The 56672-nt window shown below is 58.2% G+C and carries 57 protein-coding genes, 1 tRNA gene and 2 rRNA genes (1 of these 60 running past the window's edge); 51 read left to right on the forward strand and 9 right to left on the reverse strand.

The window, feature by feature from the left end:
• The 19 genes from DXX99_RS06945 to DXX99_RS11535 form a co-directional block, all read left to right on the forward strand.
• Positions 1-754, forward strand: a 23S ribosomal RNA gene (locus tag DXX99_RS06945); the annotation flags it as partial.
• A gap of 51 nt (positions 755-805) precedes the next feature.
• Positions 806-922, forward strand: a 5S ribosomal RNA gene (gene rrf / locus DXX99_RS06950).
• Between the two features lie 11 nt (positions 923-933).
• Positions 934-1008: transfer RNA gene (locus tag DXX99_RS06955), tRNA-Asn, on the forward strand.
• A 198-nt stretch (positions 1009-1206) separates the two neighbouring features.
• Positions 1207-2484 carry a DUF4830 domain-containing protein gene (locus DXX99_RS06965; protein WP_115792782.1) on the forward strand — a complete coding sequence of 426 codons (1278 nt, stop codon included), beginning with the start codon at positions 1207-1209 and terminating at the stop codon, positions 2482-2484.
• Between the two features lie 51 nt (positions 2485-2535).
• Positions 2536-3681, forward strand: a complete 1146-nt coding sequence (locus DXX99_RS11530; protein WP_165847761.1) for a copper amine oxidase N-terminal domain-containing protein — start codon at positions 2536-2538, stop codon at positions 3679-3681.
• A 226-nt stretch (positions 3682-3907) separates the two neighbouring features.
• Positions 3908-5458, forward strand: a complete 1551-nt coding sequence (locus tag DXX99_RS06980; protein ID WP_115792783.1) for an L-lactate permease — start codon at positions 3908-3910, stop codon at positions 5456-5458.
• A 66-nt stretch (positions 5459-5524) separates the two neighbouring features.
• The gene (locus DXX99_RS06985) at positions 5525-6016 is read left to right on the forward strand and encodes a ferredoxin domain-containing protein (protein WP_165847766.1); all 492 of its coding nucleotides are present in this window, start codon (positions 5525-5527) and stop codon (positions 6014-6016) included.
• A gap of 12 nt (positions 6017-6028) precedes the next feature.
• On the forward strand, positions 6029-7105 hold the full coding sequence (gene cobT / locus DXX99_RS06990; protein ID WP_115792785.1) for a nicotinate-nucleotide--dimethylbenzimidazole phosphoribosyltransferase: 1077 nt from the start codon (positions 6029-6031) through the stop codon (positions 7103-7105).
• A gap of 64 nt (positions 7106-7169) precedes the next feature.
• Positions 7170-7484, forward strand: coding sequence for a CD1247 N-terminal domain-containing protein (locus tag DXX99_RS06995; RefSeq protein ID WP_115792786.1), 315 nt, complete (start codon positions 7170-7172; stop codon positions 7482-7484).
• 81 nt (positions 7485-7565) lie between these two features.
• Positions 7566-8537 carry a stage III sporulation protein AA gene (gene spoIIIAA, locus DXX99_RS07000; RefSeq protein WP_115792787.1) on the forward strand — a complete coding sequence of 324 codons (972 nt, stop codon included), beginning with the start codon at positions 7566-7568 and terminating at the stop codon, positions 8535-8537.
• Positions 8522-9040 (forward strand): stage III sporulation protein AB, encoded by a 519-nt coding sequence (locus DXX99_RS07005; protein WP_115792788.1) that lies wholly within the window; start codon positions 8522-8524, stop codon positions 9038-9040. The genes spoIIIAA and DXX99_RS07005 overlap by 16 nt, the downstream gene beginning before the upstream one ends.
• Positions 9041-9067: 27 nt before the next feature.
• Positions 9068-9268 carry a stage III sporulation protein AC gene (spoIIIAC, locus tag DXX99_RS07010; protein WP_015739654.1) on the forward strand — a complete coding sequence of 67 codons (201 nt, stop codon included), beginning with the start codon at positions 9068-9070 and terminating at the stop codon, positions 9266-9268.
• Positions 9269-9285: 17 nt separating this feature from the next.
• Positions 9286-9681 (forward strand): stage III sporulation protein AD, encoded by a 396-nt coding sequence (spoIIIAD, locus tag DXX99_RS07015; protein ID WP_115792789.1) that lies wholly within the window; start codon positions 9286-9288, stop codon positions 9679-9681.
• A complete protein-coding gene (gene spoIIIAE, locus DXX99_RS07020; protein ID WP_115792790.1) occupies positions 9678-10829 on the forward strand; it encodes a stage III sporulation protein AE in 1152 nt (383 codons plus the stop codon). The genes spoIIIAD and spoIIIAE overlap by 4 nt, the downstream gene beginning before the upstream one ends.
• Before the next feature lie 15 nt (positions 10830-10844).
• Positions 10845-11351, forward strand: coding sequence for a stage III sporulation protein AF (locus DXX99_RS07025; protein WP_115792791.1), 507 nt, complete (start codon positions 10845-10847; stop codon positions 11349-11351).
• A 14-nt stretch (positions 11352-11365) separates the two neighbouring features.
• On the forward strand, positions 11366-11971 hold the full coding sequence (locus tag DXX99_RS07030) for a hypothetical protein (protein WP_115792792.1): 606 nt from the start codon (positions 11366-11368) through the stop codon (positions 11969-11971).
• Positions 11968-12504 carry a SpoIIIAH-like family protein gene (locus DXX99_RS07035; RefSeq protein ID WP_115792793.1) on the forward strand — a complete coding sequence of 179 codons (537 nt, stop codon included), beginning with the start codon at positions 11968-11970 and terminating at the stop codon, positions 12502-12504. The genes DXX99_RS07030 and DXX99_RS07035 overlap by 4 nt, the downstream gene beginning before the upstream one ends.
• Before the next feature lie 70 nt (positions 12505-12574).
• Entirely contained in the window at positions 12575-14272 is a 1698-nt protein-coding gene (locus tag DXX99_RS07040; RefSeq protein ID WP_115792848.1) for a ribonuclease J, read from the forward strand.
• Between the two features lie 3 nt (positions 14273-14275).
• Positions 14276-14452: a hypothetical protein gene (locus tag DXX99_RS11535; protein ID WP_165847762.1), complete on the forward strand. Its 177-nt coding sequence runs from the start codon at positions 14276-14278 to the stop codon at positions 14450-14452.
• Here the strand turns inward: DXX99_RS11535 and DXX99_RS07045 are convergent.
• Positions 14439-15329 (reverse strand): SDR family oxidoreductase, encoded by an 891-nt coding sequence (locus DXX99_RS07045; protein WP_115792794.1) that lies wholly within the window; start codon positions 15327-15329, stop codon positions 14439-14441. The genes DXX99_RS11535 and DXX99_RS07045 overlap by 14 nt on opposite strands.
• A gap of 215 nt (positions 15330-15544) precedes the next feature.
• Between DXX99_RS07045 and DXX99_RS07050 the strand changes: the two genes are divergently transcribed.
• The 5 genes from DXX99_RS07050 to DXX99_RS07070 all read left to right on the forward strand — a co-directional run bounded on the left by DXX99_RS07050 (position 15545) and on the right by DXX99_RS07070 (position 22839).
• A complete protein-coding gene (locus tag DXX99_RS07050) occupies positions 15545-16792 on the forward strand; it encodes a glycosyltransferase family 2 protein (protein ID WP_115792795.1) in 1248 nt (415 codons plus the stop codon).
• A 71-nt stretch (positions 16793-16863) separates the two neighbouring features.
• Positions 16864-18153, forward strand: a complete 1290-nt coding sequence (hisS, locus tag DXX99_RS07055; RefSeq protein ID WP_115792796.1) for a histidine--tRNA ligase — start codon at positions 16864-16866, stop codon at positions 18151-18153.
• Positions 18153-19946, forward strand: coding sequence for an aspartate--tRNA ligase (gene aspS, locus DXX99_RS07060; RefSeq protein ID WP_115792797.1), 1794 nt, complete (start codon positions 18153-18155; stop codon positions 19944-19946). The genes hisS and aspS overlap by 1 nt, the downstream gene beginning before the upstream one ends.
• Before the next feature lie 97 nt (positions 19947-20043).
• A complete protein-coding gene (locus DXX99_RS07065; protein WP_240610861.1) occupies positions 20044-21732 on the forward strand; it encodes a Na/Pi cotransporter family protein in 1689 nt (562 codons plus the stop codon).
• 3 nt (positions 21733-21735) lie between these two features.
• Positions 21736-22839 carry a M20/M25/M40 family metallo-hydrolase gene (locus DXX99_RS07070; RefSeq protein ID WP_115792799.1) on the forward strand — a complete coding sequence of 368 codons (1104 nt, stop codon included), beginning with the start codon at positions 21736-21738 and terminating at the stop codon, positions 22837-22839.
• Here the strand turns inward: DXX99_RS07070 and DXX99_RS07075 are convergent.
• Positions 22804-23310, reverse strand: coding sequence for a GNAT family N-acetyltransferase (locus tag DXX99_RS07075; RefSeq protein WP_115792800.1), 507 nt, complete (start codon positions 23308-23310; stop codon positions 22804-22806). The genes DXX99_RS07070 and DXX99_RS07075 overlap by 36 nt on opposite strands.
• A 166-nt stretch (positions 23311-23476) precedes the next feature.
• On the opposite strand from DXX99_RS07075, the gene thrS reads away from it, so the two are divergent.
• From thrS to dut, 18 genes are all read left to right on the forward strand, one after another.
• Positions 23477-25390, forward strand: coding sequence for a threonine--tRNA ligase (gene thrS, locus DXX99_RS07080; protein WP_115792801.1), 1914 nt, complete (start codon positions 23477-23479; stop codon positions 25388-25390).
• A gap of 111 nt (positions 25391-25501) precedes the next feature.
• Positions 25502-26272 (forward strand): helix-turn-helix domain-containing protein, encoded by a 771-nt coding sequence (locus DXX99_RS07085; RefSeq protein ID WP_115792802.1) that lies wholly within the window; start codon positions 25502-25504, stop codon positions 26270-26272.
• Between the two features lie 81 nt (positions 26273-26353).
• Positions 26354-26686 carry a thioredoxin gene (gene trxA, locus DXX99_RS07090; protein WP_115792803.1) on the forward strand — a complete coding sequence of 111 codons (333 nt, stop codon included), beginning with the start codon at positions 26354-26356 and terminating at the stop codon, positions 26684-26686.
• 165 nt (positions 26687-26851) lie between these two features.
• Positions 26852-27340: a ribosome maturation factor RimP gene (gene rimP / locus DXX99_RS07095; protein WP_115792804.1), complete on the forward strand. Its 489-nt coding sequence runs from the start codon at positions 26852-26854 to the stop codon at positions 27338-27340.
• A 5-nt stretch (positions 27341-27345) separates the two neighbouring features.
• Positions 27346-28443: a transcription termination factor NusA gene (gene nusA / locus DXX99_RS07100; RefSeq protein ID WP_115792849.1), complete on the forward strand. Its 1098-nt coding sequence runs from the start codon at positions 27346-27348 to the stop codon at positions 28441-28443.
• Positions 28440-28727: an RNase P modulator RnpM gene (gene rnpM / locus DXX99_RS07105; protein WP_115792805.1), complete on the forward strand. Its 288-nt coding sequence runs from the start codon at positions 28440-28442 to the stop codon at positions 28725-28727. The genes nusA and rnpM overlap by 4 nt, the downstream gene beginning before the upstream one ends.
• Positions 28706-29026, forward strand: coding sequence for a L7Ae/L30e/S12e/Gadd45 family ribosomal protein (locus tag DXX99_RS07110; protein ID WP_115792806.1), 321 nt, complete (start codon positions 28706-28708; stop codon positions 29024-29026). The genes rnpM and DXX99_RS07110 overlap by 22 nt, the downstream gene beginning before the upstream one ends.
• A gap of 33 nt (positions 29027-29059) precedes the next feature.
• Entirely contained in the window at positions 29060-31498 is a 2439-nt protein-coding gene (gene infB / locus DXX99_RS07115) for a translation initiation factor IF-2 (RefSeq protein WP_115792807.1), read from the forward strand.
• 14 nt (positions 31499-31512) lie between these two features.
• A complete protein-coding gene (gene rbfA, locus DXX99_RS07120; protein ID WP_115792808.1) occupies positions 31513-31878 on the forward strand; it encodes a 30S ribosome-binding factor RbfA in 366 nt (121 codons plus the stop codon).
• Positions 31865-32881, forward strand: a complete 1017-nt coding sequence (locus tag DXX99_RS07125) for a DHH family phosphoesterase (RefSeq protein WP_115792809.1) — start codon at positions 31865-31867, stop codon at positions 32879-32881. Before rbfA ends, DXX99_RS07125 begins: the two co-directional genes overlap by 14 nt.
• On the forward strand, positions 32865-33776 hold the full coding sequence (gene truB, locus DXX99_RS07130) for a tRNA pseudouridine(55) synthase TruB (RefSeq protein ID WP_205664661.1): 912 nt from the start codon (positions 32865-32867) through the stop codon (positions 33774-33776). The genes DXX99_RS07125 and truB overlap by 17 nt, the downstream gene beginning before the upstream one ends.
• A 30-nt stretch (positions 33777-33806) precedes the next feature.
• Positions 33807-34766 carry a bifunctional riboflavin kinase/FAD synthetase gene (locus tag DXX99_RS07135; RefSeq protein ID WP_115792810.1) on the forward strand — a complete coding sequence of 320 codons (960 nt, stop codon included), beginning with the start codon at positions 33807-33809 and terminating at the stop codon, positions 34764-34766.
• 100 nt (positions 34767-34866) lie between these two features.
• Complete coding sequence (gene rpsO / locus DXX99_RS07140; protein ID WP_115792811.1) at positions 34867-35136, forward strand: 30S ribosomal protein S15; 270 nt, start codon at positions 34867-34869, stop codon at positions 35134-35136.
• 67 nt (positions 35137-35203) lie between these two features.
• Entirely contained in the window at positions 35204-37414 is a 2211-nt protein-coding gene (locus DXX99_RS07145) for a polyribonucleotide nucleotidyltransferase (RefSeq protein WP_115792812.1), read from the forward strand.
• A gap of 94 nt (positions 37415-37508) precedes the next feature.
• Positions 37509-38243 carry a polysaccharide deacetylase family protein gene (locus tag DXX99_RS07150; protein WP_115792813.1) on the forward strand — a complete coding sequence of 245 codons (735 nt, stop codon included), beginning with the start codon at positions 37509-37511 and terminating at the stop codon, positions 38241-38243.
• Positions 38221-38940, forward strand: coding sequence for an N-acetylmuramoyl-L-alanine amidase (locus DXX99_RS07155; RefSeq protein WP_115792814.1), 720 nt, complete (start codon positions 38221-38223; stop codon positions 38938-38940). Before DXX99_RS07150 ends, DXX99_RS07155 begins: the two co-directional genes overlap by 23 nt.
• 52 nt (positions 38941-38992) lie before the next feature.
• On the forward strand, positions 38993-40249 hold the full coding sequence (locus tag DXX99_RS07160; protein WP_115792815.1) for a M16 family metallopeptidase: 1257 nt from the start codon (positions 38993-38995) through the stop codon (positions 40247-40249).
• A gap of 2 nt (positions 40250-40251) precedes the next feature.
• Entirely contained in the window at positions 40252-40701 is a 450-nt protein-coding gene (dut, locus tag DXX99_RS07165; RefSeq protein WP_115792816.1) for a dUTP diphosphatase, read from the forward strand.
• 5 nt (positions 40702-40706) lie between these two features.
• Here the strand turns inward: dut and DXX99_RS07170 are convergent, their stop codons facing one another.
• From DXX99_RS07170 to DXX99_RS12015, 7 genes are all read right to left on the reverse strand, one after another.
• The gene (locus DXX99_RS07170; RefSeq protein WP_115792817.1) at positions 40707-41756 is read right to left on the reverse strand and encodes a DUF5305 family protein; all 1050 of its coding nucleotides are present in this window, start codon (positions 41754-41756) and stop codon (positions 40707-40709) included.
• A gap of 39 nt (positions 41757-41795) precedes the next feature.
• Positions 41796-42716: a signal peptidase I gene (locus tag DXX99_RS07175; RefSeq protein WP_165847763.1), complete on the reverse strand. Its 921-nt coding sequence runs from the start codon at positions 42714-42716 to the stop codon at positions 41796-41798.
• 320 nt (positions 42717-43036) lie between these two features.
• The gene (locus DXX99_RS11330; RefSeq protein ID WP_134642963.1) at positions 43037-43300 is read right to left on the reverse strand and encodes a hypothetical protein; all 264 of its coding nucleotides are present in this window, start codon (positions 43298-43300) and stop codon (positions 43037-43039) included.
• Between the two features lie 66 nt (positions 43301-43366).
• Positions 43367-43930 carry a hypothetical protein gene (locus tag DXX99_RS07180; protein WP_115792819.1) on the reverse strand — a complete coding sequence of 188 codons (564 nt, stop codon included), beginning with the start codon at positions 43928-43930 and terminating at the stop codon, positions 43367-43369.
• Between the two features lie 80 nt (positions 43931-44010).
• Positions 44011-44529 (reverse strand): hypothetical protein, encoded by a 519-nt coding sequence (locus DXX99_RS07185; protein WP_115792820.1) that lies wholly within the window; start codon positions 44527-44529, stop codon positions 44011-44013.
• Between the two features lie 70 nt (positions 44530-44599).
• Positions 44600-45151 carry a hypothetical protein gene (locus tag DXX99_RS07190; RefSeq protein WP_134642964.1) on the reverse strand — a complete coding sequence of 184 codons (552 nt, stop codon included), beginning with the start codon at positions 45149-45151 and terminating at the stop codon, positions 44600-44602.
• A gap of 344 nt (positions 45152-45495) precedes the next feature.
• Complete coding sequence (locus DXX99_RS12015) at positions 45496-46119, reverse strand: response regulator transcription factor (protein WP_115792822.1); 624 nt, start codon at positions 46117-46119, stop codon at positions 45496-45498.
• Between the two features lie 161 nt (positions 46120-46280).
• On the opposite strand from DXX99_RS12015, the gene DXX99_RS07200 reads away from it, so the two are divergent.
• The 9 genes from DXX99_RS07200 to DXX99_RS07240 form a co-directional block, all read left to right on the forward strand.
• Entirely contained in the window at positions 46281-46592 is a 312-nt protein-coding gene (locus tag DXX99_RS07200; RefSeq protein WP_115792823.1) for a hypothetical protein, read from the forward strand.
• A gap of 5 nt (positions 46593-46597) precedes the next feature.
• The gene (locus DXX99_RS07205; protein ID WP_115792824.1) at positions 46598-46855 is read left to right on the forward strand and encodes a YlmC/YmxH family sporulation protein; all 258 of its coding nucleotides are present in this window, start codon (positions 46598-46600) and stop codon (positions 46853-46855) included.
• Positions 46856-46987: 132 nt separating this feature from the next.
• Positions 46988-48067, forward strand: a complete 1080-nt coding sequence (locus tag DXX99_RS07210; protein ID WP_115792851.1) for an NAD(P)H-binding protein — start codon at positions 46988-46990, stop codon at positions 48065-48067.
• 35 nt (positions 48068-48102) lie between these two features.
• Positions 48103-48582: a transcription elongation factor GreA gene (greA, locus tag DXX99_RS07215; protein WP_115792825.1), complete on the forward strand. Its 480-nt coding sequence runs from the start codon at positions 48103-48105 to the stop codon at positions 48580-48582.
• 6 nt (positions 48583-48588) lie between these two features.
• On the forward strand, positions 48589-50058 hold the full coding sequence (lysS, locus tag DXX99_RS07220) for a lysine--tRNA ligase (protein ID WP_115792826.1): 1470 nt from the start codon (positions 48589-48591) through the stop codon (positions 50056-50058).
• Between the two features lie 148 nt (positions 50059-50206).
• Positions 50207-54070 carry a cobaltochelatase subunit CobN gene (gene cobN, locus DXX99_RS07225; protein ID WP_240610860.1) on the forward strand — a complete coding sequence of 1288 codons (3864 nt, stop codon included), beginning with the start codon at positions 50207-50209 and terminating at the stop codon, positions 54068-54070.
• A gap of 6 nt (positions 54071-54076) precedes the next feature.
• Positions 54077-55141: an ABC transporter substrate-binding protein gene (locus tag DXX99_RS07230; RefSeq protein WP_115792828.1), complete on the forward strand. Its 1065-nt coding sequence runs from the start codon at positions 54077-54079 to the stop codon at positions 55139-55141.
• A gap of 14 nt (positions 55142-55155) precedes the next feature.
• Positions 55156-56226, forward strand: coding sequence for an ABC transporter substrate-binding protein (locus DXX99_RS07235; RefSeq protein WP_115792829.1), 1071 nt, complete (start codon positions 55156-55158; stop codon positions 56224-56226).
• 24 nt (positions 56227-56250) lie between these two features.
• A protein-coding gene (locus DXX99_RS07240) for a FecCD family ABC transporter permease (protein WP_115792830.1) crosses the window boundary here: on the forward strand, positions 56251-56672 show its beginning. Its footprint extends 691 nt past the window's final position; only the first 422 of its 1113 coding nucleotides appear in the window; its start codon is at positions 56251-56253; its stop codon lies beyond the right edge, outside the window.

Consider the following 56672-nt stretch of genomic DNA (forward strand, 5'->3'; position numbering starts at 1 on the left):
TGGGTGGAGCCGCCGGTGGGATACCACCCTTAGGACATTGGGGTTCTAACCTTGGGCCGTTGAGCCGGTCTGGGGACAGTGTCAGGTGGGCAGTTTGACTGGGGCGGTCGCCTCCTAAAAGGTAACGGAGGCGCCCAAAGGTCCCCTCAGCGCGGTTGGAAATCGCGCGGTGAGTGTAAGGGCATAAGGGGGCTTGACTGCGAGACCGACGGGTCGAGCAGGTGCGAAAGCAGGGCCTAGTGATCCGGTGGTACCGAGTGGAAGGGCCATCGCTCAACGGATAAAAGCTACCCCGGGGATAACAGGCTGGTCTCCCCCAAGAGTTCACATCGACGGGGAGGTTCGGCACCTCGATGTCGGCTCATCGCATCCTGGGGCTGGAGCAGGTCCCAAGGGTTGGGCTGTTCGCCCATTAAAGCGGTACGTGAGCTGGGTTCAGAACGTCGTGAGACAGTTCGGTCCCTATCCACCGCAGGCGGAGGAAACTTGAGGGGGGCCGTCCCTAGTACGAGAGGACCGGGACGGACAGGCCGCTGGTGTACCAGTTGTCCCGCCAGGGGCATAGCTGGGTAGCCATGCCTGGAAGGGATAAGCGCTGAAAGCATCTAAGCGCGAAGCCCGCCCCAAGATGAGGTTTCCTACCGGGGTAAAACCCGGGTAAGACCCCTGGTAGACTACCAGGTAGATAGGCCGGAGGTGTAAGCCGGGTAACCGGTTGAGCTGACCGGTACTAATCGGTCGAGGTCTTGACCTGGAGCCTGCCCTGACACTATGTAGTTTTGAGGGAGCGAGGGAAGACGAGGTCCTCGGTGGTCATAGCGGAGGGGATACACCCGTTCCCATTCCGAACACGGAAGTTAAGCCCTCCAGCGCCGATGGTACTGCCCTGGAGACGGGGCGGGAGAGTAGGTCGCTGCCGGGGACCTTTAAATTTCCGCGATAGCTCAACGGTAGAGCGCCCGGCTGTTAACCGGGTGGTTGCAGGTTCGAATCCTGCTCGCGGAGCCAAAAAGCTAGACCAGGCCTGCGTTTTAGCGCAGGCTTTTTTGGTTTCTGGCATGGCGCAGCTCTGCTTTAAAAGCTTTTTACGCTTAAAAGGTAGTGTTTTCTCAATCCGGATTTTTTCTGCTGAAGAAGGAGAGGAAGCCGCCGAGGTAGAAACTGGTCCACTTAAATGGTAGGATTTCTGGTAATGACAACGGGGGGATGGCGGTGAGAGGAGGCGGGTTATCGCTTGCGATGCTGGGGCTCGGGCTTTTACTGATGGCCGGCTGCGGACCGCCGCGAGCGGAAGAGTTCTCTTTCCCCGAAGACCGCGAGTGCATCGTGAGTTTGCGTTTGTGGAAGGAGACGCCTCGGGGACCGCAGGTTATTCTAGAAGTGACCGATCCGGTTCTGCTCGATTATTTTCTTGTTCAGCTGGAAAAGGCAGAGCCTGTCTCTACTCCTTCCTTCCCATCCGAGCGCTACTTTATCTCCTTCCGCTTAAACACGGATAAAGGGATACGGGAAACCGGGCTTTTCGCTTATCAAACTCACTCCTGGGATCCTCAGGCCCCCGGTTACTTTGGGTGGGACGGCCGGTGGGTAAAGCTTCCCCCTTCTTTCAACGGCCTCCTCTTCGACCTCTGGGGATATAGCCATCCCTCCGGAGCGATCGAAGGGGCGGATGCTTTGTTCCTGCGTCAGTACGGCTGGACACCGCTTTATCACATAAACTCCGGTACCGTACGCCTTCCTAGGCAATTTCTGCACCGGGCGGGCGAATTCCCTCTACCCCTTTACTGGGCCTATGCCAACGAGCTCAGCAAAGATGTGGGCTTGGATCTTACCCCTTACCTGGGCCGGGAGGTGGAGGTAACCCTCTACAAAGTAAAGGAGCCCTTGCCCCTCTTCGCCGAGCCCCGGCGGTGGTCCGGGTGCGCGGTGCTGGTAAAGGCGGAAGGGCGCCTGGTGGGGGCCTGGCTCGATGCCGGTCCCGGTTACGGCTTTGCCTGCTCTTTGAAGGGAAGGCGCCTGGAAGAGATTGCGGGGAAAAGTTTCGGCGACTGGGTGGCCTCCTTTACCGACTATAATGACCCAGTAGAGCTCCGGCTGGCCCGGATGACGCCGGAGGAAGTAATTCGCACTTACTGGGAGGCCGTTAACCGGGGAGATTACCGTCTGGCCCATGCCTGCGAGACCCGAAAGAGGCTCTTGGGGTATCTATTCATGGAGATGGACAAGAACTGGATTTACTCTGTTTCTTTGACCCAGGCAGCCTCTGCGGACTGGGCGCAAACCGTTAGGAGCGCCCGGGTTCTCTCGGTGAAAGAGGTGGAGGGGACGACAGATAGGAAAAAGAAGGAGTATATGGTAGAGGTGGATCTTAGGGTCAGGCGGGCGGATGCCTTGCAAGACGGGCACCGCCCTCTCTTTTTCACCATGGAACGGGAAAACGAGCGTAGTGGCTGGCGCATTGCGGGCATAGGCACCGGCCCTTAACCTCAACAGGTTAAGGGGTGCAATAGCGAATATCGCAAGGGGGTTTTAGCTATGTGGCTAAGGGCGGCTTTAACTTCTGCGGCGGTCTTTGGTCTGGCGTTGCTTTTGTGCTTCTGGCCTTCGGTTTCGGATGCGTCCGGTGAAGAGTTGCAGGCCGTGTTTGTAGTGGGCGAAAAGCGATACCTCGTGGGAAACGAAACCCGCTTCATGGATGTGGCGCCCTTTGTGGAGCAAGGACGCACGTATGTTCCCATCAGATATCTAGCTTATTCTCTAGGAGTGCCGGGATGGGCCGTCTTCTGGGATGAACAAACTAGAGTGGCTTACCTTTACGGCAACGGCACAGGAGTGTTCTTGACCATAGGGGAGCCTGGTTTGCTCGTTTTGCGGGGGCGGGATGCGGCCCTGGTCGCCAACGGCCTTTTGCTGGAGGAGCTCCCCAGGTGGTCGGATCGGGAGAAAGCCTTGGCCGAGGCCGTGAGGATTTTCTACGAGTACCCTGAGCTTGCCCAATGTGCGGCTGTAGCTATGGAGAATCCTGCTCTGGCCAGTCAGCTTTTTGAGGGGATATTGACGGATATCTTCAAGCGGGCGGAGTTTGTACCCACCGATGTGGCACCGGTGATCAGGCAGGAACGTACATTTCTTCCGGCCCGCTTTGTAGCGGAAGCCTTTGGGTTTACGGTGAGCTGGGATCATGGGACGCAAACCGTGAGGGTTTTCCGCGGTGGGTCCGACACGGGACAGCGTGCTGGTTCTGGGCTGAGTGCTCAGGAGCGTGTGAAACTGGAGCAGCGAAAACAGGAACTTGAACTTGCCATAAGTGATGTAGAGGGGAAAATAAAGAAGCTCAAAAACGAGTACCGGTATCAGCGCGAGTTGATCGAAAACAACTACAACAGCGCCATGGAGCGATTGAAGAAGAGAGAGGTGGAAGAGTTAAACGCCCTCATAAAGTCTCTCTACGCCAGAGGACTTGGGGGGTCGCCTCTGGCCGAATACGAAAGGAAAAAATTAGAGGAAGCTTACGCTCCACTTTACCGCCAGCTCGAGGAAGAGAAGCGAATTCACCTCCGTAGAATAGAGGCCGACGAGAGGTTGGCTTTGGAGCCGTTGGAGAAAAGCCTTGCCGAACTCAAGAAGCTGCATGCTGAAATCGTCGCGGTGCTCGAAAGCGGCGGGAAATTGGCTCTATAATCCGGCTTCTTCTACGTTTCGGCCCCGGCTCCCCTGGAGCTCCTCCTTGCTAAGTCAGCCTTTCCGTTGGAACCCGCCTAGCTAGGTCGCCGGAGCCGCGTCCTTCTGGCGGCCTAGCTTTTTTCTCCTTGGTTTGCTCTGTTGTTGGCAGGAGTGAGTAAGGGTGTGGCGAAAAAATGATTCGCTAACGACCCTTTAATTCTTAGCCGGAAGCGGAGGGAGTAACTTGGCAGTCTTTCTTACCGTTTTGCCGGTGCTACTGGTGCTTTTCTTGCTGCTTTTTCGTCGGTGGCCGGTGGATGCCAGTGGTTTGCTGGGATGGGTACTGACATTTATCATCGCCTGCTTTTACTTCCACACCCCCTGGCAGGTGGCACTGGTGGCCAGCTTGGCCGGATTAGTGGCCTCTTTCCCCGTGTCTTTGATGGTGGCCGCCTCAATCTTTCAGATCACCTTCTTGGAGTGTACCGGAGCTCTCAAGCGCATAGTGGTCGCGGTTAAAACGCTGGCCCGCGGCGACCGGGCGGCCCAGATCATGATGCTCAATATGGGGGTGGGCACTTTACTGGTTGCGGTGGGGGCTACCCCTGTTTCTATCCTGCCGCCGGTGATGATGGCGCTGGGCTACTCCACCTTGGTGGCGGTGGCCTTGCCCGCTCTGGGGTTTGACTCGCTCTGCACTTACGCTTTGCTAGGAGCTCCGCTGGTGATCTACGCCGATCTGACCGGCACTCCTCTGGAGCAATCCGCCCGGATTTTCTCGCACTATATGCCCATCATCTCTACAGCAATAGGCTTCGGTATGCTATGGCTGGTGGGAGGCTTTAAAGAACTCAGAAAAGGCTTTCTTCCCTGCCTCCTGGCCGGTCTTACCATGGGTTTCACAGCGGTGCTGGTAGCCTGGTCCGGTAAAGGGATCGTGCTTACCGGCGTGTTCGCCGGTCTGGCTACAGCTCTAGTTATGGTGCTCTACCTCAGGCTCAAGGGACAGCCGGTTATAGACCGGTCTTTTTTAACTCCTGCCGATCTCGAGTTGGAAAGGAATTTGTCCCTGCTCCGGGCTTTAAGCCCCTGGCTCATCCTCTTGTTTTGTTGCTTGTTTATCAATTTTTACCCGCCGGTTTTCGATTACCTCTTTCGCCATCTGGCTATGCCGGTGCACCTTATACCCGGCGGTAAGCCCATTCTGACCCGAATGCTGTGGAACGCTTACACCTGGGTGATCGTCAGCACTCTTTTGGCCCTCCCCTTCCTCAGGCCCAGCTGGGACCAGTGGAAGGAGATCCTCGTTAAGTGGTGGAGGAGAGCTCCGCGCCCCACCTTCTCCGCTGCGGTATTTTTCGCCATTGCCTATGTGATGAACTTTTCCGGCTTCACCCCTACTGAGCAGGGGTGGAGGCTGCTGGATCCCCACTCTAATATGATTTACGTCCTAGCTTACAGCTCCGCGATGGTTTTCAAGAGTCTGTACCCCGCTGTGGCCTGTTTTTTGGGGCTGCTAGGAGGATTTATAAGCGGCAGCGAGGCTTCCACCATCGCCCTTTTCGCTAAGTACCATTTGATGACCTCTGAATTCTTGCACGTTGATGCCCTGATAGTGACGGCGGGGTGTGCGGTGGCGGCAGGATTGGCTAGTGTAATTTCTCCAGCCAAGTTGCAGAACGCTGCGGCTACTATCGACGCCTTTGGGGTTGAGGGGCAGGTTCTAAGACTGGCCCTTCTTTTGAGCATCATTATGACTGCTCTGACGGCGGTGTTGACCTGGCTATGGGCCTAAGGAGTAAGCTCTTGGGAAAAGGGGGTTTAAGCCTTGGAGAAGACGGTGGCTTTGGTGGCCGAACTCATGGCTTTGTCGGCCAGGACCGCTCCCAAGTCGCGCGGGGAAGACTATTTGGTTCTGCGGGTACTCACCGGGGAGGAGGTGGTCCGTCTGGGAGAGGCGATGATTGATTACGGGAAAAAGACGGGGAAAAAGAATTTTGACCGAGATGGAGATAACGTAAAGCGCTCTACCGCGGTTTTGCTCATAGGGCTTAAAGACGCCAAGCCTTTGGGGCTTAATTGCGGCGCCTGTGGGTGGGACAGTTGCCAGGCGCTCTCTTCTCCCCAGGAAGGGCCAGAGTTCAAAGGCCCGCACTGTTTCTGGCGTGCGGTGGACCTAGGCATTGCCGTAGGCTCGGCGGTGAAGACGGCTTCTTTGCATAATGTGGACAACCGCATCATGTACCGGGCGGGAGTTGTGGCCAGACAGCTAGGCTTGATAGAAGCTGATGTGGTGCTAGCCGTTCCTCTGTCAGCTAGCGGCAAGAATATCTATTTCGACCGCAAAGAGTAGGGGGTTCGAAACTTGGAAAGGCTGCTTGCTGAAACCTGCGCCCGAATAGGGGATCTAGATAGGGAGGCTATGGCTTGGGCGCAAGCCCGCTTGGACCAGCTTCTAAAACCGCCCGGTAGCCTTGGGCGGTTGGAGGAGCTGGCCGTGCAGTTGGCTGGGATCACAGGCGATCCCTTACCTGCCATAAAGGACAAGTGTGTGATAGTGATGGCTGGAGACCACGGGGTGGTAGCGGAAGGAGTGAGCGCTGCTCCCCAGGAGATAACCTACCAGATCCTCCCTCACTTCCTCCAGGGTACGGCTGGTATAGGGGTGCTGGCGCGGCACGTGGGTGCCCGGCTGGTCGTGGTGGACGTGGGGGTGGCGCGCCCCGTTTCTTTCCCAGGGGTGTTGGTGCGCAAGGTACGGGCAGGCACGGGCAATATCGCCCGGGGGCCGGCCATGAGCCGGGAAGAGGCCTTGCAGGCCATCGGTGTGGGCATAGAAGTGGCTACGGAGGAAGTTCGCAAGGGGGCTTCGCTCATCGCTACTGGCGACATGGGAATCGGCAATACTACCCCCTCCAGCGCCATCCTTTCCGCTTTCACCGGGTTACCTGCGGAAGAGACGGTGGGGAGGGGGACGCTGGTAAACGACACGGTGTTACAGAAGAAACGGGAGGTGGTGGCTCGAAGCCTGGCGGTCAACCGGCCCGATCCTTCCGATCCTCTGGATGTGCTGGCCAAGGTGGGTGGACTGGAAATAGCTGGATTGGCAGGAGTCATCCTGGGAGCAGCGGCGCACCGGGTACCCGTTCTGCTGGACGGCTTTATCACCGGGGCGGCGGCCCTGGTGGCAGCAGGCCTCTGCCCTCGGGTGCGGCAGTTCCTGATAGCTTCTCACCTCTCCCAAGAGAAGGCCCACCGGCATATGCTGCGCCACCTGGGCTTGAGGCCCTTGCTCGATTTCGATCTGCGTCTGGGAGAGGGAACGGGGGCGGCTTTAGCCATGCCTCTGGTGGAGGCTGCATGTAAAATTTTGAAAGAGATGGCGACATTTTCAGAAGCCCGGGTAGCAGCCATGCACGAAGACAAGCTCTTGCGCTCGTAAAAATTTTTACCCCCGATGGGCATAATAACGAAAGGGCATGGCTTTGCACCGGGGGTGATAATTGATGGGGGATCTACAGGCCAAGGTGGCTTACATGCGGGGTTTACTTTCCGGTTTTGGGGGCGACCCTAATGCCAAGGAAAACCGCCTGTGGGAAGAGGTAACCCAGGTGCTGGACGCGCTGGTAGCCGAAGTGCGTGATTTGCGCAGCGCCCAGGAGGACCTGGAGGATTACGTGCAGGCACTGGATGAAGACCTTTACACGGTGGAATCGGTGCTCTTTGGCCCAGATGAAGAAGAGGAGACGGCGGATTACGAGACTGTCGACTTGAGCGAAGAGACAGCCGCACCCCAGCAGCAACAAGAGGACGTGTTTTAGAGGGGGATTAAACCCCCTCTAAATTTTGGGAGCATATCTTTGTCCCTCCTCTAATAAACCTTTTCCGGGGAGGGACAAACTGTGGAAGAGAAGCTGCGAGAGCAAATTTTATCCTTCTTCCCCACTTCGCTTCAGCGGCTTCTAGCCCATTTAGGCATCTGGCCTGAGCTCGAGGAGATAAGGCTGCGGGCGAAACGCCCTCTGACCTTACGGCTCGCCGGCGAAGAGTATTTCGTTTCTCCGGCGGGGGAGCTGGTTAAGGATCCGCTTCGGGCTTACGAGGTGCAGCCGGAGGATTTGCTCCGCACTCTCAATGTGGCCACCAACTCCTCCCTCTACGCCTTCGAGGAAGAGGTAAAGCAGGGCTATCTCACCTTGCCGGGAGGACACCGACTGGGTATTGCCGGACAACCCCTGATGGAAGGGGAAAAAGTTAAGACCTTTTGCCACATAGGTAGCCTCAACCTCCGTGTAGCGCGGGAGATCAAGGGGGTGGCCACTCCTTTCCTCCCCTATCTCATAAAGGGGAACCCTCCACGCGTGTGCCACACCTTGATCGTTTCCCCACCCCGAGGAGGGAAGACCACCTTTTTGCGCGATCTGATCCGGCATTTCTCCTGGGGCCTGCCCGCTTTGGGCTTTTCCGGGGTCACGGTAGGCTTGGTGGACGAGCGAGGGGAAGTGGCGGCTTGCTTTAAGGGGGTGCCTCAGTTGGATGTTGGCCCTCGCACCGACGTGCTGAGCCATTGCTCTAAAGTGGAGGGGATACGCCTTCTCCTTAGGGCCTTTGCCCCTGAGGTGATAGCGATGGACGAAGTGGGCAGGGCTGAAGAAGTGCGGGCTGTGGAAGACGCGCTTAACGCCGGGGTGAGGGTGATAGCAACGGCTCATGCTGGCAGCCTGGAGGAACTCGAACGGCGTCCCTTCTTCCGCTTCCTTTTCCGCCTAGGGGTAGTGGAGCGTTTCGTCCTTCTTTCCCGGCGGGGTGCCAAGCGCCAGGTCACGGTGCTGGACGGGGAGGGGAGGGTCATGCAGTTATGCTGCGCTGGTTAGGAGCGGGGTTGGTCGTCCTGGCTGGAGGGATGGCAGGGCAGGAACTGAGCCGGGATTACCTCTACCGTCCACGGGAGCTGCAGGGACTTTTGGGCGGGCTTAATCTTTTGCAGACGGAGATAAGCTACGCCACTCCTTTGCCGGAGGCCTTGGTTCGAGTGGGGAGGAGGCTGGGGGGGTCGGTGGGGGAGCTTTTTTGCCTGGTAGCCGACCGACTGGCTACCGGGGCCGGAGGGAGCGATGCCGGTGCGGTATGGGAAGAGGCGCTCGATTCCTTCCGCTCCCGGCTGGCCTTGAAGGAGGAGGATCTGGAGGTTCTGCGCTTGCTAGCAGGAGTTTTGGGCACCAGCCTCAAGGAGGAGCAGGAGCGGCACCTCACTCTGGCGCGGGAGCGGCTCAAACTAGCTCTGGCGCTGGCCGAGGAGGAAGCCCGCCGCTACGCCCGCCTCTACCGCTTTTTAGGCTGGGGAGCGGGGATAGGGCTGGCCGTGCTCCTCCTTTAGATTAAAGGCAATCAAGGAGGTTTGGGCATGAGCCAGATCGACCTCATCTTCAAGATAGCCGGGGTGGGGATACTTACCGCGGTCCTGCACACTATGCTCAAGCAGGCAGGCAAGGAGGACTTGGCCCACCTAGCTACCTGGGCGGGCGTAGCGATTGTGCTCATCTGGGTGGTCAAACTGTTGGGAAGCCTCTTCGCCGAGGTGCAGACGGTCTTCCGCCTCTTCTAGGGGTGGTGAAGGGGAAAATGGAAATCCTGCAGGTGGTGGGTTTTGCCCTGGTGGCAGCGGTACTGGCGGTGGCCCTGAGGCGCGAGAAGCCGGAAATTGCCCTCCTGGTGGGTTTAGGGACAGGAGCACTTATTTTCTTGGCCTTCGCCGGCAAGATCGGCGCCGTTTTGACCGTTATAGAAGGAGTAGCACAGCGGGCCGGGCTCAACCTCCTTTACCTGGAAGTTCTGCTCAAGATCGTGGGGATAGCTTACCTGGCAGAGTTCGGCGCCCAACTCTGCCGCGATGCAGGGGAAGGGGCGTTGGCGGTGAAGGTGGAGTTCGCTGCCAAGATCCTCATACTCTTGCTAGCGCTGCCGGTGATACTTAATCTTCTCGATCTCCTCCTGCAATTGGTGGGGATAAAGAGATGAGAGGGGTCTGGCTTTTTTGCCTGCTCTTTCTCCTGCAGATGAGCTCCCCCGCTCTGGCCGCTCCTCCTTCTTGGGAGGAAGAGCTTTCTCGGCTGGAGCTTGGCCGGGTGGAGGCGGAGGCGAGCAGGCTCCAGCAGGAGCTACACAGTTTAGCTCCGTCCACCGATTTTCGCCGGTTGGTGAGGGACATCATACAGGGGAAGCTGGAACTTACTCCCTCCTCGCTTTTCTCGGCTTTAGGCCGGTGTCTGGGGCAGGAGATCTGGCAAGGGGGAAGCCTGCTGGGGAAGCTTCTGGTTCTAGGCATAGTGCTGGCCGTGTTGCAGCAGTTGGGGACGGCCTTCGAGCAGGGCACAGTGGTGCGTCTGGGCTTTGCCGTATGCTTCCTGGCTTTAGCGGCCACGGTGGCCAGCACGCTGGAGCTAGCTTTGCGGATAGGTAGGCAGACAGTGGAGGGAGTGGTGAGCTTTCTGCAGGCCCTTTTTCCGGTGCTGCTCACTTTGCTGGCAGCCACCGGGGGCATGGGAGCGGCAGCTCTGGTTCACCCCACGATCCTTCTCACTCTAGAAGTGGTGGGCACACTGGTGAAAAATGTGGTCTTTCCCCTGCTGGTCTTCAGTGTGATTCTGAGCCTGGTCAATCAGCTGAGCGAGGCTTTGCCCGTCTCCCGCTTGGCTGCTCTCTTCCGTCACGCGGGCCTAGCCTTATTGGGAATTTGCTCCACTATCCTTCTGGGAATAATGGGCCTTCAGGGAGTAACGGGGGCGGTAAGCGGAGGGCTGGCGCTGCGGGCGGCCAAATACGCCACGGGGGCTTTCATCCCTGTGGCCGGTAGCATGCTGGCCGATGCCTTCGAAGCCGTGCTGAGCACCTCCCTCTTGCTGAAAAGTGCGGTGGGTTTGGCCGGGATGCTGGTGGTTCTGGGGGCGGTGGCCTTTCCGGCGGTAAAGCTCGGCGCTTTAAGCTTGCTCTTTAAGCTGGCGGCTGCCTCGGTGCAGCCGGTGGAGGGGAGATTAGCAGCTTGCCTGGATGCGGTGGGAGCGGGGCTTTTGGGGATTTTCGCCGTGGTGGTGCTGGTAGGTCTCTTGGCCCTTTTCTCCATCGGGTTAGTAACCGGCTTGGCCCATTTGACCACCTCGCTGCGCTGAAGGGGGAAGGGTGGCTTGGAGAAGATAGCGGAGTTGGTGCGCAATCTCACCCTGCTGGTGGTTCTGGCCGTTTTCCTGGAGCTCTGGCTGCCTGCGGGGGAGATACGGCGCTACGTGCGGCTGGTTTGCGGCCTTCTGCTGGTGGCGGCCGTTTTGCAGGTGATTCTGTCCGGGTTGCGTTCGAGCACGGAGTTCTGTTCTCTGCCGCCGGTGGGCAGCAGTGCCGTGGCTTCTGCCCCCTCTCCTGAGTGGCAGAGAAGGGCGGAGGAACTTTACCGGGAAAGCTTGGCTCGGCAGGTAAAGGCGCTCTCCCGCCTGGCAGGCCTGCCCGTGGACCGAGTGGAGGTGTTGCTGGAGGAGGGAACAGGGGGATACCCGCGCCTGCGGGAGATAAAGCTTTATGTTTCGCACGATGTCCCTGCCAGCACGGCTTCAGCTGACGAGGGGGCATCGGAGGCCGTGAAGACGCTGGCCGACTTTTACAATTTGCCCCAGCAAAAAATAACCCTAGTGGCACCCTGAGGGAGGGACTGCCTTTGGACTGGCAGCGTCTGTTTGGCGGAAAAGATAGCTCTTGGGCCAAGAAGCCGGGCTACTGGCTGAAGGTGGCTTTGCTGGGAGCGGCGGGGGTGCTGCTTCTGGTAATGGGAAGCTTGGGGGGCAAATCCGGAGCTCCACCACCGGCCAAGCCTGAGCCGGGGAAGATGGGCCCGGCCACCCGCTTGCGGGAGGAGGAGAAGGAACTGGCTTCCCGGCTGGCCCGGCTGCTTTCTCAAGTAGAGGGAGCGGGGCGGGTGGAGGTTACGGTGTGTCTGGCTGGTTCCACCAAAGTGGCTTACGCCACCAACGCCGTGGCTTCCCGGAGGGTCACGGAGGAAAAGGACAAAGGGGGAGGGAGCCGCGTGGTGACGGAAGACAACAACAACGGTCAGGTAGTGGTAGTGCGGGGCGGGCAGCAGGAAGAGGCCGTGGTGGAACGAGAGGAGGCACCTCGGCCTCTGGGGGTGGTAGTGGTGGCCGATGGAGCGGCCGACCCCCAGGTAAAAGAGAAGCTCTTCCGGGCTGTTCAGGTGGCCCTGGGGATCGAGGCCCACCGCGTGACCATTCTGCCTCGCTGGCCGGAAGCGGTGGTGGAGAAATGAGACTCGTCCTCGTGCGCCGCTCCTTCTTGGCGATGCTCGTCTTGCTCCTCCTGCTAGGGGGCTCTCTGCCGGGCCTGCTCAAGCTCAAGGAGATGGGAAAGCCTTGCCCCTCCCAGGCGGAGGAGAAGATGGCTCTTCCGCGGAGGGAAGCTAAAGACGGCTTTTTTGCCGACTTCCGCTTAGAAAAGGAGAGCCGGCGTAGCCAGCAGGTGGAGCTCTTAAGAGAGATAGCCAAGGATCCGGGAACCAGCGCGGCCACCCGCCGAGAAGCTCAGGAGAAAATAATGGAGCTCACCCGCCGGGCGGAGAAGGAGGCCTGGCTGGAGGGCCTGCTCAAGGCCCAGGGATTCGAAGAAGCGGTGGTCACCATCGAAGAACGAGGAATCATTACCGTGATTCTTCCTCGGGAGTTGAGCGTTCAGGAGACAGAGCGGGTAGTGGAGCTGGTCAGTCGGGCTACGGGGCGCAAGCAGGAAGAAATAACCGTAGTAACCAGAAAGAGCGTTGTGCCCCGTAAAGGGGAGGGTGTATAATAGAAGCGAAAACGGCGGCCTTTAACCTGAGGGTATGCCCGGCTCAGGTTTTCTTTTTTATGCTGTCCGTATGAACGCCAAAGAAGGAAGGAGGTGGAGGAATTTCTTGCGCAACGGGAAGCTGCAAATCATTCCCCTGGGCGGGCTGGGGGAGATAGGGAAGAATTGCCTGGCGGTTCGCTGCGGGAATGATATCGTGGTGATAGATTGCGGCCTCATGTTCCCGGAAGAGGAGCTTTTGGGGATAGATGTGGTTATTCCCGATGTCAGTTACTTGGTGGAGAACCGCCAGATGGTGCGGGGTATTATACTTACTCATGGCCACGAGGATCATATAGGGGCGCTGCCCTATGTCCTGCCCCAGCTCAACGTGCCCGTTTACGGAACCCGGCTCACACTAGGGCTCCTGGAAGGTAAGCTGGAGGAGCAGCTCCCCGGCTTCAAAGCCGACCTGCGGGTGGTGAGGCCGCGGGACGTGGTGGAGTGCGGCTGCTTCAAGGTCGAGTTCATCCGCGTTTCTCACAGCATCCCCGACGCCGTGGCGGTAGCCCTGCACACCCCTCTGGGCGTGGTGCTGCACACCGGAGACTTTAAAGTAGACCACACGCCGGTGGACGGGGAACTCATCGATTTTCACCGCCTGGCCCAGCTGGGGGAGAAGGGAGTGCTGGTCCTGCTCTCAGACAGTACCAATGCCGAGCATCCAGGCTACACCATGTCGGAGCGGGTGGTGGGGGAGACTTTCGAGGAGGTCTTTCGCCGCTCACGCGGGCGGGTGATAATCGCCACCTTCGCCACCAACATCCACCGGGTGCAGCAGGCCATCCTGGTGGCGCAGCGCTACGGGCGCAAGGTGGCCGTGGCTGGGCGCAGCATGGTGAACGTGGTTAGCATAGCCCACAAGTTGGGCTATCTTAATCTTCCCCAGGGTGTGATGGTGGAGCTGGAGGAGGCCAACCGGCTTCCCCGCCACCAGGTGGCTATACTCACCACTGGCAGCCAGGGGGAACCCATGTCGGCCCTGACCAGAATGGCCACCGGCGAGTTCAAGCAGCTGGAGATCATACCCGGGGACACCATCATCATCTCGGCGGTCCCCATTCCCGGCAACGAGAAGCTGGTGGCCCGGGTAGTGGACCAGCTCTTCAAGCGAGGGGCCATGGTGCTCTACGAGGCCGTTTCGGCGGTTCATGTGTCTGGACACCCCTGCCAGGAAGAGCTAAAGCTTATGATCAACCTCACCCGTCCCCGCTACTTCATACCGGTTCATGGCGAGTACCGGATGCTCATCCGCCACGCCGAACTGGCCCGGGAACTGGGTCTGCGTCCGGAGAACATTTTTGTGGCAGAAAACGGACAAATAATCGAGATAACTCCGAAAGGAGGACGCTTTGCTGGACGGGTGGCTGCCGGCCGGGTGCTGGTGGATGGTCTGGGAGTGGGGGATGTAGGGAACATAGTGCTGCGCGACCGGAAGCAACTGGCTCAAGACGGGATTCTCATCGTGGTGGTGGCTTTAAGCCAGGAGACAGGGCAGGTGGTGGCCGGGCCGGACGTCATCTCCCGTGGTTTCGTTTACGTCCGGGAGGCGGAGGCCCTGATGGAGGAGGTTAAGGCCCAGGTGCGGGCTATCCTAGACCGCTGTATAGAGCGCAAGAGCCTGGAGTGGGCTACCATTAAAAGTGAAGTGCGGGAGACTTTGAGCCGCTTCCTCTACGAGCGCACCCGGCGTCGGCCCATGATCCTACCCATCATCATGGGGGTGTGAAAGGTGGCCAGGAAAAAGGGACAGCTTGACTGGCGAACCCGGCTAAAGATCCAGGGAGGGTTTCTGCTGGCGGCTCTTATCTTAGGACTGGTAGATCTCGTCTACTACCGGTTGGGGCGTTTCTTCGCGCGCAAAAGCAAGCCCCGGACTTTTGGCCGCTGGCAACTTAGGGAAGAGTGAACCGCTCAAGTCCCTCTTTGAAGCTTGTCGGGCGGAAGCCAAAAATCTTTTCCACTACCGCCGGGTCGGTAATATTGTCTTCCTCTAGCTGCCTAAGTTCAGCGGTGGTCACGGGCGGATCTGGAAGTACCTTCTCCAGTACCGGGGCCACCGCCTTTATAATACCCAAAGGTACAGGTACGGGGAAGCGGCGTAGTCTTTTAGCCTCGAGGTAGGCGACCAACATTTCCCGGTAGGTTAGGTGCTCCGGGCCCCCCAGATCACAACTCTGTTTCACTAGTTTGGCGTCGGCCAGGCACAGGCGGACGCAGCGAGCCAAGTCCCAGGAGGCTATGGGCTGGAAAAGGATATTTACGGCCGGGTAAAAGACCAGCGGGGGAGGAGAAAGCTTTACCGACTGAGCCATGCGGTCGAGAAAGCCGAAACCAGGACCGTAAACTACGGAAGGGCGCAAGATGGTCCAATCAAGCCCGCTTTCCCTCACCAACTCTTCCCCCTGCCACTTGGAGTACCCGTAGGGGCGACGGGGGTCGGCTTTCACCCCCAAGGCACTCATGTGGATAAGACGCCTGACTCCGGCTGCTTTGGCCGCACGCACCACGTTGGCCGTTCCTCCCACGTTAATGGCTCTGAAAGTTTGGCAGCCCTTTTCCCGGATTATGGCCACCAGGTGAATGACCGCTTCTACTCCCTCCATGGCTGCCTGCACGCTGGCGGGATCGGTCACGTCTCCGGCAACGTATTCCGGCTCCGGGCCGAGGAGCGTCCGGGCGCGTTCCGGATTACGCACCAGGCACCGCACTTTGAAACGGTGGCCGAGGAGTTCTTTCACCACCGCCCTTCCCACCAGTCCCGTCCCTCCCGTCACCAGTACCATGCCTTATCCCCCCGGCGGAGGTAATAAAGAGGGAGCTCTGCTGGTAAACATTAACACGGGAAGGCTTGCGGCGTCAATCTCTATCCAGATGGCGGTGTGATGGCAGTTACGTATTGACCGCAGGCGGTCGATGGATTACCCTATATAAAGGTGGCGTCGGTAACAGTAGTGTCCACAGGAGGAGAAAAAAGCAAGCTTTTGTCGGGAGACACGGAATGGCGAAGATACTCTTTATACTGCAGCTGGCGCTGGCCGCTTACGGCCTTTACCATATCCTTCTATCCTTTTTCTCCCTTCACCGGCGGGTGGAGGATTACTCTGCTACTCCTCCCCGCCATTCCTTTGCCGTAGTCATTGCCGCTCACAACGAGGAAAAGGTAATCGGCGAGCTTATAAAGAGCGTCTTCCGCTCCGAGTACCCTCGCGAACTCTACGAGGTCTTCGTAGTCGCCGACAACTGTACCGACCGCACCGCTGAGATAGCGCGCTCCTTAGGAGCTACGGTGATAGAGCGCTACAACCCCCATGAGCGGGGTAAGGGCTACGCCTTAGAGTACGGCTTCCAGCGCATTTTCGCCCTGCCCCGGAAGTTCGACGCCTTCATCATTCTGGACGCCGATAACCTCGTTTCCCCTCACTTTTTGCAGGTTATGAACCACCGCTTAGCCCGGGGAGAAAAGATTATCCAGGGCTACCTCGATACCAAAAATCCTGACGATACTTGGATTTCCCGCTCCATATACGTGGGGTACCTAATAAGCAACCGGTTCTGCCAGCTGGCTCGGCACAATTTGGGCCTGAGCTGTGCTTTAGGGGGCACGGGCATGTGTATAGCCGCTGAAGTGCTGAAGCGCTTCGGTTGGGGTATGACCACTCTAACCGAAGACCTGGAATTTCAGACCAAAGCTTTGCTCTGCGGTCTCCGGGTTACCTGGGCCCACGAAGCGGCGGTCTACGACGAAAAGCCTTTAACCCTCAAACAGTCTTGGCGTCAGCGGCAGCGCTGGATGCAAGGCCACTGCCAGGTGGCTGGCCGCTATTTCTTCCGCCTCATGTGGGAAGGAATCCGCACGCGCGACTTTAAAAAAATAGACGGGGCCTTATATCTCCTGCGCCCCTACTTCACCATGATGGTGGGACTGGCCGCGCTGCTCTCTATTTTCGAGCTCGATTGGAGCCGGATCGACCTGTGGTGGTTTGTAAAAGGTTTCAGCGGCCAGTACCTTTACATGGCGCTGGCCCTTCTTTTGGAGCGAGCCCCTTTGCGTGCCTACCTTTGGCTCCTTTACTACCCCGTCTTTGCCCTAACCTGGATCCCCATCACCTACGCGGGCTTCATTTACCGCCACCGCCGGGCCTGGTGTCATACCCAGCACGTGCGCAATATATCCTGGGAGCAGCTTAAAACTTGGCACCGCTACCGGATGCAGCGGAAGTGGCACGGGGCGGAGAATCCCGAGTGAACTTGGCCATATCCTTTGAAGCGTGGTAGAATATCTAGGATTTCGCGCAGAAGCCAGGTGGATAAGGAGCTATGGGAAAGCCAGATTTCCGTTTACCGCCGGGCGTAAAGGATATATTGCCCGAAGAGATCCCCAAGTGGCACTACCTGGAAGACATAATCCGGGAACTGGCAAAACTTCACCGCTTCCGGGAGATAAGGACTCCCATTTTTGAGATGGCGCTTCTTTTCCAGCGCGGGGTAGGGGAGGCCACCGACATAGTGGTCAAGGAGATGTACCTTTTCAAGGACCGGGGGGGCCGGGAACTGGCCCTGCGTCCGGAGGGGACGGCGCCGGTAGCGCGGGCTTATGTGGAGCACGGCCTTCATACCCGCCCTCAGCCTCTAAAGCTTTATTATGTGGGGCCTATGTTTCGGCACGACAGGCCTCAAATGGGGCGCAACCGGCAGTTTCACCAGTTTGGGGCGGAGATTTTCGGCGCTCCCGGCCCGGCGGCCGACGCCGAAGTCATTTTTCTCCTGGCCCAATTCCTCCGGCGGGCCGGTGTTAGGGAATGGGAACTGGAGCTTAACAGCGTGGGCTGCCCCGTCTGCCGTCCGCAGTTGGTAGCCGCCCTGAAAGAGTACCTGGAGGGGCGCGCCTCTCACCTCTGCCCGGATTGCCGGCAACGCCTAGAGCGCAACCCCTTGAGGGTACTGGACTGCAAGGAAGAGTCCTGCCGGCAGGTAGTACAACAGGCTCCCACGCCCCTGGATTATCTCTGTTCCCGATGCGAGAGCCATTTTCGAGGGGTGCAGGAGGAGCTCTACTCTCTGGAGGTACCCTTTCGTCTAAACCCCCGCCTGGTGCGGGGGCTTGACTACTACACGGGAACGACCTTTGAAGTGCTTTCTCCCCGGCTGGGAGCGCAGAACGCTCTGGGGGGCGGCGGACGCTATGACTACCTGGTGGAGGAGTGCGGCGGCCCGCCTACGCCTGGAGTGGGTTTCGCCGTGGGCCTGGAGAGGGTCTTGCTGGCCTTGGAGAGGCAGGAGGACAGTCCTCTGCCTAAGGATGAGGTGCGCTGGGGGATCTTCGTGGTGGCAGCGGACGAGGAGGGAAGGAAACGACAGGCCTACTGGCTGAAGCTACTCCGGTCAGCTGGTTTGCCGGCCGACCGGGACTATGCTTCCGGCCGCGGATTGAGAGCGCAGCTCAAACAGGCCGACCGCCACCGAGCTCGCTGGGCCCTGATCCTGGGCGCCGAGGAGCTGGGGCGGGGGATGGTGCGCTTGCGCGACTTGGAGTCGGGAGAGCAGGTCGATCTTCCGGAGGCAGAAGTGATTGCTTGGCTCAGGCAAAAAGAGACGGGGGGAAGCTGATGGTTTACCGGACGCACTACTGCGGCACGTTGGGAGAGGGAGAAATAGGCCAAAAAGTAGTCCTGGCCGGTTGGGTGCAACGGCGCCGAGATCACGGGGGATTGATCTTCGTGGATCTGCGCGACCGTGAAGGCCTGGTGCAGGTGGTCTTCAGCCCGGACACCAGTCCGGAAGCTTTCGCGGTGGCGGAGAAGGTGCGCAGCGAGTACGTTTTGCGGGTGGAGGGGGAGGTACACCGGCGTCCACCGGGTACGGAAAACCCCAAACTCAAGACCGGCACGATAGAGGTGCGGGCCACCTCCTGCACCATCCTCAACCCTTCCCGCACTCCTCCCTTTTACATCGAGGACGGCATCAACGTCGACGAGGATCTGCGCCTGCGCTACCGCTACCTCGACCTGCGGCGCCCGGAGATGCAAGAGGCCCTGCGTTTACGCCACCGGGCGGCCAAGGTGGTACGCGACTTTTTGGATGCGCACGGCTTCTGGGAAGTGGAGACCCCCATGCTCACCCGGAGCACGCCAGAAGGAGCCCGGGATTACCTGGTCCCCAGCCGCATATATCCAGGGCGCTTTTACGCCTTACCCCAGTCGCCGCAGCTTTTTAAGCAACTGCTGATGGTGGCAGGGGTGGACCGCTACTTCCAAATCGTGCGCTGCTTCCGGGATGAGGATCTGCGGGCCGACCGGCAGCCCGAGTTCACCCAGATAGATCTGGAGATGTCTTTTGTCGAGGTGGAGGACATTCTCCAGCTAAGCGAAGGTTTGATAGCTACCCTTTGCCGAGAGGTAGCCGGGGTGGAGGTTTCTCTGCCTTTCCCCCGCATTTCCTACCAGGAAGCCATGTCCCTTTACGGGACCGACCGCCCCGATACACGCTTCGGTCTCCTCCTGACCGACGTTTCCGATCTGGTGGCTGAAGTAGAGTTCAAGGTCTTCTCCCAGGCGGTGAGGGAGGGAGGATGTGTTAAAGGCCTGGCCGTGCCCGGCGCGGCCCACTTCAGCCGCAAAGAAATAGACGAACTTACCCGCTACGCTGCCCTTTTTGGTGCCAAAGGGCTGGCCTACATTCAGCTCCTGCCGGAGGGCCCCAAGTCCCCTATCCTCAAGTTCCTGGGCGAAGGAGTAGTGGAGGCCCTGCGCCAGCGCCTGCAAGCAGGCGAGGGAGCGCTTTTGCTCTTTGTGGCTGACAAGCGCGAGGTGGTAGAAAGGAGCCTGGGGGCTTTGCGCAGCTATCTGGCCCAGAAGCTGGGTCTGGAGAAGCCGGGTCTTAGCTTCGTCTGGGTGGTGGACTTCCCGCTGGTGGAGTTTGACCCGGCGGAGGGGCGCTACGTAACCCTGCACCATCCCTTTACCGCTCCCCGGGAAGAGGATATTCCCCTCCTAGAAACAGAGCCGGAAAAGGTCCGGGCCAAGGCTTACGACCTAGTACTTAACGGAGTAGAACTTGGTGGGGGGAGCATACGCATCAACCGCCGCGACCTGCAGGAGAAAGTTTTTCGTCTGATCGGACTCGACCTGGAGGAAGCCCGGGATAAGTTCGGCTTCCTGCTCGAGGCCTTAGAGTACGGCGCTCCTCCCCATGGGGGGATAGCTTTCGGTTTTGACCGTCTGCTCATGTTGCTTTTGGGGCGGCAGACTATACGCGACGTCATACCCTTCCCCAAGACCCAGCGGGCCCAGGATCTCCTTACCCAGGCCCCCTCAGCCGTCACCGAGGAGCAACTGCGGGAGCTGCACCTGCGGGTGGAGGTAACCAAGGGGTCCTCAGGGCTTGTGAAAAAACTCTCATGAACCTTGCCCCCCGGGCGGTTGTGGCTTAATATAATCTTAAAAGTCGAATCGTGGTCGACTTAGTGGGATACGGCGGGGGCTGAGGCACTTGACGGCTATGGGCATGGGGCTTTCCCTCCTCGGCGGCATGGGGCTTTTGCTCTATGGCATAAGCCTCATGAGCGAGGGGTTGCAGAAAATAGCCGGGCATAAGCTGCGGCGGGCGCTAGGCAGAGTAGCTGACCGGCCGCTCATGGGCGTGGTGGTGGGAGCGCTCATCACCATCCTTTTTCAGAGCAGCACTGCCACCACTGTCATCCTGGTAGGTTTGGCCAGCGCGGCGGTTATCACCTTGCGCCAGTGCCTGCCAGTAATTCTAGGGGCGGACATAGGCACTACGGTCACGGCCCAGCTCATCGCCTTGCGGGTGACCGAGATATCCTTGCCCATAGTGGCGGTGGGGGCCAGCATAGTTTTCTTCACCAAGCGCGACCGCTACCGCCGGGTAGGGCAGGCCATTTTGGGCTTTGGCCTGCTTTTCTTAGGGCTTAAGATCATGGCCGAAGCCATGGCTCCGCTCAAAGAATCGGTTTTCTTCCGGGAGGCCCTGTTGCATGTGGCCCATCGACCTTTGCTGGCTATTGTGGTTGCGGCCATTTTCACTTTCCTGGTGCACAGCAGTGCGGCGGCCGTCGGTATCATTATCGTCCTGGCTTCCCAGGGTCTGATCGACGCTCTAGCCGCCTTTTACTTCATCCTGGGGGCCAACGTGGGCACTTCCTTTACCGCGCTTCTGGCCAGTATAGGCTCCAGTCGCGAGGCGCAGCGGGTTGCCATGGCCCATTTTCTGGCCAAACTGGGCGGAACCTGTTTAGTTTTTCCCCTGGCCGTCCCTTTTGTCAGTTGGTTGACCAAGATAAGCTCCTCGCCTAGCTTCCAGGTGGCCAACGCCCATACCTTTTTCAACCTCTTCATAACTGCTGTCTTCTTCCCCCTGCGCAACTACGGGGTATTGATTTTGGAGCGCTGTTTGCCGGAAAAGAAGCGTCCCGAGTTTGAGCCCAAGTACTTGAGCGAGGCGCTGCTCGACACCCCATCCTTGGCCCTGGGCCTGGCCTACCGCGAGGTCACGCGTATTTCGGCCAAGGTGCTGCGGATGTATCTTGACGTGGGGCGAGCGCTCAAGACTTCCAGCATGGCGGTGGCGGAAGACATAATGCACCAGGAGCACGTAATCGACCATCTGGTGCCTAAGACTACCGCCTACCTTACTCAACTCCTGCGCCGCCCGCTGCACCGCGACGAGTTCCGCCGGGGCATAGGGCTTATCCACGTGCTCAACGACCTAGAACTGGTAAGCGACGTCCTGGGTAACCGGCTAGGTGTGCTTTTGCAGGATAAAATAAGAGAAAACATCCAGTTCTCCCCTACCGGGGAAGAGGAGCTGGACATCATGTACCAGGAGGTCTCGATAATGGTGCGCCTAACTCACAAGGCGCTGGTCCGCTCCGATTATTGCCTGGCGGAACAAGCGGCCAGCCTTTATCCCCGTATTTTGAAGCTGGAGCGCGGCTTCCGCACCACCCATATCCACCGGCTGCGCGAGGGAATAAAGGAATCGGAGCTCTCTTCTCGCTTGCATTTAGAGCTCCTCAACGCTTACCTTAGGGTAAGCGAGCATATGCGGAACATAGCCTTGGCCGTGGCGGAGGAGATCGCCGAACCGCGGGTGTGCCCTGCCATGCCGCCACCCGAGGCGGTCCTGGCGGAGGAACCGGAGGCCGAGGCGCGCCTGGAGGCTCTTTAAGCCTTGTGGCAGTGCAAAGAGCTCCTGAAGTTATTGGTAAAGGCGGCTTCCTGTGACCCGGCCAGAGGAGCGCTAGCCCCTTTAGTTTTTGCCCTTGAGTCTGCCGCTCTTCCCTGGCGGCCGGAGCCGGTGGACGAGGAGGTAATCAACATTTTAATCCCCTTAAGCTCGGCGCCTCGGGTGCTGGTGGCGGCGCATTACGATGTGGTTCCTCCGGTCATCGAAGGGGTGCGGGCGAGGGAAGGGGAGGAGTCCGAATGCCTCTACGGACGGGGAGCCTGCGACGTCCTGGGGGGAGTAGCGGCCCTGCTGGGAGCTCTGGCGGAGCTGGGAAAGGATTTCCCCTGGGAAAAGAGTGGGCTGTGGGTGGCCTTCACCGGGGACGAGGAAAGGGAGGGGAGGGGTTCGCGGGGGCTTTCCGCTTCCCTTCCCTCTTCGCTGCGCTACGCGCTGGTGCTGGAACCCACGCGGGGTGAACTGGCCTTCTCCTCCTGCGGTTCTCTGGAGTATGAAGTGGAGATAAGGGGGACGCCCAGTCACGGCAGCGTGCCCGAGAGGGGTAAAAATCCTCTGCTCTGGGCGGCCCGTTTCCTTCTCCGGTTGGAAGAAACCCTGGAGGCACTCAACCGCCGCTACTCCCCTCCACTTCCCCTTGCCGTTACTCCACTTCTTCTAGCCGGTGGCAGCGAGGAGTTATCGGTGCCCGTTGCCGCCCGGCTGCGCTTCGACCTGCGCCTTCCCCCCGACGTGCCCCTGCGGGAGGTGGAAGAGGAGCTGGCCGGCCTTTTGCAGGCCGAGGAGGGAATCACGCTGCACTGCGGGCTGGCAGAGGAGTGGGCCGCCTCTTGGGAGAGCGATCCGGAAAGCGATTTCGGGCGGCTCTTGCGAGAGGTCTACCGGGAGATTTACGGGCGGGAGCCGGTGCCCGTGGTTATGGAGAGCTGGACCGACGCCCACCACTTCCGGAGCCGGGGCCTGGAAACCGTCGTCTGGGGTCCGGGAGACCTGGCGGTGGCTCACACGCCCTTTGAACACCTGCATTACCGGGAACTGGAGGAAGCCAAGGAGTTTTTAAAGCTTTTCTTCCGCCGCTTGCTCGATCTTTAAGTACATGCGCAGCCATTTCCCCGCCGTTGGTCCGGGAGTGAAACCGTGTTTGCGGTAAAAGTTCTGCGCTTTGATGTTCCCTACCCCTACCCACAGGCCTATCGTGCGGCAACCCCTTTCTTTCAAGAACCGAATTCCCCTTTGCAGGAGGAGACTCCCTATCCCTTTTTTCTGGTGAGCGGGGTCGACCACTATTTCGTGGATTTCTCCCACTCTTTCCCCCAGCCAATGGTCCTCCCACTCGGGGTCGGTGGAAATGAAGCCCACAGGAGTACCTTCCACCAGGGCCACGAAGAAACCCCCCTGGCTGTGCTGGAAGAGCCAGCGAAGGTACCCTTTAACCTCCCGCGGGTGAGTGTAAGCATACTCCGGGAAGGTAGCGCAGGCGCTGAGATAAAGGTTGACCAAGTGTTTCTTGAGAGCATTAAGAGTTTGGCGATCGGTCACGGCAACGATTTCTACCTTCTCCACATTTACCAGTATACCACGGAGCGAAGAGGATCTTCGAGTTGACAGCTTTTCCGCCGGTTTTGTATACTCGTGGGAGCAAAAAAATTCCCGCGCGATCTAGGCTCGCTCTACGCCCGCAAGCGAGCCTTTAAAACTGTGGTTTTCTTAAGGGAGGGGCTTGGTCGATTTGGGCAAGGTCATACTTCCTGACGGCGAGGAAAAGGAGTTCCCCGAAGGCGCGACGGTGAAAGATGTCCTGGCGCTCATACCACCCGAGCGCCAAAAGCGCGTCTTGGCAGCCAAAGTGAACGGGGTGCCGGTGGATCTTAACGCCCCTTTGCCTTCCGAAGCCAAAGTGGAGTTTTTGACCTTCGCCGATTCAGAGGGAAGGGAAATTTACTGGCACAGCACGGCTCACATCCTGGCCCAGGCGGTGAAACGTCTTTACCCGGAAGCCAAACTGGCCATCGGCCCCCCAACCGCCAGCGGCTTTTATTACGACTTCGACGTTCCCAATCCTTTCTCCCCTGAGGATCTGGAGCGGATCGAGGCCGAGATGAGGCGTATAATCGAGGCCGATCTTCCCATCGTGCGGGAGGAGATGGCGCGGGAGGAAGCGCGCCGCTTCTTCGCTTCTCGGGGGGAAGTTTACAAAGTGGAACTCATCGACGAGCTCCCGCCGGAGGTTCCCATAACCATTTACCGTCAGGGAGAATTCGTGGATCTTTGTCGCGGTCCCCATCTACCCTCAACGGGGTATGTGAAGGCCTTCAAGCTTCTGAGCGTGGCTGGGGCTTACTGGCGTGGGGATGAGCGCAACAAGATGCTGCAGCGCATCTACGGTATATCCTTCCCCGAGACTGAAGAACTGGAAGAATACCTGAGGCGTCTGGAGGAGGCACGGCGGCGCGACCACCGGCGGCTGGGGCAGGAACTCGACCTTTTTAGCTTCCAAGAGGAAGGCCCTGGTTTCCCTTTCTTCCACCCCAAGGGGATGATCGTGCGCAACGAACTGGAAGCCCTTTGGCGCCGGGAACATTACCGGCGCGGCTACCAGGAGATTCGCACCCCCATTCTGCTTAAGAGAACCCTCTGGGAGCGCTCCGGTCACTGGGACCACTACAAGGAGAACATGTACTTCCTGGAGATAGACGGGCAGCCTTACGCCATAAAACCTATGAACTGCCCGGGGGCCATTCTCGTCTACCAGCAGCGGGTACACTCCTACCGCGAGCTCCCCTTGCGGTTGGCAGAAATGGGGCTAGTGCACCGGCATGAGCTTTCCGGCGTGCTGCACGGTCTTATGCGGGTGCGCAGCTTCACCCAGGACGACGCTCATATTTTCTGCCGCGAGGATCAGGTGAAAGAGGAGATTCTAGGGATAATCGACCTAGTAGATTACTTTTACCGCCAGGTTTTCGGCTTCCCCTACCACGTGGAGCTTTCCACCAGGCCGGAGAAATCCATGGGGGACGACCACATCTGGGAGTTAGCCACTTCCGCCCTCAAGGAGGCTCTGGAGGAGCGCGGTTTCGCCTATAAGGTCAACGAGGGAGAAGGGGCTTTTTACGGTCCCAAAATCGACTTTCATCTGGAAGATTGCCTGGGTAGAACCTGGCAATGCGGCACCATACAGCTTGACTTCCTTATGCCCGAAAAGTTCGACCTCTTTTACATTGGGGAGGACGGACAGCGCCACCGACCGGTGATGCTCCACCGGGTGATTTTCGGGAGTCTGGAGCGTTTTATGGCCATTCTTATCGAGCATTTCGCCGGAGCTTTCCCTTTATGGCTGGCGCCCGTGCAGGTTCGCATCCTCCCCATAGCCGACCGGCACCACGCCTATGCCCGGCAGGTTTACGATTTGCTGAGCCGGGAAGATCTGCGGGTGGAGCTCGACACCCGCAACGAAAAAGTAAGTTACAAGGTGCGCGAGGCGCAGGTACAGAAGATCCCTTACATGCTGGTCATCGGGGATAAGGAGGTGAATTCTGGCACGGTGGCAGTACGCCACCGGAGCCGGGGAGACTTGGGGGCGATGACGCCGGAAGCTTTCCTGGAGAAGGCCCGGGAGGAGATCAAAGCCCTCGCCCTCGAATAAATAGGGTAGGGGGTTTTTGGAATATACTGCTTTACACCCGCAGTAGCAATTAGCTAAAATTGTGATAAGAGGCACAAAGGTACTCCTGGCTGCAGGGGAGTGAGATGAGCGGTGATAGTTAACGGCGAGCGCATAAGGGCTTTGCGGGAAGAAAGGGGCATGAGCCTTCACGACCTGGCACGTAAGGCGCAGATTTCTCTCTCTTATCTCAGCGAGATCGAGAGGGGCACCAAGCGGCCTTCCCTTAGAACCATAGAGAAGCTGGCCCAGGCGCTGAACGTCAGCAAAGCTCGCCTGGTGGAGCCGGAGACCAAAGAGGGGAAGATAAACGTCGGGGAACGGATCCGCCTCTTGCGCACGGAGAAGGGCTGGTCCCTGCAAGAGCTGGCCTGCCGGGCAGGTATATCCGCCTCCTACCTCAGCGAGATCGAAAGGGGAACCGTATACCCTTCCCTGAGCACGCTCAAGCGCCTGGCTGAGGAGCTGGGAGTGGCTCCGGTGACCTTTTTGGGGCAGCAGGGCACCTTGGGAGCCAGGCTCAGGGCCTTGCGGGAAGAGTATGGGCTCACCCAGGCCCAGCTGGCGGCTATGGCGGGGGTGACGGCGGGGCTTATCGGGCAAATTGAGCAGGGGAAGGTACAGCCTTCGCTCAAGACGCTGGAAAAGATCGCTCAGGCCATGGGAGTTTCTCCTTGCTACTTCCTTATCGAGCCCGACGCTTCGGAACAGGTTTTAAGCGTGCTCAACCCTGACCTGCGGGAGCTTCTGGCCGACACTAACGTCCAGGCGGTACTGACCATGCTGGCCAATATGAGCAAGAAGGAAATTCGCTTTATCCTGAACTTTATTCAGCTCTTTAAGCAGTCTGGCTTCTGCGGTTAGGATTGCGGGTGGTTTTCGAATATACTATAATGGGTATCATCGGAGACAAGCTTTCAAGCCTTTAAGGAGGGTGTTGCCGCGATGGTACAGGAGGTTAACGAGCGCAACTTTGAGGCCGAGGTTTTGCAAAGTAACATCCCCGTACTGGTAGATTTTTGGGCTCCCTGGTGCGGCCCCTGCCGGAGCATGGCCCCAGTGGTAGAAGAGGTTGCGCGGGAATTCGCTGGCCGCTTGAAAGTGGCCAAGCTAAATGTGGACGAAAACATGTCGCTAGCTCAGCGGTACGGTATCAGGGGCATTCCCACCCTGCTCTTCTTCCGCGAGGGTAAGGTGGTAGCGCAGGAGGTAGGCTACACCCCTAAGGAGACGCTGGTAGCTTGGCTTGGTCGGCTGTTGGGGGAGGGCGAGCAATAAAGTTGCCTTGCTCGATGGAGTGTGGTATACTGGACTCGCAGCGGTAAGCGGTTAAGGCTGGCTGGAAGCCTTAGCGGTCGGTAGGTGTTGGGAAAGAGTGGGTGGACAATCCCACTCTTTCGTATTGTTATAGGCCAAATCACGCGAACTTGGGGGTTGAAGCCATTGGCCACAGGGGAAAAGGTGGTGGAGGTGGTTTCCCGCTTGGCGGAGCCGCTGGCCGAGCGCCTGGGGCTGGAGCTGGTGGATGTGGAGTACAAGAAGGAGGGGGGCAGGTGGGTACTGAGGATCTTCATCGATAAGCCCGGAGGGGTAACGCTGGACGATTGCGAAGCTCTGTCGGAGGCGCTGGGGGAAGCCTTAGATGTGGAGGACCCTATTCCCCATTCCTATAATCTAGAAGTCTCTTCCCCCGGCGTCGAGCGGCCGCTGAAAAAACCCGCCCACTTTCAGCGCTTTGTGGGACACGAAGTGCGCGTCAGCACCCTAGCGCCGGTCGAGGGGCAGCGTCGTTTTACCGGAGTGCTGCTGGCGGCCGATGAGGAAGGAATGCGTTTAAAGACGACGGAAGGTAAAGAACTCGATCTTCCCTACCGCTTGATTGCCAAGGCCAATCTGGTCTTCCGCTGGGAAGAGACGGAGGGAGGGAGGTGAAAGGTTTGAACGCCGAGTTTTTGCAGGCTCTCCGAGATTTGGAGCGCGAGCGGGGATTAAAAACCGAGGTATTAATTTCGGTCATCGAGGCGGCTCTCCTTTCCGCCTACCGCCGCAACTTCGGCACGGCCCAGAACGCCCGGGTAGAAATAGACCGTACCACCGGCGAGTGCCGGGTGCTGGCCCAGCGGACCGTGGTGGAGGAAGTGAAAGACCCCCGGACTGAGATCTCGCTGGCCGAGGCACGGGAGATCGACCCGCGCTACCAGGTAGGGGACGTGGTGGAGATAGAAGTCACCCCTCGGGACTTCGGCCGGATAGCGGCCCAGACCGCCAAGCAAGTGGTCATGCAGCGGATAAAAGAGGCGGAGCGCAACATGATCTACGAGGCTTTCGCCGGCCGCGAGGGAGACATAGTTGTGGGCACGGTGCACCGGGCAGATAAGCAGAACGTTTACCTGGATCTGGGCAAAACTGAGGCCATCCTGCCGGCGGCCGAGCAAATCCCGGGCGAGCGTTACCGGCAGGGAGAGAAAGTGCGGGCTTACATTCTGGAGGTGCGCCGAACTCCTAAGGGACCGCAAATCATTCTCTCCCGCACCCATCCCGGTTTCCTGCGTCGCCTGCTGGAGCTGGAAGTCCCCGAGCTGCAGGAGGGGACGGTAGAGCTCAAAAACTTGGTGAGAGAGCCGGGGAGCCGCTCCAAGGTAGCGGTTTACTCGCGCGATCCTAACGTGGATCCGGTGGGGGCCTGCGTAGGGCCGCGGGGTAGCCGGATCCAGGCGGTGGTTAACGAGCTAAGGGGCGAAAAGATAGACGTCGTGCGCTGGGATCCCGATCCCTCGCGCTTCATCGCTGAAGCGTTGAGCCCTGCCAAGGTCACGGCAGTGGAAATCTGGGAGGAGGAAAAGATAGCCCGGGTGATCGTACCGGACAACCAACTCTCCCTGGCCATAGGCAAGGAGGGGCAGAACGCTCGCCTGGCGGCCAAGCTCACCGGCTGGAAAATAGACATCAAGAGCGAGAGTCAGATGGCGGAGATTTATGCCCGGGAGTACGCTAGTTACTATGGGGAGAAGGGCGGGGGAGGCGAAGAGGGTTGACACGTCCCAAGAAGATCCCTTTGCGCCGATGCGTGGCCTGTGAGGCCATGCGCCCGAAAGGGGAGCTCCTGCGCCTGGTGAGGACCCCCGAAGGGGAAGTGCTCTTGGACACCACGGGAAAGAAAGCGGGCCGAGGAGCTTATCTCTGCCCTGACCCCTCATGCCTTGAGCTGGCGCTTAAGAAGAGGCGCTTAGACAAGAGCTTGGGCCAACCGGCGCCTCCGGAGATAATAGAGGCCTTACGAGAGGAGATGAAGCGGCGGTGTCAGGGGTCCGGAGCGTAAGGCAGTACTTGGGCCTGGGACAGCGGGCGGGGCAAGTGGTCTCGGGAGATTTCGTGGTGCGGGTCAAGTTGCGCAAGAGAGAGGCCTATCTAGTGATCGTAGCCAGTGACGCTGCGGCCTCCACCGCCAAGGACATCGAGCGCCTGGCGAAGCACGCTTCTGTTCCCGTGGTGAGGTTTGGTACCAAAATGGAGCTGGGCTCGGCCCTGGGGCGTTCCCCCCGGGCAGTGGTAGCGGTCTTAAATAAGCCTTTAGCCGATCGGATTTTGGAAATTCTAGGGGGGAAGAAGGATGAATGAGCGGAACTTACGCCGTTTGCTGGAGGTGGGTACATGGCGAAGAAGCGGGTGCATGAAGTGGCAAAAGAACTGAACATGGAAAGTAAGGAGCTTTTAAAAAAGCTGGCCGACCTAGGGATAGAGGCCAAGTGCAACTTCTCTACCTTGAGCGAAGAGGAAATCGCCAAGGTAAAGGCAGCCCTGGAAAATAAAGAGAAAGGGACAGAGGAGGAGCCGGGGCTGGTAGATAAGGTGCCTTCCCGTCCCCCGGATCGGCGGCTCATCGAGCGCCCGGCGGCCTTCGAGAAGAAGCTGGCTCCCAAGCTTCCCTCGCCAGCACCGGCTCCCGAGCCTCCTAAACCGGCGCCGGAAAAGAAGGTATTGATACCTCCCAAGCCGCCGACGGAGAAGCCGCCGGAAGGTGAAAGGCCGCCCAGGGAGAAGCGCCCCCCTCGGCCGCCGGAGGGAAAGCGTCCGCCCCGTCCCGAGCGTGCTCCTGACAAGGGGCCCCGTCCGTTAGGGGAAAAGAGGCCCTTTAAGGCTCCCAGCCTTCCTTCCCCGCCTCCTCCGGCGGAAAAACCTAAGGAGCGCAAGCCAGAGAAGAAGATGAAGGGCAAGCCGGTGGATCACTTGATCCCGCAGTGGGAGGAAGAAGGGGAGAAGCTGAAAAGCAAGCTGGTGTTGCGCCGGCCCAAGGAGAAAGAAGCCGCCAAGGAGGCCTTGCCGGAGAAGACCGGGCCGCGCGTTATACAGATCGGGGAAACGGTCACCATCAAAGAGCTGGCGGAGAAGATGCAGCGGCGGGCGGCTGAGCTCATCAAGAAGCTCATGGACATGGGCATGCTGGTGACTATCAACCAGGAGATCGACGCGGATACGGCCACCATCCTGGCCCACGAGTTCGGCTGTGAAGTAGAGGTAAAGCCGGCCTTCGACGTGGAGGCCTTGCTGGCCGAAGAACCGGAGACCGATCCTAGCAAGCTCAAGCCCCGTCCTCCCATAGTCACCGTCATGGGCCACGTAGACCACGGCAAAACCACCCTGCTGGATGCCATCCGCGAGACCCGGGTGGCGGCTACCGAGGCCGGCGGCATTACCCAGCACATCGGCGCCTACCAGGTGGAAAAAGATGGGAGAAAGATAACCTTCATCGACACACCGGGGCACGAGGCTTTCACCGCCATGCGGGCGCGGGGAGCTAAAGTGACCGACATAGCGGTTCTAGTGGTGGCCGCCGACGACGGAGTGAAGCCCCAAACGGTAGAGGCCATAAATCACGCCCGGGCGGCAGGGGTGCCCATCATCGTCGCCATCAACAAAATGGACAAACCGGAGGCCAACCCCGACCGGGTGAAGACCCAGCTGGCGGAGTTGGGTCTTGTTCCCGAGGAGTGGGGTGGGGACACCATTATGCAGCCCATTTCGGCTCTCAAGCGGCAAGGCATCGACGAACTCTTGGAAATGATCCTGCTCGTGGCCGATATGCTGGAGCTCAAAGCCAACCCGGAGCGTCCGGCGCGCGGCACCATTATCGAGTCTCGCCTGGACCGTGGTCGGGGACCGGTGGCTACGGTGATCGTGCAGAATGGCACCCTTAAGGTAGGAGACACCCTGGTGGCCGGAACCCAGTTCGCCCGCGTCCGGGCGATGATCGACGACCGGGGACGCAAGCTTTCCCAAGCCGGACCTTCCACACCGGTGGAGGTGCTGGGCTTCTCCGAGGTTCCCGAAGCTGGGGAAACCTTCGTGGTGGTGGAGGAGCGCCTGGCCAAACAGATCGTGGAGAAGCGCCTGGCCAAGAAGCAGGCCGAAGAAGCCCAGGCCCGGGCCAAGATGCTGCTGGAGGACGTCTACCAGCGCATAAAGGAAGGGCAGATCAAGGAACTTCCTCTGGTGGTCAAGGCCGACGTCCAGGGTTCGCTGGAGGCCATTTGCCGGGCCTTGTCCCAGCTCCGTACGGAAGAAGTAGGGGTGAATATTATCCACGCGGGTGTGGGAGCCATCACCGAGACCGACATCATGCTGGCCTCGGCTTCAGGAGCCATCATTATCGGCTTTAACGTCCGCCCCGACGTCAACGCCCGCAAAGCTCTGGAGAAGGAAAAGGTGGACGTCAGGCTTTACCAGGTAATTTATGACGCCATCAAGGACGTGAAGGCGGCCCTTTCGGGCCTGCTGGAGCCGGAATACCGTGAGGTTCTGCTGGGGAGGGCCGAGGTGCGCAAGACCTTCCACGTTTCGCGCCTGGGCACCATTGCCGGTTGCTACGTGCAGGAGGGTAAGGTTACCCGGGACGCTCAGGTCAGGGTGATAAGAGACGGCGTGGTGATCCACACCGGCAAGGTTTCCAGCCTCAAGCGCTTCAAGGACGACGTGAAAGAAGTATCCCAAGGATTCGAGTGCGGCCTCATGATCGAGAACTTCAACGACATCAAAGAAGGGGACGAACTGGAATTCTTCGTCATGGAGGCTGTGCAGCGGACCTTGGATTAAGGGGGGATTTTCCCGTGTCTTACCGCTCGGCACGCCTGGCGGAGGCCATAAAGGAGGTAGTGGCGGACGTCCTGCAGCACGAGCTTAAAGATCCACGCCTGGGTTTCGTAACGGTTACCCGCGTGGAGGTGTCCGCCGACCTCCGCCACGCCAAGATATTTTTAAGCGTCTACGGCTCGCAGGAGGAGGAAAAAGAGAGCTTTGAGGTGCTGGAAAAGGCTAAGGGATTCATCCGCAGCGCCTTGGGGAAGCGCCTGCGCCTGCGGCACGTTCCGGAGATTGTGCTTAAACCCGACCCTTCAATAAGCTACGGAGTCCGGGTGATGGAGCTCCTTTCGGAGATCAAGAAGGAAGGGACGGGCCCCGATGGAGAGTCTTAAGCTGGCGGCCCGGGAACTGGAGAAGGCGAATGAGCTTCTGCTTCTGGGGCATATGATGCCCGACGGCGATTGCCTCGGCTCTATGCTGGCCTTGGGACAAGCTCTGCGGGCGAAAGGAAAAAAGGTGGAGTGGGCGGTACCCGACCCCGTGCCCTCCAACTTGGCCTTTCTGCCGGGAGCGGCAGAAGTAAAAGTGGGTCCTCAGGCCGTAAAAGGTGCAAAGCCCGATCTTATAGTGGTGCTGGACACCTCTACACCGGAGCGGCTGGGGGATTTGAGGCGTCCGTTTGATGAACTGCGCCGATCCGGGGCGAAGGCCATGCTGATCGACCACCACGTCACGGCCATCCCTTTTGCCGACCACAATTTCATCTTTCCCGAGGCGGCGGCTGTGGGGGAGGTGGTTTTTGAGCTCTTGCGGGAAATGTCCCTTTTCCCTTTGACTCCCGACATAGCTACCTGTCTCTACACCGCCATTGTCACCGACACGGGTTGCTTTCAGTACGAAACCACCCTCGCCTCCACCCACCGGCGGGTGGCGGAGCTCATAGAGGTGGGGGTGAAGGTCAGGGAGGTAAGCCTTAGACTTTTTGAAGAGAAGCCGCGGGAGCAGATAGTGGCCTTGCGGGAAGCGCTGAAAACCCTGCGCTTCAGCCCCTGCGGGCGTCTGGCCTGGATGTGGCTTGACCGGGAGACCATGGTGGCCAACGGGATCTTGGGGGAGCATACCAACGGCCTGGTTAACTATGCCCGGCAGATTCGGGGAGTGGAGCTGGCCCTCTTCTTCTGGGAGGTAAAGAAAGACCTGGTGAAGGTGAGCTTTCGGTCCAAGTGCCACTTGGATGTCAACCGCCTAGCCGGGCTTTTTGGGGGAGGGGGACACATCCGGGCGGCTGGTGCCCTAATCCCCGGGCGACTGGAGGATGTGGTGGCTAGAGTTGTCGCGGCGGGGCTGGAAGCGCTCGGGCGGGAGGGGATTTATAACAGTGATCGGGGTGCTTAACGTGCTCAAACCCCCCGGAATGACCTCGCACGATGTGGTGGATTGGCTGCGCCACCTGACGGGGGAGAAGAAGGTGGGGCACGCGGGCACCTTGGACCCGGACGCCTGCGGGGTGATGGTACTCCTTGTGGGAAAGGCCACCCGGGCAGCCCAGTTTCTGGTGGCGGAGGACAAGGAGTACCGGGCCGAGGTGGTCTTCGGTGTCAAGACCGATACTTTAGACCTCAGCGGTCAGGTGCTGGCCTGCCAGGACGCCTCTCGGCTTACGCCCGAGGCAGTAGCTGAGGTTTTGCCTCGATTCACGGGGAGCATTTGGCAAAAACCTCCCATGTTTTCGGCCGTTCGCCACAAAGGCAAGCGCCTCTACGAACTGGCTAGGGCGGGACGGGAGGTAGAGGTGCCGCCGCGCCAGGTGGAAGTTTACTCCCTGCAATTGCTCAAGGGAGATTGGGGGAAAAGGCATCCCCGGGCATGGCTTCACGTGCACTGCAGCAAAGGGACTTATGTGCGCTCTTTGGTGGCTGATCTAGGCGAGGCTCTGGGAACGGGAGCCTGCCTGGGGTTTCTCCTGCGCACCCGGGTAGGGCGCTTCGGAATAGAGGAGGCTTATACCCTGGAAGAGCTGGCCGGGCTGAAGGGAGAAGGAAAGCTTACCCAAGCTTTGATTCCCCTGGCGGAGGCTTTAGGGTACCTACCGGCAATAGAGGTGGGGGAAGAAGGGGCCAAGCGGATCAAAAACGGCGGATTCCTCTCTCCAGCCCACTGTCTCGCCGGGGAGTGGCCTCCGCAAGGAACCCACGTGCGAGTGATGGGGGCAGGGGAACTTCTGGCCCTGGCTCTAGCCGAATCCCTTCCCTCCGGCAGAAAGATTCTGCGACCAGTCTGGGTACTGTGACAGGTAGTTTGCAAAAGGAGGGAGAGATTTTTGGAGGTAGTTCGGGACTGGCACCGGGCCAAAGAGCGCTTCCCTTTCCTAGGGGTGGGCTTGGGCAATTTCGACGGGGTGCACTTGGGGCACCGCAGGTTAATCGAGCGACTAGTAGCTTGGGCAGCGGCCACGGGGGGAACGGCGGCGGTGCTCACCTTCGAGCCTCACCCTGCTATGGTGCTAAATCCGCAGAAAGCCCCTCCCTTGCTCCTTTCCAGTGAGCTTAAAAGGCGCTTTCTGGCCGAACTGGGCATAGAGGTGCTCTTCATCCTCCCTTTTACCCGTGAGTTTGCCTCTCTTCAGCCTGAGGAGTTCGTGGCCGAGGTCTTGGTAAAGGAAATGGGGGTAAAGGCAGTATTCGTCGGGTACAACCACACCTTCGGCCGGGGAGGCAAGGGTAACCCGGCTCTGCTTGCTTCCCTGGGAGAGCGGTACGGCTTCAGGGTGGAGGTCATTCCCCAGGTGGTGGTTAACGGACTACCGGTATCCTCCACGCTCATACGTTATCTGCTGGAGAAGGGCGAGGTGGAGGAAGCCCGGCGCTACCTGGGCTACTACCCCCTTTACCTGGGTACGGTGGTGTCCGGGGACGGCCGGGGAAGAGAGTTGGGTTTTCCCACCGCTAACCTGGAACTGGAAGAAGGAATTTTGCTCCCTGCCTGCGGGGTCTATCTGGTTCGTGTCCGGGTGCTGGAAAAGAACTGGTACGGGGTGGCCAACGTGGGAGTCCTGCCTACCTTCGGAGAAAGGGAGCGGCCGCGGATAGAGGTCTTTCTCTTCGATTTCCAGGGAGAACTCTACGGTCTCAAAATGGAAGTGAGTTTCCTGCGCCGCTTGCGGGAGGAAAGGCGCTTCCGTTCTCCGGAGGAACTCGTGGCTCAAATTCGCCGGGACGTAGCCTGCGCGCGGGAAATAATTGCCCAAATGGAGAAAGATGCGCCTCGCTTGCTTGGGTGAAGGGTGTTACGGTACAATGAAAAACGAATGAACCGTCGGCGCGGCAAGACGATTAAACGTCCTGCGGGGCTGGCGGCAATTACGGTAGGAGGTGGAGGTTTTGGCCTTAACGGCGGAAAGGAAAAGAGAGATCATCGAAGCCTTCCGGATTCACGAGAACGATACCGGTTCTCCGGAGGTTCAGGTCGCCCTTTTGACCGAGCGCATCAAGATCTTGAGCGAGCACCTTAAAGTGCATCGCAAAGACTTTCACTCGCGGCGAGGCCTACTCAAACTGGTGGGCCAACGGCGGGCACTTCTCAACTACCTGAGGGAGACCGACTTCGACCGTTACCAGCGCTTGCTCAATCGCCTGGGGCTGAGGAAGTAGGCACGGGATCTCGGCCCCTTCTTTTTTGCGAGATTAAAGTTTTCCGGAAAGGTGGTGATTAAAGCGTATGGAAGAGCAAAAAGTCTTGCGGAAAGAGATGATCCTGGCCGGCAGACCCCTGGTTCTGGAGGTGGGGCGGGTAGCGCGCCAAGCCTCCAGCGCCGTGCTGGCGAAGTACGGGGATACGGTGGTCTTGGTTACGGCTACCATGGCGCCGGAGCCGCGGGAGGGTATCGATTTCTTCCCCCTGCTGGTTGACTACGAGGAGAGGCATTACGCCGTGGGCAAGATCCCTGGGGGTTTCTTGAGACGGGAAGGGAAGCCGGGGGAGAAAGCGGTTTTATCGGCGCGCCTCATCGACCGCTCCATTCGCCCTCTCTTCCCCAAGAAGATGCGTAACGACGTGCACGTGGTAGCCACCATCCTTTCGGTGGATCAGGACTGCGCCCCGGAAATCACCGCCATGATCGGGGCCTCTGCTGCCCTCACCCTCTCGGAGATCCCCTTTGCTGGTCCCATTGGCGGGGTGATCGTGGGTCTGGTGGACGGGGAGCTGGTACTCAACCCCACGGTGGAGCAGGAGGAAAAGAGCCTCCTGCACCTGGTGGTGGCGGGTACCAAGGAAGCGGTGGTGATGGTGGAGTGCGGGGCTAAGGAGGTGCCCGAAGATAAAGTGGTGGAGGCCATAGAGTTCGGGCACCAGGCAGTAAAAGAGATAGCCGCCTTCATCGAGGCTTTGCGGGAGGAAGCTTTGGCCCTTGGCTTGGCTTCTCCCAAGAAGGAGTTCGAGTTCCCGGAGCCGCCGGAGGAACTGCGGGAAGCCGTGAAGGCGGTAGCCGAGCCGGCTTTGCGGGAAGCCTACCGCTGGTACGCCTCCGCCCGTCTGGACAAGAAGGCGCGGGAAAGCCATACCGAAAACCTGCGGAACGAACTGGTGGCCAAGCTGCTGGAGCAGTACCCGGAGGAGGAGGCCACCATAAAGGAGCTCATCGCTGAGATAGAGCGTCAGGTGGTGCGCGAGCTTATCGCTAAGGAGCGGATCCGGGCCGACGGGCGCGGCTTCAAGGATATAAGGCCCCTATCGGTCGAAGTGGGGCTCTTGCCTCGCACCCACGGTTCGGCCCTCTTTACCCGGGGACAGACCCAGGTCCTGTCGGTAGTGACTCTGGGAGCGGTGGGGGACGAACAAATTCTGGACGATCTCGATCTCGAGGAAAGCAAACGCTTCATGCACCACTATAACTTCCCGCCTTTCAGCACGGGTGAAGTGCGCCCCATCCGCTCGCCAGGTCGGCGAGAGATCGGTCACGGGGCGCTGGTAGAAAGGGCCCTGGAGGCGGTCATCCCTGACGAGGACACTTTCCCCTACACCATAAGGGTGGTTTCCGAGGTACTGGAGTCTAACGGCTCCACCTCCATGGCCAGCGTGTGCGCCAGTTCCCTGGCCCTGATGGATGCCGGCGTGCCCATCAAGGCCCCGGTGGCGGGAATAGCCATGGGACTTATTAAGGAAGAGGACGAGTTCATAGTCTTAACCGATATCCAGGGTCTAGAAGACCACCTAGGCGATATGGACTTCAAAGTGGCGGGGACGGAGGCCGGGATCACCGCCCTGCAGATGGACATAAAGATAGCTGGCGTGACCAAGGAGATACTGGCAACGGCCCTGGCCCAGGCGCGGGAAGCGCGACTTTACATCTTAGAGGTTATGCGCCGCGCCCTCCCGGGACCTCGTCCGGAGCTTTCGCCCTACGCTCCCCGCGTGCTCTCGCTGGTCATCAACCCGGACAAGATCCGAGACGTTATCGGTCCTGGCGGCAAGACCATCCGAAAGATAATAGAGCTCACCGGCGTGGAGATAGACGTGGAGGACGATGGGCGCATTTACATCACCGCCCCTTCGGAGAGCGCCGGGCAGCAGGCCCTGGAAATCATCAAGAACCTCACTGCCGAGGTGGCGGTGGGTCAAGTTTACCTGGGCCGAGTCACCCGGGTGACCGACTTTGGCTGCTTCGTGGAGATCATTCCCGGTGTGCTCGGGCTGCCGGGTAAAGAGGGTCTGGTACACATATCCCAAATGGCCCCGCTCAAAGGTAAGCGGATCGAGGAGGCGGTGAAGGAAGGGGACCAGGTGCTGGTCAAGGTAATAGGGTACGATAGTCAGGGTCGGCTCAGGCTTTCGCAGAAGGAAGCTCTGCGCATGCTGGCGGAAAAGGGAGGAAAAAGGGTAGAGAGAGCTTCTCCGCCGCGGACGAGGCACCGTTCTTCTCCTAAGTAAAGCCTCATAGAATTTTAGTGCTGAGAATTTCCTTTGGAGAATCCCCGGAAGTCAAGTAACGGGGATTTCGCCTTTTAAAAGGGGGTTGTCCCGCTTGGCCTTTTTCTTTTTCTGCCCGTCCCGCCACCGCGTGCGCCTTTTCCTCTGGCTTCTGCTTTTGGGCCTGCCCCTCATCTTAGGTAGATGGCTGGCTCTAGATGACTCGGTTCTAGAGACCTCTGCTGCTGGACCCGTCTACCACGGGCCGAGTTCCCGAAGGGAGATAGCCCTTACCTTCAACGTTTACTGGGGGGAGGAGCACCTTCCTCGGATTATGCAAATTCTTGAGGAGCGTCGGGTAAAGGCCACCTTTTTCCTGGGGGGAGAGTGGGTAGAAAGGCATCCGGAGCTGGCGCGGGAAATAGCCCGCCGCTTCGAGGTGGGAAATCACGGTTACGCCCACCGTCACCCCGACCGACTCTCGGTGGAGGAAAACCTGCGCGAAATTAGGCGGGCGGCGGAGGTCATAAAGAGGGTTACCGGAAAGGAAACACGCCTCTTTGCCCCTCCCTACGGCGAGCGCGGGGCTTCAGTTTTAGAGGCGGCCTCCCGCGCAGGGCATCGGGTTATCTTGTGGAGTATCGATCCGGTTGATTGGAAGAATCCTCCAGCGGCAGTGATAAGCCAAATAGTGATAGGAAAAGCGCATAACGGCGCCATAGTGCTTCTTCACCCCACAGCCCCCACTGCCGAGGCTCTTCCCCATATAATAGAGGAGCTCCGTGCCAGGGGATACCGGTTCGTAACGGTGGAGGAATTGCTAGAGCATGGGGCGGAAGCCGAAAAGTAGGCTTCTACTCCTGCTGCTTCTACTCCTTTTGCTACGAGGCGGGGACAGGAGCTCCCTTTGGCAGGCGATGAACTGGCTTTATCCGGTGGCCCTGGTAGGCAGGGTCATCGTGGTAGATCCCGGCCACGGCGGGGTGGACCCGGGGGCGCACTACCAGGCGAAGATCCTGGAGAAGGACCTAGTGCTGAGCATGGGTAAGATGCTGGCCGCCTTTCTGGAGGCGGGAGGGGCAGAAGTGGTTATGACCCGCAGCGAGGACCGGGATTTGGCTCCACCCGATATCCTTTCCCTTTCCGCGCGCAAGCGCTATGATCTTAAGGAGCGCATGGAACTTACCCGGCGGGTTCGAGCCGATGCTTACCTTAGCCTGCACGTCAACAGCTCCCCGGACTCCTCCCGGCGAGGGGTTTACATCTACTACTCCTCCCGTGCCGGCAGCCGGGAACTGGCGGCTTTGCTGGCAGAGGAAGTTAAGCGTACGGTTTCCCGCCGCTGCTTTTGCCTGCCGGGGAATCAGTACTACGTGCTGCGGGAGAACCCCACGGTGGCGGTGCTGGTGGAGGTGGGGTTTATTTCTAACCCGCAGGAGCGCGAGCTCCTGTCAGACCCTGCTTACCAGCAGAGGGTGGCCTGGGCTCTGGCGCGTGGGGTGTACCGTTTCTACGCCGAGCAATCCACTGGCGGCAGGGGAAAATAACACCCGGGTAGAAAAAGTATCGATCGAACCGCGAGGGGAAGGAGGCGCACTTTTGGTAAAGATTACGGATCTTGGCAACGGAGTAACCATTCTCACCGAGGAAATCCCGCATGTGCGCTCGGTGGCTCTGGGCATCTGGGTAGCGGCAGGCTCACGGGACGAGGAGGCCAACCAAAGCGGTATTTCCCACTTCATCGAGCACGCCCTTTTCAAGGGTACCAAGAACCGCTCTGCTCGGCAGATAGCCGAGGAGCTGGAATCGGTCGGCGGACAGATCAACGCCTTCACCGCCAAGGAGTACACCTGCTATTATGCCCGCGTGCTGGACGAGTACTTCGGACTGGCCGCCGACGTCTTGACCGATCTCATTTTCCATGCCCGCTTCGACCCCCAAGACCTGGAGAGGGAGAAGAACGTTATTCTGGAAGAGATAAGAATGTACGAGGATACCCCCGATGAACTGGTGCACGACCTCTTCAGCGCCACCCTGTGGAAGGACCATCCCTTGGGGCGTCCGGTCATCGGCACGGAAGAAACGGTGAAAAACCTCACTCCGGAGGAGATCTTTCGCTACTATGAGCGGCACTACCTCCGAGGGCGCATGGTGGTGGCGGTGGCCGGAAACGTGGTCCACGAACGGGCGGTAGACCTGCTTGCCCCCCGCTTTGCCGTAGTGAAGGAGGAGAAGCGCTCTCCGGGAGACCAGCCGCGCCCTTGGTTTGGCAGCAACTTCTTCCTCCGCTCTACCGAGCAGGTTCACCTCTGTCTAGGCACTCCCGGCCTGGCAGTGGGAGACGATGACATCTACACCTTCCAGGTGCTAAATACCCTCCTGGGAGGAGGGATGAGTTCACGCCTTTTCCAGAAGGTGAGGGAGGAGAGGGGGCTGGTCTACTCCGTTTACTCCTACCACAGCGCTTACCGGGATACGGGGCTCTTCTGTATCTATGCTGGCCTGGCGGCTGAGAACGTGCCTCGTGCTCTGCAGGCCATCGTAGAAGAGCTCAAGAAGGTGTGCCGAAGCGATCTTTCTCCAGAAGAAGTGGAGCGGGCCAAAAACCAGCTTAAGGGAAGCTTCCTTTTGAGCCTGGAAAGCGTGACCACGCGCATGAGCCGACTGGGAAAATCTTGGCTTTACCTGGGCAGGGTGCTGTCCCCGGAGGAAGTAGCCGAGCGGATAACGGCGGTCACTCTGGAGCAGGTGCAGGTTCTGGCTCGGCGCTTTTTCCGTCCCTCCGGGCTGGTTCTTACCACTTTAGGAAACTGGGAAGACGGCGCCTCCTGGAAAAAGATACTAGAGGAGTGGTGAGGTTGCGAGAAGTGATAATCCCCATCCGCCGCCTCCCCCACGCCGCCGACCTTCCTTTGCCTGCCTACGCCACCCCTCTCTCCGCCGGACTGGACCTTTACGCTGCTTGCGTCGCTTCTGTAACCCTCCCGCCAGGGAAGTGGGAGCTCATACCTACCGGTATATCTTTGGCCCTGCCGGAAGGTTACCTGGCCGAGGTTAGGCCCCGCAGCGGCCTGGCCTTGCGGTACGGCGTCACCCTGCTGAATTCTCCGGGCACTATAGACGCCGACTACCGAGGAGAGATAAAGGTTATTCTCATAAATCTGGGGGACAAGCCCTGGACCTGCCGCCGGGGGGATCGCATAGCCCAACTGGTAGTATTGCCGGTGGCCCGAGCGGTCTGGCAGGAGGTAGAAAGCCTCGATTCGACCATCAGGGGAGAAGGGGGCTTCGGCCACACCGGGCGGTGAAGGTTTTACTCCCTGGGTCTAGGTGTATAAACGAATGCTATATTTGGTTCGGCTAACACATAGAAAAAAGGGAGATCCTCCTGGCCGGAAGGGGGCTTGTATATTATCGGCTTGCTCAGTTCGTCGGCAACCCGCACCAGATCTTCAATGGACCTGAGCGGTATTGCGCTTTCGAAAGCCGTGGGGGCCTCCCCTTCAATCACCGCTAGGCGGTCACCGTACTTCTTGAGGATGGTGTTGACTTCCTGCTGTAGGGAACAGGGTTTGCGACCCTCTCCGGAGGTAAGGAATAGCACCGACACCAGCCCAACGGCACACAAACCGGCAAGAGCGCCGTAAAGGGCAACGGCTCGCTTATTGACCTTGGCCGGTACCTGTCTCGCTATGGTTATTGCGCCCGATTTTTCTTTGGCTAGTTCTCCTTCAATCTGAAAGGCTTTCTGCACCAGGGGAATGACCATGACCGGGGCTATTTGGTCTCTTACCGCGCCGCTGTCTGTAGCGGCCTCAACTAGGATGTTCCAGTATATGGTCATTCTCACCTCGTCCGGTATCAACTCCGAATCCTTTATGACCTTGTTAGCGAACTCATTAAAGTCTTGGAATCTGATGGGCAGGCTATGGTGGAAAGAGACCGTCTGGCCACTCCCGCTAAACTCCTGGGGGGGTAGGAGTACGAATTCCCTTTGCCAAACTTTGCGGTGCTCTTTTCCTACCATGGCCTCTATCGTGGCGATTGCTTCGCACTTTCCCTTAACCTCGGCCGCCCGCTCCCCGGTAAACTCGTACGTAAGGGTGGTATCGATGTAATTCACGAAGTTGGTGAGGTAAACCTTTCCTGCTTCCAGGTATTGCTCAGGGTAGAGGCTGTTAGGCTTTAGGGAGACTTTGTAGTCCACCCGGGCCTGCTGGGTATAGGAATACTTTGGCACTTTCTCCTCGGTCATGACGGGTCGGATTAGGGCTTTAAGCAAGAGAGAAAAGAAAACAATTAGGGATAGGGCCAGTAAGGTGATTAGTGCGAGTCTTGTTTTTTTGCTCAGGTAGAGCTTCACCTTCTCCCTCCATTCGGATGCAGGCAGGGCTAAGATCTTTTAGTTCTGTGCTTTGAGGTTCATTTCCTGCACTAGCGTTTTTAGGAACAGGGCGGCCCACCCGATTTTGGGCACCACGTAAATGACCTTGCCTTTTACCTGCTCCGGGTGAACTAGCTCTGGGTCCGGAGCTCTGTTAGCATCTCCTTTAGTGGTGTAAAGTTTCACTCCTTTAATTTCTCTAATTTCTATTATCCGGTGGGTAATATAGTTTTGCTCAACGCGAAACTGAACGATGTCTCCCAGCCTTATCTCCCTTTCTGCATCTTTTACCTTCTTTATCAATACGATATCTCCTTTCTTAATACCGGGTTGCATACTGTCACTAAGAATAACCGAGGGGTACAAGGGGAAGATACCTAACGAAAACCATACCAGCAAGACGGAAATAATGCTGATGGCGGTCCAAGAGAGAACGTCGTTTTCTCTGTCCAGGCTTTTTCTTCGGTGCTCCCTGGATTCTTTTGAGTAAACATAGTGTATAACCGCTAAGCTGAGAATAGGAGTAAAAGAATATAGAAGCGCCCTGGTTGCCCAGGTTAGGTCGGGGAGGAAGGGGCAGAACCAGAAGAAAGCCTGTAGCACCCCCCGATAAATCATGGCGGGTAGAGGCCCGCCCAGGTAAGCCAGGTAGGAAACCAGGGCGTTTTCGGAAATGGAGGGAAGAAGAAGGCCACCGGTAAACTTAATGAAGTCAATACCGGTTTGCAGGACGCTTACTTTGGCCAGCGGCAGGCTGAGGACCGTGAAGAATGCGGTCGTGAGTCCAATGGCCAGGTTCGGACGCCGACGAGCTATACTGTTTACCAGTAACGATCTGGAGAGCTCCGTGCCGATTAGAGAAGTGCCGACCAGAATCATGTTAGTTGTTATGCCCAGAGGCGTAAAAGAATAAGGACTTCTACCTATTCCTTCTAACATACCGCCTACCATCAGGAGTAGAAGATAAAGGGCGGCGCAGGATAAGGCCATCCAGTTTAGCAAGGGGAGAAAACGAAGCCGCCCTGCTGGCCGCACGCGTGGCAGATACCAAACGTAAAGTCCCACGGTGCTCCACAATAAAGGCTGTAGCACATAAGTAAGTAGCGGGGTTACTTTGAAGCGAAAAGGATAGTTAACCAAAAAATAAATAGCAAGTAGCATGATTATTAAGATTGCGATGTGGAGTCTTGATATTTTTGTGAGAGAGATGTTTTCTTTCACTGGTGGTAACTGTGCTCCTTTCGGTTGCGGGATAGATTTTAACTTTTATAAGTGCTACTACTTACCGATTCATGTTCAAAATTGCGGGGTTCCTTCTCCTGGTTAGGCACCGGTAGGACATTTGTTGTATTTAGTTTATCGTGTGGTATATTATGAAAAACAGCAGTTTTTTCTAGCTTCCAGGTTCCGGTGTGAATGGTACCATTAATTTCGAGATCTTGGCGCCAGGCGCCCAGTCCTCCCGGCAAAAGGGCCAGGGCAAAGAAGGTGGTAAAAACAAGTAATACAATTTTCTTCGCCATAGCTTGAGCACCTACCTTAGCGAAGTAAATGGGCAGGTTAACCCGCCCGGAGTTTAAAAATAGTCTTTACTTAGCGTTCCACTGGGTAGCCGCAAAGGAAATAGTAAATTTATAGGTGGTATTTTCTTTGGCGCTGCCATTAACGCGGAAGTGGAAAGAGATATTTTTTGACTCTCCAGGAAGAACCGTTATTTCTTCTATTTTATCCCTATCCCGCAGCTCCACGCTCACTTCCCTCGGCTTATCGATAACGGGCTTTTTGATCTTAATCGGGATAGTACCGTCGTTGGTTAGCTCGACGAATATCCTATTGTAGTACGAAGGGTAGGCGTTGGCAACGGTCACTTCTAGGGTTTTGTAGCGGCCGCTTGCATCCGGATTGGCCAAGGCAAGGATGGTTCGAGCCACATCTTTGTCCACCTGCCGGATTTTCTTGAAGCCCGGGTCACATACCCAGTCGTTTCCGGTATCTTGACTTCCCATACCGGTGAAGCTCCAGCTCAGCTCGCCGGTAGCTACCGTGCTGCTTATCTGAAGGCTTTTGCTCCAGGCAGCGTATCCTGCTCCCATCAGGACCAGAGCTGTAACCAGCACCGCGGCGAGGAGCCGGATCTTCTCCCTCTTCCCCATGCCGGGGTCACCTCCAGCATAGAAGCTTAGAATTACCCGGCAGGTGAGCTTTTAGCTCACCTGCCGGGCACAGATGAGGCTTACTTGTTCCACTGAATGGTGTTCACCTTGAGGGTATAGGAATAACTAGCCCTCTCGACAGCGTTGTCGGTTACTACATGCTTAATTTTGCCCTCGGCCTCCTGACCGGGGTCTAGCACCTTGCCCGCTATGTCCTGCTCGTTGGTTACCTCAATCTTGCCTTTATCGCTTTCGGGAATGTTGATCTCTATGCTCTGCACTTTAAGAGGAATGGTTCCGGTATTCTTGATTTTGTACGTTACCTCAGCGTTATAACCCGGGTAGGTGTTCTCCGCGGTGACGGTGATAGTCTTGGCGTCCTCGCTGATCGTTGCTTCTGTCTTTCCCACATTCTTGTCGGCTCCGGGGTCTACTGTATCACCCACATCATTTGTAGAAACACTGGAGAAGGTTACGTCGTAGGTACCAGTGGCTACCGAGGCGTTGATATTAATAGTTTCCGTCCAAGCAGCATAGGCAGCGCCCATAAGCGCGAGCGCTATCACCATGACCAGGCTGAGAAACTTGGCCCTCTTCATTTGTCACTTCCCCCTTTGGTAAGGTTTTTGCGGTTAAAGTGCTCTCCACAACCCGGTGCTTCTTTCATTATCACTCTCCTGTAGCGACTCCCACCCCCTTCGGCAGGTGAAGTTGTAAGAGTTTACCCGCGTTCCATTGCTGGAAGGAAAGGCAAACCGAGAAGCAATAGTCTTTGCACTCTTCGGCCGCACCCACCGTGAGACTCAAGTCCCCTTCCAGGTAGTTTCCTCGTCCATCAATAATTCCGGTCGGCTGGGTCAGGTCTATTAGAATGGCCGGGTTGGCACTGTGCGCTTCTGCCACGAACCGTACCGGTACTGTGCCTAAGTTGGCTACCCTGTAACGGAAGCGCACGTAGTAGCCAGGGTAGGCGTCTTGCACTTCGAGTATCAGTCTCTTCCCACCGTCTACTATCCAGGTCCTTGCCCGGCTAGGCGCACAACTCTCACCAGCCACTTCGCACCTGGTAAAAACCGGATCGATCTCGCCGGTGGCCACCGTTCCCTTCATTACTAGCCCTTCTTGCCAGGCGGCCAGGCCCACCCCCATCGCGTTTAACAGAAGGACCAGGGTAGCGAGAATAAGGCCTGTCTGAGATTTCCCTTTGTGCTTCCACCTCATTTTTGCCTCTACTCCCCTATCCTTAAGATCTCTGCACATGTTCTTTCTTTTACCCAAATAGTACCAAGGATGCTACAGGAAGTCCTTCCTCCCACAGGTAGGAAATAAAGGGTAGAAAGAGGGTGAAAGGAGGATGATCAGTATTAATCCTTCTTCTACGACAAATGCCGCTAGCGGAGGAGATTTCGGGTTTACCGCTGGCTTAGGTCGGATGAGTCCTTCTCCTACTCGATCTCGCCCTTTTATCGTCCCAAAAGCTAAATAAGGCTTCCCCGGTTACAGGAAGCAGGAGGGCTTTGAAGAACGGTAGCCGAAAGCCTAAAGCAGTAAGCCTAGTTTGTGGTCTACTCTCGCGTGTTTATGGTATTTCTGCTTTTTGCTCCAATTTTTCTAAATATGTTGCGTACATGTGTTTTTACCGTCGACTCGCTTATGAATAGCTCTCTGGCAATTTCTCTATTAGAGTACTTTTTGACGAGAAGGTTAAACACTTCCCTTTCCCTGGGAGTCAAGTTGTACTGAGCTAGGTTTACCTGGTTCAGCTCTTTAGCAGTCCCCATTTCTCTTGCGCAGGTTATTAGCAGCTTCGGGTAAACCACTATATCGGATCGACAGACCAGTTCCAGAATGCGAACCAGATACCCAGGAGCAATTGTTCCAATGTACGCATCTATGCCGGCTTCTAACATAGCCGTGAGATCAGCGGTTCTGTGGGATTTAGCTACCACTACAATCGTTGTCTGAGGACATTGCCCTTTGACTTTACCCAGGAGCGAGACAGGTATGTCATTACCCTTAATAGCACACAAGACGACGTCCGGCTGGGACTCGACCACCTTTTCTTCGAGCGCCAAGAGGTCGGAGGAACCCTCCACCTTAAAGATGTGGGGTAATTTCTTTAGCATTTTCCCCAGAGCTTCCTTGTAGTTGAGGGAATCGCTTGCTATAAAGACCCTGACGAGTGCCATAGAGGCACCTCCATGTCAAGGCAACATTTAAAGGTAGAACTGCTTCCTTATCCCCTGGTTATTCTTCCTGTTCTCTCCTAATTCCTGCCTGAAGGAAGGGTGCTTCCCTGGAATATCCTCTTACCTCCCCTCGTAAAGATGAAAGCGAGGGGTGGACAAAATTGCTCAGCTTCTGGCTCCTGTTCGCTTTGGCCCTTTTCCTCTCTTTGCGGCTGCGGGCGCGACAGATGGCCCTGGAAGAAATCGACGGCCGTCCCCGCCTTTCACCCTTAGCCAGGGCCATTCTCAACCTGTTGGGAGTGGCGGGAGGGGTTTACCTGGCCCTCTCCCTGCTCGTGGACTTTCTGGGGATAAATTTGCCTTCGCGGGTATCCGTTAGGGGGATAACCTTCGAGCCCTTGGCAGCCGTAGCCCTGACCTTTGCCCTGCTTCAACCCTGGCTTCTGGAACTTTACCGCCGCTTCGGGAGGTGAGAAGCGTGCGCTTGGGGGAGCTGGTGGGAAAGGAAGTGGTGAACCTGCACGATGGAGCCCGGCTGGGGGTAATCGGGGAGACCGACCTCTGTTTCGATGCCGAGACGGGGCGGCTTCAGAGCATTATTCTTCCCCAGCGCCAAAACCTTTTTACCTTGTGGTTCGATCGCCAGGAGCTAGTGATTCCCTGGGAGGCGGTAAAAAAAATCGGGGCGGAAGTAGTAGTGGTGGATCTGGACCGCACCTATCCCCGCCTTCGCTAGCCTTCTTGTCAGGGGCGGAGCTTTTTGCTAATATGCTATATTAAGCAAGCGGCCGGAAAGGGCCGAGTTTTCAAGCTTCGAAAGGAGGCGAGCGCCTGGTGTCACCCAAACCGGGGTGGCAGCAGGCGGAAAGTGGAGCGCTTTGCCTTCGTGATACACCCACTAGACGTTAGCGACGTGGCCAGGAAGTTTCCTTTTGTCCGCTTCCTCCCGGATCGCTGGGTAGAAAGGATGCTCTTGCTTTTACCCCCTGTTAAGGTCTCCCACATCACGGGAGTGCGTTCTCCCTACGCGGAGGCGGAGGGGTGGTTCGTTTCTTGCCCCCTCACTGCTCGCCAGATTATGAGCCTACCCCCTGAGTATGTTTTAGAGAAAATAGTGCAGGCGGGAAAATTGGCGGAGAAGCTGGGAGCCAAGATCCTGGGCCTGGGGGCTTTTACCAAGGTGGTGGGGGACGCCGGTGTAACCGTAGCCCGGCGCTTGAATATCCCCGTCACCACGGGCAATAGCTATACGGTAGCCACGGCGGTGGAGGCTACTAAGGAGGCGGCCCGGCTTATGGGCTACCAACTGGAAGAAGCCGCGGTGGCGGTGATAGGAGCTACAGGAGCCATAGGCAGTGTGTGCGCTGAGCTTTTAGCTCGGGAGGCCCAGGACCTGACCTTGGTGGGGCGCAACTTGGAAAGGCTCCGCAACCTGGCCGAGAGAATAAGACACCGGACGGGTTTGGCGGTTAAAATAACCGACGATCTCAAGGGGGCCTTACGGCGTGCTGACGTGGTTTTGACGGTCACCAGCGCGGTGGAGGCCATCATCGAGCCCGAAGATTTGAAGCCTGGCGCGGTGGTGTGCGATGTGGCCCGTCCTCGGGATGTTTCCCGCCGGGTGGCGGTAGAGCGCCCTGATGTGCTGGTAATCGAGGGAGGGGTGGTGGAGGTTCCAGGAGAAGTTAACTTCAACTTTAATTTCGGCTTCCCTCCGCGCATGGCCTACGCCTGCATGGCCGAAACTATGATTCTGGCCCTGGAGGGACGCTACGAGTCCTATACTCTGGGCCGGGATCTAACGGTGGAGCAAGTGGAGGAAATAGCCCGGCTGGCCCACAAGCATGGCTTTAAGCTGGCCGGCTTCCGCAGCTTCGAGCGGGCTTTAACTCCAGAGGACATAGAAAGGGTAAGGGAACACGCTCACCGAAAGCGCAAGGCCGTTTAGGCCTAAAGGTTTTAAGGATAAGGAGATGAAAGTCTATGAAGGAAAAGGAAATCGTGCTCACCCCCGAGGGCCTGCGGCGCCTGGAGGAAGAGCTAGAGCTTTTGAAGTCGGTGCGTCGGCGGGAGGTGGCCGAGCGGATAAAGCAGGCCCTGGCTTTCGGCGACATCTCGGAGAACGCGGAGTACGAGGATGCCAAGAACGAGCAGGCCTTCGTAGAAGGGCGCATTATTACCCTGGAAAAGATACTCCGCCACGCTCGGGTGATAGACCAAGAGGAGATAGGTACGGAGGAAGTGACGATCGGCTCTACGGTCCGGTTGAAGGACCTGGCGGACGGGGCGGAGTACGAATATACCATTGTAGGTTCGGAGGAGGCCGATCCTGCGGCTCATCGCATCTCTTACGAATCGCCGGTGGGACGGGCCCTGCTGGGCAGAAAGAAGGGAGACACTGTGGAGGTGGAGGTGCCCGCCGGCAAGCTTAGGTTTCAAATCCTAGAAATTGCGAGGGAGTAAAGCACCATGCCGGAGGTTTTGCCTGAATTCACCGACCTCATCCGGGTAAGGTACGAGAAGCTGGAGGAGCTTAGGGCTCAAGGGATAGAACCCTATGGCGGCCGCTATGAGCGCACCCATCTGGCGGAGGAGGTGCGCGAACGTTTCTCCGAGCTCGAAGGACGGGAGGTGAGCCTGGCCGGGCGTATTATGGCCCGGCGTAGTCACGGCAAGGTGACTTTTGCCGACCTCCAGGACTTCTCCGGGCGCATCCAGATAATGGTGCGCCAGGACGCCGTGGGTTCGGAGGCTTACGAAATCTTCAAGAAGCTAGATCTGGGTGACATCATCGGGGTAAAGGGGAGCGTTTTCAAAACGCGCACCGGCGAGATAACCATAGCGGTGGCGCGTTTTGAACTTCTGGCCAAGAGCCTGCGCCCGTTGCCGGAGAAGTGGCATGGGCTTCGCGACGTAGACCTGCGCTACCGCCAGCGCTACCTCGATCTCATCGTCAACCCGGAAGTTAAGCGGATCTTCATCCTGCGCAGCCAGATCATCAGGGCTATCAGACGTTTTTTGGACGAACGCGGCTTTTTAGAAGTGGAGACGCCCATGATGCAGCCGCTGCCGGGAGGAGCAGCGGCGCGCCCCTTCATTACCTACCACAACGCCCTGGAAATGCAGCTTTACCTGCGCATAGCTCCGGAGCTTTACCTCAAGCGTCTGCTGGTGGGCGGGTTCGAGAAGGTTTACGAGATCAACCGCAACTTCCGCAACGAAGGGATCTCGACCAAGCACAACCCCGAGTTTACCATGCTGGAGCTCTACCAGGCCTACGCCGATTACCAAGACATGATGAAGCTCACCGAGGAGCTCATCACCTGGGTAGCAAAAGAGGTCCTGGGAACCTGGCGGATAAAGTACGGGGAAGCAGATATAGACCTTACGCCCCCATGGCGGCGAATTTCTCTTCTGGAGGCGGTGCGGCAGAAGACGGGAGTAGACTTTGCTTCCATGGAAGCAGGCGAAGCCAGGGCAGCAGCGGAAAAGCTGGGGGTGGAACTCAAAGGGAAAACCTTGTGGGGGGAAATTGTCAACGAGGTGTTCGAGCAATTGGTGGAGCCGGAGCTCACTAACCCCACCTTCGTTCTCGATTACCCGGTGGACATCTCCCCTCTGGCCAAGCGCAAGAAGGAAGACCCCCGGCTTACCTACCGTTTCGAGCTCTTCATCGGGGGAAGGGAAATCGCCAACGCCTTCTCCGAACTCAACGACCCCCTGGACCAGCGGGAAAGGTTTTTGAAGCAGCTGGAAAAGCGCAGGGCGGGGGACGAGGAGGCCCACATGTTCGACGAGGACTTTCTGGTGGCGCTGGAGTACGGCATGCCGCCGGCAGGGGGGTTGGGCATCGGCATCGACCGCCTGGTCATGCTGCTCACTAACTCTCCCTCCATCCGGGAAGTCATTCTTTTCCCCTTGCACCGCCCGCGCGATTGACCATAGTGTTAACACCATAGTGTTAACCCTGGTTTAAAATTTGGGTTAAAAATTCATAGGAAGTAAGCCCGGCACGAAGGCCGGGGAAAAGCGGGACCACGGAGGTCTTTCCCGGGGTTCCGCTTTTTGCTTGGAAGGGGTGGGGAGAGTGAAGCGAAAGATTGTGGCCGTGGTCTGGCACAGCCACGTGACTACCTTTCGCCGGGCAGCCAAGCTCTTGAACCCTCAGAAACTGGAACTGCGCGTCTTTTCCGCCCGCTATCTTGCCGAAGGCAAAGAGGATCTCGGTGAAGCTTTGTCCGCCTTGGAGCAGGCGGACCTTGTCTTTTTCTACCGCTCGGCAGGCGAAGATATTTGGAGTGAGCTGGAGGAGAAGGCCAAGACACTCGGTTCCCGTCCGGTTGTCTGGATGGCCCACGATCCTGCCTACTGGGCCCTTTCCACAGTATCCCCGGAAGTGGTGGGCCAAGCCTACACTTACCTGGTGCAGGGCGGTCCGGAGAACTTCGCCCGCCTCATTAACTACCTAGCAGCGGAAACTTTAGGTCTGGAGATCCCCGTGGAGCCCCCTTTGGTCCTTCCCTGGGAAGGAATCTACCACCCGCAGGCGGAAGGCCACTTCGCGCACGTGGAAGATTATCTTGCTTGGTACCCCCACCGGGATCGCCCCTTGGTAGGCCTTCTTTTCGGCCGGCACCAGTGGGTCAACGGTACCTTGGACATAGAAAAAGGACTTATCGAAGCTTTAGAGGCGCGGGGCTTAGGGGTAATCCCCGCTTTTTGCTACTCCCTCAAGGACGCTTCTTTAGGGACACGGGGATCGGGGGAGGTAGTGGAGGAGTTTTTCTTTAACGAGGGGCGCCCTCGCATCGTGGCCCTAGTCAAGCTTCTCTCTTTCTTCCTGTCGGCCCGCGCGCGCACCGACGACTTTCACCGGGAAGAGGTGGCCGAAGCGGGGGTCAGGCTTTTAAAGCGCCTGGGGGTCCCCGTCTTTCAGCCGGTAGTTTCTTTCTACAAGACGCTGGAGGAGTGGGAGGACGATCCCCAGGGCCTTTCTCAAGACATCTCCTGGACCATTGCTTTGCCCGAGTTCGAGGGGGTGATCGAGCCCATCTTTCTGGGGGCGGCCCGCCGGGAAGGGGAGTTGGAGATAAGGAGGCCCGTTCCGGAGAGGATAGAGCGGCTGGCCGACCGGGTGGCTGCCTGGGTGCGTCTGGGGCAGAAGCCGCCTTCCGAGCGCAAAGTAGCCTTTATCCTACACAACAATCCCTGTGCTTCGGTGGAGGCCACCGTGGGGGGTGGAGCCAACCTCGACACTTTGGAAAGCGTAGCCCGGATCTTGCGCCGCATGCGGGAGGCGGGCTATGAGGTCGAGGTTCCGGCAAACGGCAAAGAGCTCATCGAAACCATCATGAGCCGCAAGGCCATCTCCGAGTTCCGCTGGACCACGGCGGCGGAGATCGTCAAAAAGGGCGGGGCTTTGAAGCTCATGCCGGTGGAAGAGTACCGGCGGTGGTTCGACACCCTTTCCCCCAAAGTGAAGGATAGGATGATCGAGGCCTGGGGAGAGCCGCCGGGAGAAGCTAAGAACGGCGTGCCCGCCGCCATGGTATACGAGGGAAAAATTATCATTACCGGCGTGCAGTACGGCAACGCCGTGGTCTGCGTGCAGCCTAAAAGAGGCTGTGCCGGTTCCCGTTGCGACGGTCAGGTCTGTAAGATCCTCCACGACCCCGATATTCCTCCTCCCCACCAGTACCTGGCCACCTACCGCTACCTGGAAAGGGACTTCGGCGCTGATGTAATCGTGCACGTAGGAACGCACGGCAACCTGGAATTTTTGCCGGGTAAAGGGGTGGGGCTTTCCGGCGACTGCTTTCCCGACCTGGCCATAGGTACCTTGCCTCACCTTTACATCTACAACTCCGACAACCCGCCGGAAGGTACCATCGCCAAGCGGCGAAGCTACGCCACCTTGGTGGACCACCTGCAAACGGTGATGACCCAAAGCGGCCTTTACGACGAACTGGCGGAGCTCGAGCGGTATCTGGAGGAGTACGAAAAGGCCAAGCTGGCTGATCCCGCCCGGGCTCACGCCCTGGAGCACCTCATCAAAGAGGAGATAAGGAAGGCCCACCTGGAGACCCAGATCCCCTTGCCCGAAGGGCACGAAAACTTCGACCAGGTGGTAGAGAAAGCCCACGCGGTGCTTAGTCTTCTGCGCAACTCCCAAATCCAGGACGGGCAGCACATTTTCGGAGAACTCCCGCAAGGGGAGCGCCGGCTGGAGTTCCTCTACTCCATCCTGCGCTTCGATGCCGGAGAAGAAGTCTCCTTGCGCAAGGCGGTGGCCCGCCTCATGGGGCTGGAGCTTGGGGAACTCCTAAAGCAGCCTGAGAAGTTCTCGCTCCGGTACGGCCGCTCTTACGGCGCTTTGCTGGAGGAGATAGAGAGCAAGGCCCGTGCCTTCCTCTCCCTTCTGCTCAAAGGGCAGGAGGTGACCCTGGAGCAAGCCCAGGAAATTCTGGGCGATAAGCTTTTGGCCCCGGCTTATCTTGAGAAACTAAACGCCTGTCTCCCCCGCGTGCTTGACCTGGTGGGGAGACTGGAAGCTTCCCGCGAGATGGAGGCCTTGCTGGCAGGCTTTGATGCTAAGTACATACCGGCCGGGCCCTCCGGTCTCATCACCCGGGGCCGGGACGATGTTCTCCCCACCGGCCGCAACTTTTATTCCCTCGATCCCCACCGGGTACCTACCAAAGCCGCCTGGGAGGTGGGCAGGCGCCTGGCGGAAAAACTTCTGTTCAAACACCTCAACGAGGAAGGGCGCTACCCGGAGAGTGTGGCCTTCTACTGGATGTGCAACGACATCATGTGGGCCGACGGCGAGGGCTTGGCGCAGATGCTCTACCTCCTGGGAGTGAAACCCAAATGGCTTCCCAACGGTCGGGTGGCGGGGATAGAGATCATACCGCTTAAGGAGCTGGGGCGCCCCCGCATCGATCTGACCGTGCGGGTTTCCGGCATCACCCGGGACAACTTCCCCAACTGCATAGAGCTCCTGGACGAGGCGGTGCAGGCGGTGGCGGCTCTGCCCGAACCTCCGGAGCAGAACTTCGTGCGCAAGCACACCCTGGCCCAGCTCGGGGATAAGGACGCCCCGGAGGCCTGGCGGGAAGCCACCTTGCGCATCTTCGCCTCCAAGCCCGGCACCTACCAGGCAGGGGTGAATCTGGCGGTCTACGCCTCGGCCTGGAAGGATGAGAAGGATCTGGCCGACATCTTCATCTACTGGAACGGCTACGCTTACGGCAAGGGGGTCTTCGGCAAGGAAGCCTTTAAGCAGCTGAAAGAGAACCTGCAGCACGTGGAGGTCACTTATAACAAGACGGTAACCGACGAGTACGACCTCTTCGGCTGTTGCTGCTACTTCGGCACCCACGGCGGCATGACGGCAGCGGCCCGGGTGGTTTCGGGCAGACCGGTCAAGACCTACTACGGGGACACCCGCGAGCCGGAGAGCGTAGAGGTACGCACCCTGGCGGAGGAGATCCGGCGGGTGGTGCGTACCAAACTCTTAAACCCCAAGTGGATAGAAGGACAGAAGCGGCACGGCTACAAAGGTGCGGGGGACATCTCCAAGCGCATAGGGCGGGTTTACGGCTGGGAGGCCACCACGCAGGAAGTGGACGACTGGATCTTCGACGAGATCGCCCGCACCTACGTCCTCAACGAAGAGAGCCGCCGCTTCTTCCAGGAGAACAACCCCTGGGCTCTGGAAGAAATTGCTCGGAGGCTCCTGGAGGCTGAGGGGAGGGGATTGTGGCAGGCCGATCCCGAAGTGCTCAGGGGCCTGAAGGAAATCTACTTGGAAATAGAAGGGTGGATGGAAGAGCGCATGGGGGAGGTGGAGGGAGACTTTCAGGGCGGGGCCATCGACATCCTGACGGCGGAGGAAGTGGCCGATTGGAAGGCCAAGATGGAAGAAATTAAAGCGAAGCTAGGAGGTTAGAGCCGGATGCGGAAGCATGGGGTAATAATCGGTGCCATTCTGCTGCTGTTAGTGACGGTTGCCTTCCTGGGCGGTTGCGGGCAGAAGCCCGCTCCTTCCCAACCAGCCGCGGTGACCATTACCGATTCCACCGGCAAGACGGTCGAAGTGCCCACTCCACTTAACCGGGTAGTGGTGCTGGACGGGGACGCGGCCGAGGCTATGCGCATCCTCAAGGTGCAGGACGTCATCGTAGGAGTAGGGGACACGGTACAGCAGAATCCCTACCTTGGCCTGCAAGACAAGCCGGTGGTGGGAAAGTGGAACAACCCCAGTATGGAGAAAATTGTGGAACTCAAGCCCCAGGCGGTGATCACCTACGGCAAGTGGCCTGGACCAGAGCTGGAGCAGAAGCTGGAACCGACGGGGATCAAGGTGGTGCGACTGGACTTTTATAAGCCCGAGACCTATGATAGCGACCTCAGGGCCCTGGCCAAGATTTTCGGTAAGGAAAAAGAAGCAGAGGAATTTATCAAGTGGAAGCAGGAAAAGCTGGCCCTGCTGAACGATAGGCTCAAGGGCCTGACTGACAAGGACAAGCCCAAAGTGTTTGCCGTCTGGGACAACGCGCTGCGCAAAGGTGCCTGGAAGACTTATGGACAGGGTACGGCCACGGCTCAGGCCATAGAGCTGGGTGGGGGGCTGAACGTAGCCAGGGAACTCAAGGAATATCCCCAGGTAAGTAGCGAATGGATTCTGCAGCAGAATCCCCAGGTGATACTTATCGGAGTTTTGCAGGAGAGTGGCATGGGCTACAAGGCGGAAAGCACAGCTCAAGCGGCTGCCATCCAGAAAGAGGCGCTTGGCAACCCGGTGCTGAGCAAGACGGAAGCGGCCAAGCAGAAGCGCGTTTACCTCTTAAGCACCAAGCTTCTGGGCGGAGACAAGAGCTACTTGGGGGCCATCTTCATCGCTAAGTGGCTTTATCCGGAGCGCTTTCAGGACGTGAAGCCCGAGCAGATCCTGAAGGAATACTTCGAGAAGTGGCTTAGGGTGCCTTTCAAGGGTGTCTGGGCCTATCCGGAAAGCTGAGGGGGTAGTTCTAGATGCGCTTGCGGTGGGGTATTAAAGGGTTGCTGGGGACTTTGCTTTTGTTGGGGCTCATCGCCGGCTGCGGGAAAAGCCAGCCGGGAGCGGTGGCGGAGAAAGCTCAGAAGATCACCATAACCGACTCTTACGGGCGGCAGGTGGAAGTGGTTTCTCCTCCCACCCGGATAGTTAGTCTTAACCCCAATGTTACCGAAATGCTTTACATCCTGGGAGCCGGGGAGCGGATAATCGCAGTTTCAGAGGGCCAGCAGTTTCCTCCCCAGGTTCGAGGCAAAGAAACGGTGGGCCCCACTTTCACTCCCAGCGCTGAGAAAATCATTGCTTTGCGTCCCGATGCGGTCTTCGCTTACGGCCCTTCTGGTGGCCCAGCGCTTAAAAAGGAGATTGCCGAGCAGCTGGAGGCTGCGGGTATTCCCCTGATTTACCTGGACCTTTACAAGCCCCAGACCTTCTCTTCCGACGTCCGCACTCTGGCCAAAATCGTGAATCAGGAGAAAAAGGCCGAAGACTACTTGGCGGTGGTGGACAAATACCGCCAGCTTATAAAAGAAAGAATCGGGCGACTCAAGCCGGAGGCAAAGGTGAGGGTTTATCTAGAGGGTCGCACGGGCGATTACGTTACCTACTCCAAGGGGAGCGGCGGGGATGAGCGGGTAACCTTGGCTGGCGGGATAAACGTGGCCGCCAACGAGCCGGGCAAATACCCTCGCGTTAGCCCCGAGTGGGTACTGCAGAAAAATCCTCAGGTGATAGTTAAAGAGATCTTGAAAGACAAGGCTCCTATGGGCTACGGTGTCACAGACACCAAGAAGCTCGAAGAGATCCGTGCGGCGCTCATGAGGCGGCCGGGCTGGGATAAGTTGGAAGCGGTGAAGCAAGGCCGGGTCTATCTTGTTTCCACCGAGATTAGTGGCTCGCCCCGCGATATTGTTCTGCTCTGCTACTACGCCAAGTGGTTCTATCCGGAGCTCTTTACCGATCTTGATCCGCAAGCCGTTCACCGGGAGCTTTTGACCAAGTTCTATGGGGTGGAGCCCCGGGGTGTATGGGTCTATCCGGAAAAGTAGGGTTCTGGAAATGAGGGGCGGATTATGAATACCCTGGTGGAGCTTCAAGGGCTTTCGGCAAAGGATATGCCGGCCATCAAGTCGGTTTACTCCCGGCACACCGGCCGCAAGCTTCTTTTCCTCTTTTCTTTGCTGGTGCTGCTTTGGCTCGCGACGCTCTTTTCCACGGCTGTGGGAGCCGCTGGAATAGGAGTCCGGGACGTGCTGGGAGCCATTTTGGCGCATTTAGGACTTAAATGGCTTCCCACCAGTGCCTTGGCCGAAACTATCGTCTGGCAGCTCCGCCTCCCTCGCATTCTACTCGCGGTTTTAACCGGGATAAGCTTGGCCGGAGCCGGGGCGGTAATGCAGGGGGTTCTGCGTAACCCCCTGGTTTCCCCCTACACTCTGGGGCTTTCCAGCGGCGCAGCCTTCGGGGCGGCTCTGGCCATCGTTCTGGGCACCGG

It is taken from the genome of Ammonifex thiophilus, from assembly GCF_003368535.1.
Taxonomy (GTDB): Bacteria; Bacillota; Desulfotomaculia; order Desulfotomaculales; family Ammonificaceae; genus Ammonifex; species Ammonifex thiophilus.

What these genes read in the sequence shown, in the direction of transcription:
- spoIIIAD (WP_115792789.1), top strand. Translation starts at nt 9,286, where the DNA reads ATGGAAATCCTGCAGGTGGTGGGTTTTGCCCTGGTGGCAGCGGTACTG.
- DXX99_RS06965 (WP_115792782.1), top strand. Translation starts at nt 1,207, where the DNA reads ATGGCGGTGAGAGGAGGCGGGTTATCGCTTGCGATGCTGGGGCTCGGG.
- DXX99_RS07035 (WP_115792793.1), top strand. Translation starts at nt 11,968, where the DNA reads ATGAGACTCGTCCTCGTGCGCCGCTCCTTCTTGGCGATGCTCGTCTTG.
- greA (WP_115792825.1), top strand. Translation starts at nt 48,103, where the DNA reads ATGAAGGAAAAGGAAATCGTGCTCACCCCCGAGGGCCTGCGGCGCCTG.
- DXX99_RS07045 (WP_115792794.1), bottom strand. Translation starts at nt 15,329, where the DNA reads ATGGTACTGGTGACGGGAGGGACGGGACTGGTGGGAAGGGCGGTGGTG.
- DXX99_RS07050 (WP_115792795.1), top strand. Translation starts at nt 15,545, where the DNA reads ATGGCGAAGATACTCTTTATACTGCAGCTGGCGCTGGCCGCTTACGGC.
- DXX99_RS07065 (WP_240610861.1), top strand. Translation starts at nt 20,044, where the DNA reads ATGGGCATGGGGCTTTCCCTCCTCGGCGGCATGGGGCTTTTGCTCTAT.
- hisS (WP_115792796.1), top strand. Translation starts at nt 16,864, where the DNA reads ATGGGAAAGCCAGATTTCCGTTTACCGCCGGGCGTAAAGGATATATTG.
- spoIIIAC (WP_015739654.1), top strand. Translation starts at nt 9,068, where the DNA reads ATGAGCCAGATCGACCTCATCTTCAAGATAGCCGGGGTGGGGATACTT.
- DXX99_RS07040 (WP_115792848.1), top strand. Translation starts at nt 12,575, where the DNA reads ATGAACGCCAAAGAAGGAAGGAGGTGGAGGAATTTCTTGCGCAACGGG.
- DXX99_RS07185 (WP_115792820.1), bottom strand. Translation starts at nt 44,529, where the DNA reads ATGAAGAGGGCCAAGTTTCTCAGCCTGGTCATGGTGATAGCGCTCGCG.
- trxA (WP_115792803.1), top strand. Translation starts at nt 26,354, where the DNA reads ATGGTACAGGAGGTTAACGAGCGCAACTTTGAGGCCGAGGTTTTGCAA.
- DXX99_RS11530 (WP_165847761.1), top strand. Translation starts at nt 2,536, where the DNA reads ATGTGGCTAAGGGCGGCTTTAACTTCTGCGGCGGTCTTTGGTCTGGCG.
- DXX99_RS07235 (WP_115792829.1), top strand. Translation starts at nt 55,156, where the DNA reads ATGCGCTTGCGGTGGGGTATTAAAGGGTTGCTGGGGACTTTGCTTTTG.
- DXX99_RS07190 (WP_134642964.1), bottom strand. Translation starts at nt 45,151, where the DNA reads ATGAGGTGGAAGCACAAAGGGAAATCTCAGACAGGCCTTATTCTCGCT.
- DXX99_RS07230 (WP_115792828.1), top strand. Translation starts at nt 54,077, where the DNA reads ATGCGGAAGCATGGGGTAATAATCGGTGCCATTCTGCTGCTGTTAGTG.
- DXX99_RS06995 (WP_115792786.1), top strand. Translation starts at nt 7,170, where the DNA reads ATGGGGGATCTACAGGCCAAGGTGGCTTACATGCGGGGTTTACTTTCC.
- DXX99_RS07175 (WP_165847763.1), bottom strand. Translation starts at nt 42,716, where the DNA reads ATGTTAGAAGGAATAGGTAGAAGTCCTTATTCTTTTACGCCTCTGGGC.
- spoIIIAE (WP_115792790.1), top strand. Translation starts at nt 9,678, where the DNA reads ATGAGAGGGGTCTGGCTTTTTTGCCTGCTCTTTCTCCTGCAGATGAGC.
- DXX99_RS06985 (WP_165847766.1), top strand. Translation starts at nt 5,525, where the DNA reads ATGGCTTTGTCGGCCAGGACCGCTCCCAAGTCGCGCGGGGAAGACTAT.
- DXX99_RS07005 (WP_115792788.1), top strand. Translation starts at nt 8,522, where the DNA reads ATGCTGCGCTGGTTAGGAGCGGGGTTGGTCGTCCTGGCTGGAGGGATG.
- DXX99_RS11330 (WP_134642963.1), bottom strand. Translation starts at nt 43,300, where the DNA reads ATGGCGAAGAAAATTGTATTACTTGTTTTTACCACCTTCTTTGCCCTG.
- DXX99_RS07145 (WP_115792812.1), top strand. Translation starts at nt 35,204, where the DNA reads ATGGAAGAGCAAAAAGTCTTGCGGAAAGAGATGATCCTGGCCGGCAGA.
- aspS (WP_115792797.1), top strand. Translation starts at nt 18,153, where the DNA reads ATGGTTTACCGGACGCACTACTGCGGCACGTTGGGAGAGGGAGAAATA.
- DXX99_RS07125 (WP_115792809.1), top strand. Translation starts at nt 31,865, where the DNA reads ATGGAGAGTCTTAAGCTGGCGGCCCGGGAACTGGAGAAGGCGAATGAG.
- infB (WP_115792807.1), top strand. Translation starts at nt 29,060, where the DNA reads ATGGCGAAGAAGCGGGTGCATGAAGTGGCAAAAGAACTGAACATGGAA.
- DXX99_RS07155 (WP_115792814.1), top strand. Translation starts at nt 38,221, where the DNA reads ATGGGGCGGAAGCCGAAAAGTAGGCTTCTACTCCTGCTGCTTCTACTC.
- lysS (WP_115792826.1), top strand. Translation starts at nt 48,589, where the DNA reads ATGCCGGAGGTTTTGCCTGAATTCACCGACCTCATCCGGGTAAGGTAC.
- DXX99_RS07180 (WP_115792819.1), bottom strand. Translation starts at nt 43,930, where the DNA reads ATGGGGAAGAGGGAGAAGATCCGGCTCCTCGCCGCGGTGCTGGTTACA.
- DXX99_RS12015 (WP_115792822.1), bottom strand. Translation starts at nt 46,119, where the DNA reads ATGGCACTCGTCAGGGTCTTTATAGCAAGCGATTCCCTCAACTACAAG.